A 56,005-nucleotide genomic window follows, 5' to 3' on the forward strand; every position below is an offset into this window, starting at 1 on the left:
GCGACCATCGACGGCGACGGCCGGATGGCGCAGGTGGCTCCCGGCTACCTGCGGATCGTCGCGGGCGGCCAGGAGGTCGCCCGGTACGCCTTCACCGGCGCCGAGTTCAGCACCGAGCGGGCCGTGATGCTCGCCGACATCTACCTCAAGGACGTGTGGCGGTTCGCCGCGGTCGGCCAGGGCTTCGACGGCGGACTCGCCGCGCTGCTGCAGAACTTCGGCGGCGAGGTCGCCGAGGAGGAGCCCGCTCCGCCGCAGGCCGCCCCCGGTTTCGCGCCCCCGCCCGGCGGCCCGACCCCGCAGCCGGCCCCCGGCTTCGGGCCGCCCCCCGGAGCGCCGGCCCCCGCGCCCGCCTTCGGCGCCCCGGCGCCCCCGCCCGCCCCGGCCCCCGGGTTCGGCGCCCCCGCTCAGGGCTTCGCCCCGCCGCCCGGCGCGCCCGCACCCAATGTGCACCAGGCGCCCACCATGGTCGCGCCCGTCGCCCCGCCGGGTGCACCCCCCTTCGGCCAGGTCCCGGCGCCCGGCGCGCCGCCGTTCGGCCAGGTCCCGCCGCCCACCGCCCCGCCCGGCGCACCCGCCGGATACGGTCAGCCGCCCGGCCCCGGCTTCGGCGCCGCACCGGCCGCCCCCATCCCCACCCGGGGCGCGGGCCTGGCCGCCGCCATGCAGAAGTACAAGGAACTGCCCACCGGCCAGCGCTGGGCACTGCAGAACCCGAAGATGGTCCGCGCCGACCTCAGCCAGGGCGGCGGCCAGCCCGTACTGGCCCGCCAGGGCTCCATGATCCTCTACCAGGGCAAGGTCGACTTCAGCTACAAGGGCGCCGGCTTCAAGGGCCGCGTCATCGGCAACATGACCGGCCAGGAGATGCAGCTGATGCGCTGCACCGGCGCCGGCCAGGTCTTCTACGCCGACAACGCCGCCTATCTGCACCCCATCGAGCTGCAGGGCGACGCCATCTGCGTCTCCGCCGAGAACGTCCTCGCCTTCGACGAGAGCCTCCAGCACGAGGTGCGCCGGATCGAGGGCCACGGCATCCCCGGCGGCGCCCTGTTCACCATGCAGTTCCAGGGCACCGGCACGGTGATCGTCAAGACCCACGGCACACCGGTCGTCCTGCCGGTCACCCCCACCACCTACGCCGACAGCAATGCCGTCGTCGCCTGGTCCTCCGCCGCACAGGTGATCGTCTCCAGCCAGGTGCGGCTGCGCCGGACCGCGTACCCCGGACACAGCGGCGAGACCGTGAACCTCCAGTTCCGCGGCGCGCCCGGCAACTTCATCATCGTCCAGCCCTACGAGGTGTGACCCGCAATGGACCAGCAGATGATCGCGGGTCACGCACCCACACCGGTCACCGCCCGCATGGAGAACCACGGCTCCTCCATGCTCAAGGTCGCGATGCAGACCGGCCACGACCTGTACGCCCGCAGCGGCTCGATGGTCGCCTACGAGGGCTTCGTGCAGTACGAGCCCAACCCGCCCGCCGTACGGCAGATGGCGTCGGCGTGGCTCACCGGTGAGAGCACGCCCATCATGAAGTGCAGCGGCGACGGCCTGCTCTACCTGGCCGACTACGGCGCCGACGTGGTGGTGCTCAACCTCAACAACGAGTCGGTGTCCGTCAACGGCACCAACCTGCTCGCCTTCGACGCCCATCTGACCTGGGGCGTCGAGCGGGTCAAGGGCCTGGCCAAGTTCGCCGGACAGGGCCTGTTCAACGTCGGGGTGAGCGGCGCCGGCTGGGTCGCCATCACCTCCCGCGGCACCCCGATCGTGGTCGACTGCGGCTCCGGCGCCGACGAGACCTACGTCGACCCGGACGCGCTCGTCGCCTGGTCGTCGGGCCTGAAGATGAAGGCCAAGCGCAGCATGAAGGCCGGGTCGCTGATCGGGCGCGGCAGCGGCGAGGCGTTCCAGATCGCCTTCTCCGGACAGGGCTTCGTGGTCGTACAGCCGAGCGAGGACAGTACCGACCGGCTCCGGTTCCGGGGCTGAGGGGGAGCGACACATCATGCAGAGCCCGCTTTTCGCCTACACCGAGGTCCAGAACCAGGACCACTACAGCCTGCAGAACTCCTACCTGCTGCGGGTCCGGCTGGACAGCAACGTCGGCCCCGACTGCCTGGCCCGCAAGGGCTCGATGGTCGCCTACCAGGGCCTGGTCGAGTTCGACGGCGAGTGGCAGCCGCGCCACCTGCGCGGCGCCCGCCGGATGACCGGGGAGGGCCTGGACCTGATGCGCTGCTCCGGTCAGGGCACCGTCTACCTCGCCAACCTCGCCCAGCAGATCCACATCCTGGACTGCGACCACGACGGACTGACCGTGGACAGCGCCTACGTCCTCGCGCTCGACTCCGGGCTGCACTACGACGTCATCGCGGTGGACAGCCAGTTCGGCCTGTCCGGCACCGGCCAGTACAACCTCAACATCTCCGGCAGCGGCAAGGTCGCCCTGATGACCTCGGGCAAGCCGCTGATGATGCCGGTCACTCCGGACAAGTACGTGTCCTGCGACGCGGACGCGGTGGTCGCCTGGTCCAGCAGCCTGCGGGTCCAGATGCAGGCGCAGACCAGCAGCTCGTCGGTGTTCCGCCGGCGCGGCAACACCGGGGAGGGCTGGGAGCTGAACTTCGTCGGCCAGGGGTACGTCCTGGTCCAGCCCAGCGAGCTGATGCCACCGCAGAACATGTCACTCGCCGGTGGTCTGCGCGCTCAGTACGGTCTGGGCGGCCAAGGCGCCCACGGCCAGAACCCGGGCAACATCTGGTCCAACCGCTAGGGTCTGTCGGGTGGATCTCCGCGGCGTCGTGGGGTACGGCACGCACACCTTGCTGCGTTCCCGCCGGTCGGCGGCACACTACGCCGCCTCCCTCCCCGGCCTTGCGGCCGCACGCACCGGACCCCGCTCCGCCACCCACGGAGATCCACACGACAGACCCCGTGGCCCGGGACCTGCGTCCCGGGTCCCGCTCCCGCGACGGTGGACGCTCCGACACGGCGCCCCGGTGATCCGGGGCGCCGTGTCGGTGTCCTGGGGTAGTCACCCGCGCCGGCCGCTACGACGGGAGCAGCGTCAAAGTCCGGTCCAGCAGCGCCCGCACCGAGCCGTCGGCGACCTCGTGGACCTTCTCGTACGGGAACCAGCGCAGGTCCAGCGACTCGTCGCTGATCGACGCCACCGCGCCCTCGGGCGCCAGCGCCGCGTACTGCACGTCCAGGTGCCAGGCGCACGGCGTCAGGTGCCGGTCGAGCCGGACCGGGTCCGGCCGCAGCAGCCGCAGCCCCTCGATACCGGACTCCTCGGCACCCTCCCGCAGCGCGGCGCCGGACAGGGCGGCGTCCTCGGGTTCGCAGTGCCCGCCCATCTGGAGCCACATCCGCAGCTTGGCGTGCAGCGTCAGCAGGACCCGCTCCCGCGGCGGGTCGATCACCAGGACGCTGCCGGTGATGTGCCCCGCCTTGCAGGGCTTCCACATGCCGTCGGGATGGGCGGCCAGGTGCGCCAGATACGCCCCGCGCAGGGCCTCCTGGCCTGTGTCGGGCGCGCGCCAGCCGTCAAGGACGCCCACCGCGTCCGCGTGCAGACCGCTCACTTCCCGGTGTCGCCGTCCTCGTCGCCCTTGTCGTCCTTCTCCGGGGAGCCGGGGTCCGCTTCGGGGGCCGGACCGGATGCTCCGGGGGAGTCCGCGGCGCCGGGGGCGCCGGGGGCTCCGCCACTCGGGCCGCCCTCACCCGCAGGACCGCTTGCCGCCTCGCCGAGCAGCTTGTCCAGCTCGGAGAAGTCGACCGATTCCCCGTGCACGAACCCGTCCGGGTCGTCCAGATCGGCCGCCGTCGGCAGCATGTCCGGGTGCGCCCACAGGCCGTCCCGGCCCTCCAGACCGCGGGCGTCGGTCAGCGAGGCCCACAGCCGGGAGGCGTCCCGCAGCCGCCGCGGCCGCAGCTCCAGGCCGATCAGCGTCGCGAAGGTCTGCTCGGCCGGCCCGCCGGTCGCCCGGCGGCGGCGCAGCATCTCGCGCAGCGCGCCCGCCGACGGGAGGTGCGGGGCCGCCGCCGTGTGCACCACCGCGTCCACCCAGCCCTCGACCAGCGCCAGCGCCGTCTCCAGCCGGGCCAGCGCGGCCTTCTGCGCCGGGGTGTCCTCGGGCTGGAACATCCCCTGCTGCAACGCCTCCTGAAGCTGCTCCGGCTGCGACGGGTCGAGCTGCCCGACGGCCTCTTCCAGGCGGGCGGTGTCGACCTTGATACCCCGGGCGTAGCCCTCGACCGCGCCGAACAGATGCGCCCGCAGCCACGGCACATGCGCGAAGAGCCGCTGGTGGGCGGCCTCGCGCAGCGCCAGGTAGAGGCGGACCTCCTCCTGCGGGACGCCCAGGCCGTCACCGAAGGCCGCCACGTTCGCCGGCAGCAGCGCCGCCTTGCCGGCCGGACCCAGCGGCAGACCCACGTCGGTGGAGCCGACCACCTCACCGGCCAGGGTGCCCAGCGCCTGCCCGATCTGCGAGCCGAACATCGCGCCGCCCATGGACCGCATCATGCCGAGCAGCGGCCCGGTCATGGCCTGCATCTCCTGCGGCAGTACGTCGCCCATCGCGCCCGCCACCCGTTCGGCGACCGGGTCGACGAGCTCCTTCCACACCGGCAGCGTCGCCTCGACCCACTCCGCGCGGCTCCAGGCCACGGCGGTGTTCGCCCCGGAGGGCAGCGAGGTCACGCCGTCCAGCCACAGGTCGGCCAGGCGCAGGGCCTCCTGGACCCAGTCCCGGTCCGCGCGGCCCACGCTCACGTCCTTCACCCCGTCGGGGGTGCCCTGCGCAACCGTCTGCCGGGCGATGTCCTTGGCCATCTCCCAGTTCACCGGACCGCCCTCATAGGAGAGCATCTGGCCGAGCTGCTGGAACGCGGCGCCCAGGTCGTTGGGGTTCAGCGAGCCGAACATCGCCGCGAAGGGGTTGTCGCCGCCGCCGGGGCCGCCGAAGCCGAAGGGACCGGGCGGATTGCCGCCCTGCCCGCCGCCGCCCCGGCCGCCGCCCTGACGCTGCTCGTCCCCGTCCCCGGGCTCCTCGGGAGGCACGCCGAATCCGAATGGGATGTCACTCACGGGATTCCTCGGCTCTGTGTCGTGATGGGCAGTGTGGTGTGGACGGTGTGATGGGCCGTACCTCCAGCCTAGACACCTGTCCGGCAGGATGGCGGAGTACGTAACTGAGACAACCGTGGGAGACACCCGGTGAGTTCCCCAGAAGGACACGTTCGCCCAGAGCGGAGCGCAGGCCGGGCCGCCGCGGGACCGGTCGTCGCGATCACCGGTGCGGCCTCCGGCGTCGGCCTCGCGCTGGCCTTGCGGCTTGTGGCGTCAGACCAGGTCAGGAAGGTCGTGGCGATCGACGAGCGGCGCGGCGAGGTGCCCGGCGCGAGCTGGCGGGTGCTCGACGTCCGGGACCCGGCGATCGCGGACAAGCTGCGCGGCGCCGACGTGGTGGTCCACCTCGCGCTCGACCTCGACCTGGAGTCCGACGCGAAGGCCCGCACCGCGTTCAACGTACGCGGCACCCAGACCGTGCTGACCGCGGCCGCCGCGGCCGGTGTGCACCGGGTGGTGCTGTGCACCTCGGCGATGGTCTACGGGGCGCAGGCCGACAACGACGTGCCGCTCGCCGAGGACGCGCCGCTGCGCGCCACCTCGGAGGCGGGCTTCGTGGACGACCTGCTGGAGATCGAGCGGCTCGGCCGCCGCGCCCCGCGCGCCCACCCCGGCCTCAACGTGACGGTGCTGCGGCCCGCGATCCTCGTCGGCGGCACCGACACCGCGTTGACCCGCTACTTCGAGTCCCCCCGGCTGCTGGTGGTGGCCGGCAGCCGGCCCTGCTGGCAGTTCTGCCACGTCCAGGACCTGGTCTCCGCGCTGGAGTACGCGGTGCTGGAGAAGGTCGACGGCGAGATGGCGGTGGGCTGCGACGGCTGGCTGGAGCAGGAGGAGGTCGAGGAGCTGTCCGGTATCCGCCGGATGGAGCTGCCGGCCGCGATCGCCTTCGGCGCCGCCTCCCGGCTGCACCGGCTCGGCCTGACCCCCTCGCCGCCCGGCGACCTCGCCTACACCATGCATCCCTGGGTGGTCAGCGGCAGCCGGCTGCACGAAGCCGGCTGGCGGCCCCGCTGGAACAACGAGGAGGTGCTGGCCGAACTGCTGGAGGAGGTCGCGGGCCGCAACTCCGTGGCCGGCCGCCGCCTCGGCCGCAAGGACGCCACCGCGCTGGGCGCCGCGGGCGCCACCGTCGCGCTGGTCGGCGCGGCTGCCGCGGTCCGCCGGGCCCGCAGGCGGCGCGGGCTGTGACCGGCGCGCCGGACCGCCCCGACCGGTCCGGCGCCGGTCCGCGCTCGTCCCGCCGTCCGGCCGGGCGGCAATAGGAGGCCGTTCCGTGTCGCGGGCGCATGAGGCAGCATGACCGGCATGGCTCAGACGAACGACCCGGGCGACGTCCGCGACCCCAGCGCTTCCCGTGCCCCGGGAGGCTCGGGGCACTCCCGCGTCCCCGCCGCCTCCGGCCCGCAGTGCCCGATCCGGCTGCTGGCGGTCCGCGACACCCCGCTCTCGGTGGACGAGGTGTTCGCCGCGATAGGCGACGACGGGGCCGGCGGCAGCACGTTCTTCGTCGGGACGGTACGCGACCACGACGGTCGCCAGGACGCGGCCGTCACCTCCTTGGCCTACACCGCGCACCCCGCCGCCGAGGCGGAGCTGCGCCGGGTGGCCGAGAAAGTGGCCGCCGACTTCCCGGTACGCGCGCTGGCCGCCGTCCACCGGGTCGGTGAGCTGCGGGTCGGCGACATCGCCGTGGTCGTCGCGGTGTCCTGCGCCCACCGCGACGAGGCGTTCGCGGCCTGCCGCCGCCTGATCGACGACCTCAAGAGCCAGGTCCCGATCTGGAAGCACCAGACCTTCGCCGACGGGGCGGAGGAATGGGTGGGCGTCTGAGGGGGCACCGCGGGGGGCGCGCCCAGAGGTGACCAACGGCGGGGGTGTGGTGCCCCGGGTGGGTGTCCGGTGGGGGGTGGGGCACCCCACCCGCCGCGGCACCCACTCATGGCACCCCCGCTCCTTGCCGGGCACCCCTCAGCGACCCCAGCGGGCGCCCCCAGGGCCCCGGTCCTCCCGCCTGACGGCCCCAACCCCCGGCTGGCACCCCCGCACCCCCGCCCGGCCGTCCGCCCACGGCGTCGGGTGAGCGGTGGGGGTGCCGGCTGCCGCCCGACGCCGGGAACGCTCCGGGCGCCGTCCACCGCCGGGGCGCCCGGGTACCGCTTGCCGGCCCCCCGCGCGCCTCCCGTCTGGGCGGTTCACCGTCCGTTAGTGGGGTTTCGGTTGCGTGACCCTGCGGCACGGCCGAAGGTTGACCTGTCGGGTGGTTAATCTGCTCATAAGTCTGATTTGGTGCATACGGGGTCGGGAGTCTCGCTGTGGCCGCACTCGTCTGGTTGCTCATCCCCGTGGCCGCGGCCGTCCTCGCGGGGCTGTGGGGCCGCTGGGCCGCCCGCCGCCGGGTCACCGGCGACGGCGAGTCGCTGGCCGGCTACGAGCGCTTCAGGACCGCGATGGAGGCCGGTCTGGCGCCCGGCGCACCCGACGTCGGGCAGAGCGCCCTGCGGCGGCCCGTGCGGCCCGTGCCACGCGTGCGGGACGGTTCTCGGCGGCGGCCCGAGCGGGCGGTGCGGGAGAGTGTCCCGCGGGGCGCCGAGCTGCCCGGGGAGGAGGATTCCCCCCGCGGACCGGTTGTCGGACCGGTCCCGTAGGGTCGTCCCATGCCACGCCGCACCGCGACGCTGATCGCCTCGACCCTGACGCTCATAGTGCTGTTGGGCGTGGCACTGCTCGCACCCGCTCCCTACTCCGAGATGTCACCCGGGCCGACCGTCAACACCCTCGGAGACTACGGCGGCGACACGGTGATCTCGATCTCCGGCCGGCAGACGTACCCGGCCACCGGCCACCTCAACATGACGACCGTCCGGGTCACCGGCGCCGACTACTCGATGAACCTGGTCGAGGGCATGCTCGGCTGGCTCCGGCACGACGACAAGGTCGTCGAGCACGACACGCTCTACCCGCAGGGGCAGACCGCCGAGCAGGCCGACCAGGAGAACGCCGAGGAGTTCAGCCAGTCCCAGGACAGCGCCAAGGTCGCCGCCCTGGAGGAGCTCAAGATCCCCGTGCCGTCCCGGGTGATCGTCTCGGCGGTGGTCAAGAGTGGCGCGTCCGAGGGCGCGCTGCACGCCGGGGACGTCATCAAGGCGGTGGACGGCACCGCGATCACCAAGGCGGACCAGGTGGCCACGGCCGTCACCCGGCACAAGCCCGGCCAGCAGGTGACCTTCACCGTCATCCGGGCCGCCGACGCCAAGAGGAAGTCGACGAAAACGCAGGACGTGCGGATCACCACCCGCACGTCGGCCGACGGCGGGCCGACCCGCGCGGTGGTCGGTATCCAGGCCGGGGTCGAGCACATCTTCCCGTTCGCCATCGACATCAAGCTCGCCGACGTCGGCGGCCCCAGCGCCGGCATGATGTTCGCCCTCGGCATCGTGGACAAGCTCACCCCCGGCAGCCTGACCGGCGGCAACTTCGTGGCGGGCACCGGGACCATCGACGACAGTGGGGCCGTCGGCCCGATCGGCGGCATCGGCCTCAAGACGATCGGCGCCCGCGACAAGGGCGCCCAGTTCTTCCTGACCCCGGCTGACAACTGCGAGGAGGCCGCCAAGGACATTCCCGGCGGCCTCACCCTGGTCAAGGTCAAGACGCTGGACGACGCGATGGCGGCCCTCAAGGACATCAAGGCCGGCGACGACAAGGCACTCCCCAGCTGCTCCAGGAGCTGAACCCCGCGCCGCACCCCGCGCCGCACCCCAGACGCGACCCGCGCCCGAGCGAGCGCCCCGCCGAGGACGCCGACCCCCGGCCAGCCGCAGAGGCCGCACAGAGGCCGCGACCCCGTGTCCCGTTCGGCCGCAAAGGCGGCGACCCCCGTGTCCTGCTCGACCGCGAAGGCCGCCGCGAGCCACCTCAGCCCTCGAAGGTCGCCGCCAGCGCCTCCGCCAGCCCCGGCACCAGCTCCGCGCCGGTCAGCACGTCCGACGGTGAGTCCTTCGCCCGCAGCCGCAGCGCCGACTCGCGGGCGCCGCCCCGCAGCACGCCGACCGTCATCCGCACCTCCTGCCGCTGCGGGTGCGCGGCCACCCACGACGCCAGTGAGTCGTCGTCCAGGTCCTCGGGCAGCGAGGTCTCCGCGGACGGCGGCAGCATCAGCCGCTCCACGGTGAGCGCGCAGCCCGCGATCACCTCGGGCCACGCGATGGTGGCCAGGAACTCGTCCAGCGGCTGCCCCGGCGGCAGTTCCTCCTGCTCGATCGGGGTCAGGCCGGCGGCGGCGTTGGCCCCCAGTCCCAGCTGGCGGGCCAGGGCAGGCTCCTGGGCGCGCAGTTGTGCGGTGTCTACGAGGGCGAACAGCCGCGCCGGCTGGTCCCAGCCGAGGCCGGAGGCGTACGCGTCGATCTCCAGTACGGCCCGGGTCAGCGGGTTCGCGGCAAGGGGGGCGCCGTCGGTGGCGTTGATGGACATGGTCACTATCCTGCCTGTTCCCCGGCCGGAATCGGGAACCGGCCAAAGCGTAGGTAAGTTTCAGATGTGGGGTCCGACCCGGGACGCCTGCGAACACCGACATTTCGAGGTGCGCACCTTGGTATTCCAGATGCCCGAGCGCGGCGGCGGGCCGACCGTTCCGCGGGCCGGCGCGGGCCGGACCAGCCGCGGCACCCGGACGGTGCTCATCACCATCTGCGTGCTCGCCGTGCTGATGATCGCGTTCGTGATGCTCGCCGGGTTCTGGACCGACCTGCTCTGGTACCGGTCGGTGCACTTCTCCTCGGTGTTCACCACCATGCTGTGGACCAAGATCGTCCTGTTCCTGGTGTTCGGCCTGCTGATGGCCGCCGCGGTGGGGGTGAACATCTATCTGGCCCACCGGCTGCGCCCGCCGCTGAGCGCGATGTCGGTGGAGCAGCAGAGCCTGGACCGCTACCGGATGGGCATCGCGCCGTACAAGACCCTGGTGCTGCTCGGCGTCTGCGCGGTGGTCGGGCTGGTCGCCGGCGGATCGGCCGCGGGGCAGTGGCGGCTGTGGCTGCTGACCGCCAACGCCACGCCCTTCCACGTGAAGGACCCGCAGTTCCACAAGGACGTGTCCTTCTACGCCTTCCACCTGCCGTGGTACCGCTTCCTGCTGGGCTTCGGCTTCGCCGCCGTGGTGCTGTCGCTGATCGCCGCCGCCCTGGTGCACTACCTGTACGGGGGCCTGCGCATCACCTCGCCGGGTGGCCGGGCCACCGCCGCCGCCACCGGGCATCTGTCGGTGCTGCTCGGCCTGTTCGTCTCCCTGAAGGCGGTCGCGTACTGGCTGGACCGCTACGGGCTCGCGGTGAAGCCCAGCGGCCTGAAGTTCGCCGACAACTGGACCGGTCTGCGGTACGTGGACGCGAACGCGTACCTGCCCGCCAAAACGATCCTGTTCTGCATCGCGGTGATCTGCGCGCTGCTGTTCTTCGCGACGCTGTGGCGGCGCACCTGGTCGCTGCCGGTGATCGGCCTCGGTCTGATGGTGCTGTCCGCGATCCTGATCGGCGGCCTGTACCCGGCGATCGTGCAGAAGTTCCAGGTGCAGCCCAACGAGGCGGCGAAGGAGGCGCCGTACATACAGAAGAACATCGACGCCACCCGGGCCGCGTACGGCATCTCCGACAGCCAGGTGTCCGACTACACCGGCAGCAGCAAGGCGGCGGGCCCGACGCTGCGGAGCGACACCGCCGACGCCGCCTCTATCCGGGTGCTCGACCCCAACGTGGTCTCGCCGACGTTCCAGCAGATGCAGCAGTCCCGCAGCTACTACTCCTTCCCGTCCACGCTGGACGTCGACCGGTACACCACCGGCGGCAAGGAGCAGGACACGGTGGTGGGCCTGCGCGAGCTGAACATCAGCGGCGTCCCGGAGAACAACTGGATCAACGACCACTTCAAGTACACCCACGGCTACGGCATCGTGGCGGCCAAGGGCACCGAGGTCACCGGCAACGACCCGGCCGGCAACGACCCCACCGGGCAGCCCGTCTACACCGAGCAGGACCTGCCGACCACCGGCAGCCTCGGCGGCTACGAGCAGCGGATCTACTTCGGCGAGCAGACCACGCAGTACTCGATCGTCGGCGGCCCCACCAAGGAGCTCGACTTCGCCGACAAGACCGGCGAGCGGTCGACCGCCTACCACGGCAAGGGCGGTGTCAGCCTCAGCAACCCGCTCACCCGGGCCGCCTACGCGGTGTCCTTCGGCGAGCCGCAGATCCTCTACTCCGGCGCCATAGGCCACGGTTCGAAGATCCTCTACAACAGGACCCCCAAGGACCGGGTGGAGGCGGTCGCGCCCTGGCTGACCATCGACGGGGACCCGTATCCCGCGGTGACCGACGGGCGGGTGCAGTGGATCGTGGACGCGTACACCACCACCAACGGGTATCCGTACGCCTCCAGGACCACGCTCGGCGACACCACCGCGGACTCCCTGACCGACGACCAGCGCTCGGTGGTCGCGCAGCAGAACAAGGTCAACTACATCCGCAACTCGGTGAAGGCGACCGTGGACGCCTACGACGGCACGGTCAGGCTGTACCAGTGGGACACCGAGGACCCGGTGCTCAAGACCTGGATGAAGGCGTTCCCGCACACCGTGCTGCCCAAGTCGGCGATCCCGGCCGACCTGCTGGCCCATCTGCGGTACCCGCAGGACCTGTTCAAGGTGCAGCGGCAGCTGCTGACGAAGTACCACGTCACCAAGGCCGCGCAGATCTACAGCGGCAGCGAGGTGTGGCAGGTCCCCGACGACCCGGCGTCGAAGTCCGGCAAGGCGGTGCCGCCGTACTACCTGAGCCTGGAGATGCCCGGCCGGAGCGGCCGGGAGTTCTCGCTCACCTCGACGTTCACCCCCAGCGACCGCGGCAACCTGGCGGCCTTCGTCGCGGTGGACGCCGACGCCACCAGTCCCGACTACGGCACGATGCGGCTGCTGAAACTGCCCACCGACGCGCCCGTGGACGGGCCGCAGCTGGTGCAGAGCAAGTTCAACTCCGACTTCGCGCAGCAGATCACGCTGCTGCGCGGCAAGGACTCCACCATCGAGTACGGCAACCTGCTCACCCTGCCGCTGGACGGGGGACTGCTGTACGTGGAGCCGGTGTACGTGCGCGGCGCGGACACCAACTACCCGCTGATGAAGAAGGTGTTCGTCAACTTCGACGGCAAGATGGCGATGGAGGACACCCTCGGCGAGGCGCTGGACGCCGTCTTCGGCGCCGGCCCGCCCGCCGGCACCGGCGGCGGGACGGCGGCCGACCCACCGACCCCGTCCCCGCCGCCGTCGTCCGCCGGTTCCGGGAGCGCGCTGCGGGATGCGCTGAGCCGGGCCCAGCAGGCGTACGACGACGGGCAGCGGGCGCTGAAGGACGGCGACTGGGCGACGTACGGCGAGGCGCAGAAGCGGTTGGCAGCCGCCCTGGAGGACGCTCAGGAGGCCGAGACGAAGTCGGGCTGAACGGGTGAGATCCCGCGTCGTGGTACGGTTGGGACACAACGGCGCGGGGTGGAGCAGCTCGGTAGCTCGCTGGGCTCATAACCCAGAGGTCGCAGGTTCAAATCCTGTCCCCGCTACTGCAAGAAGAGGCCCGAAGTCAATAGACTTCGGGCCTCTTCACTTGTATGGGGGATATCGCACGTCACGCGTTTGGTGTGACGCCTTATCGGGAAGTCGACAAAACGCTGAAGAGACCGTGCGGGTTGCGGTATACCAGGTGTACGCCGGTACCGGGTGGTGCGACGATGGGGCTTATGGGGGAGAGTGCGAGGCTGCTGAATACTCGTCAGAGCCATGGGGAGCGTTGGTCGGCGGGCGAGCTGCCCGCGGCCTCGGGCATTTCGGGGACGACTGTGAACACACGTGCGGACGGCGGTACGGACGCCACGGTGGCGTCGCTGCTGCCCGCGCAGCGCCGCAAAGGGAGCACCGCCGGCGGGATCGGCGCGGTGGGCGCGGCCGGCGACGGCGTCGGCGCGGCCGGCGAGGGTACGGCGGCCGCGGCCGGGGGGCCGCTGTCCGTGCCGGTGCTGCTGACCGAGCTGCCCGACGAGGACACCCTCGCGATGCGCGAGGAGGCCGAGATCGAGGCGCGCCACCGCAGGGCCGCCGAGCAGGGCGACCCGGGCGCGATGAGCGCGCTGGGCACCCTGCTGCTGCGCCGCGGCGACCTGGCCGGCGCCGAGCCGTTCCTGCGCGCCGCCGTCCAGCACGGCGACCGCGCCGCCGCCAACAACCTCGGCCTGCTGCTCAACCAGCACGGGCACGCCGACGAGGCCGCCGAGTGGTGGCGGATCGCCGCGGTCGCCGGGTCCGCCGCCGCCGCGCACGCGCTCGGCCGCCACTACCGGGAGCGCGGCGACGAGCCCGGCGCTGAGTACTGGCTGCGGCAGGCCGCCGAGTCCGGCCACACCCTGGGCGCCTACGCGCTCGCCGACCTGCTCGACCACCGCCGGGACGTGGGCGCCGAGCGGTGGTTCCGCGCCGCCGCCGAGCACGGGCACCGCGAGGCCGCGTACCGGCTGGCCGGGATCTGCGGGGAGCGCGGCCAGGACCACGAGGCCGAGCAGTGGTACCGGCAGGCCGCCGCCCGCCGCCACCGCCGGGCCGCGCTGCGGCTGGGCACGCTGCTGGAGGAGCGCGGCGAGCTGAAGGAGGCCGGCCACTGGTACCTGACCGCGGCCCGGGACGGCGAGGCGCGGGCCGCCTGCGCGCTGGCGTTCCTGCTGCGCGACGCGGGCGACATCGACCAGGCCGCCACCTGGTGGCGGCGCGCCGCCCAGGCCGGCGACGGCAACGCGGCCAACGCGCTCGGCGCGCTGCACGCCCACCGGGGCGAGACGCAGACCGCCGAGCGCTGGTACCGCACGGCGATGGAGGCGGGCGACGTCAACGGCGCCTACAACCTCGGGCTGCTGTGCGCCGGGCAGAGCCGCGGCACGCAGGCCGAGCAGTGGTACCGCAAGGCGGCGTACGCCGGGCACCGCGAGGCGGCCAACGCGCTGGCGGTCCTGCTGCTCCAGCGCGGTGACGCGGCCGGGGCGGAGCCGTGGCTGTCCAAGGCGGCCGAGGCGGGCAGCATCGACGCCGCGTTCAACCTGGGCATCCTGCACGCGGCCCGCGGTGACGAGGGCACCGCCCTGCGCTGGTACGAGCGCGCCGCCGCGTCCGGGCACGCCGAAGCCGCCCTCCAAGTGGCGATCGCGCTCCAGCAGGAGGGCGACCACCACGGCGCCGAGCGGCATCTGCGGTGCGCGGCCGGGGGCGGCAGCCCCGAGGCGGCGTTCCGGCTCGGGGCGCTGCTGGACCGCAGGGAGCGGGACGACGACGCGGAGGTCGCGGGATCGGGCTCGGTCGAGGCGGAGGAGTGGTACGAGCGGGCGGCCCGGCAGGGGCACCGCCGGGCCCAGGTCCGGCTCGGCATGTGCGCGGCCAAACGCGGCGACGTGGTGGCCGCCGCCCGGTGGTACCGGCGGGCCGCCGAGGCGGGCTCCCGCAACGGCGCCTTCAACCTCGGGCTGCTGCTGGCCCGCGAGGGCAGCGAGCCCGAGGCGGCCATGTGGTGGACCCGCGCGGCCAACGCCGGCCACGGCCGTGCCGCCCTGCGCATGGCGCTGCTCTCGGCCCGCCGCGGCTCGCTCGCCGAGGCCCAGTCCTGGTGCGCCCGCGCCATCACCTGCGGGCCGGCCGAAGTGGCCGAGCGCGCCGCCAGGCTGACCGACGCGGTGGCCCACGAACTGACCGCGTGAGCCCGCTGCCCGCGGCGTGCCCGGCGGTGCCGCGGCCCGCGCCGCCGCGCCCCGCTTCTCTTGGGAGAGCGGGCGCGGCGGCGGGCCCGGCACCGGCGGCCGGGAGGCGATTTGGTGAGGTCAGCCCGTGTGGGCTAAGGTAAAGACACAACGACGCGGGGTGGAGCAGCTCGGTAGCTCGCTGGGCTCATAACCCAGAGGTCGCAGGTTCAAATCCTGTCCCCGCTACCAGTGAGAAGTCAGGGCTCGGAGGTTCCTCCTCCGGGCCCTGACTTTTTCTTCCGCTTACTTCCGCTTGCTTTCGTTTTCGTCTCCCGGTTCCTCTTATTAGGGCAAAGTCCGGCCGAACTGCCTTGGTCCGTGACCGCCGCCGCGCGATCCTGGTGCCGTACGACGGGGCGAGGCGTGGAGGCGGGATTGCTGCGCAGACGGCGGGGGCGGTCCGCGGGTACGGCTGCGGCCGTGGATCCCGGTCGTTGGGACGTGTGGTGCGCCCGTGCGGTCGGTGGCAGGCGGCGCGAGGACGTACTGGAACTGCTCGCCGCGCTGCGCCGGATACCGGGCGGCCCGTCGCCGGACCGGGCCGCCGCACTCGACGCCCTCGGACGGGCGCCCGCCGACCTGCTGCTCCTCCTGGACAGGTACGCCCGCAGCGGCCCGCCGCCGGTCGGGGCACCGCCCGCGGTCGGCCGGTGCTCTCCCGCGCTGCTGCTGGCCTCCCTGGACGCCGACGGCCGGACCCGCGAGGCCGCCGTAGGGCGTCTGGCCGGCTCCGGCGGGCCGCTGGCCGCCGCGGCGCTGGCCCTGCGCACCGTCGACTGGGTGCCTCAGGTCCGAGACCGGGCCGCCGCCGCCGTACTGCTGCGCTCGGCTCCCGACGAGGTCGCCGCCGTGGTGCGGATCCTGCTCCGGCTCGGCGGGCGCAGCCGCGCCGGCGGGCTGCTCGCCGCCTACCGGAAGGTGCTCGGCGAGCCCCCGCACCGCCGCGCGGTCCGGGCGCTGGCCGCGGACGCCGATCCCGCGGCCCGCCGCTTCGGCGTCGAACTCGCCCTGGACCTCGGTGAGTACGTCAAGGGCGATCTGCTGCGGGCGGCGCTGCACGACCACGACGAGGTGTGCCGCCGGCTGTGCGCCGAGCGGCTGCTGGAGATCGACCCGGACCAGGCGGGCGGGCTGCTGCGGGCCCGCGGTGCCCGGGTACGGGAGCTGGCGGTCGCCGCGCTGCCCCCGGACGTGCCCGCGACCCGCCTGGTGGCGCTGCTCGCCGACCGGGCCAGGATGGTGAGGGCGCAGGCGCGCTGGCAGCTCTACCAGCGCGGCGAGCCGCCCGCCGACGTCTACCGCAGGCAGCTGCGCCGGGTGGGCCGCGCGCCCGCGCCGACCCGGTTACTGGCCGGACTCGCCGCGGGGCTGGGGGAGTGCGGGGAGGCCGGGGACGCCCCCCAGCTGGCCCGGCTGCTGACCGACCCGCACGCGGTCGTCCGCCGGGCCGCGGCCCGCGCGGTGGGCCGGCTCGCCAAGCCCGACGACCTGGTCGGCCTGCTGGGCCCGCTGGCGACCGACCCCGACCCGGGCGTGGCCCGCGAGGTGTTCGAGGCGCTGTCCCGGGTGCCGGACGACGTACCGGCGGAGACGCTGTGGATCGGCCGGACCCGTACCGAACCCGCGGTACGCGCGATCGCCGAGCGCATCAGCAGGAACGCCTCGCCCGGGGCGGCCGGCCGGTCGGCGGCGCGCGGCGTCAGGAGCAGTCGGGGCACAGACCGCGGTAGGTGACCTCGGCGTCGGTGACGGTGAAGCCGAAGCGCTCGCCGGACGGCAGCGCCGCCAGCGGGTCCCCGAGCGGGTGGACATCGCGGATGGTGCCGCAGCGCGAGCAGACCAGGTGCTGGTGCGGCCGGTGGGCGTTGGGGTCGTACCGCTTGGCCCGCCCGTCGGTGGCGACCTCGATGACCTCGCCGATGCTGACCATCTCGCCCAGCGTGTTGTAGACCGTGGCCCGGGAGATCTCCGGCAGCCGGGCGATGGCACGCGCGTGCACCTCGTCGGCGGTCAGGTGCACGTGGTCGCCGTCGAGGACCTCGGCCACCACCCGGCGCTGGGCGGTCAGCCGCCAGCCCCGGGTGCGCAGTCGTTCCAGCAGGTCGCTCATGCGCACCAGCCTAACAGCGCGGGTTCAGATCACGAATTGTTCTGCAACTGACTCTCTTCTTGACTTGGATAAAGTCTAATGTAGGATCGTTTCCGGTGACAGTCGAGGTCGGGTCGAACGCAGGGAGACGTGACGGTGCAGGAGACGGGTCCGCTGACCACCGAGTCCGGGGCGCCGGTCGCGGACAACCAGAACAGCGAGACGGCCGGCCTCGGCGGTCCCGTCCTGGTCCAGAGCCAGCACCTGCTGGAGAAGCTCGCGCACTTCAACCGCGAGCGCATCCCGGAGCGGGTCGTGCACGCCCGCGGCGCCGGCGCCTACGGCACTTTCACCCTCACCCACGACGTGTCCCGGTGGACGCGGGCGGCGTTCCTGTCCGAGGTGGGCAAGCAGACCGAGATGTTCCTGCGGCTCTCCACCGTGGCGGGCAACCTCGGCTCGGCCGACGCGGTGCGCGACCCGCGCGGGTTCGCGCTGGAGTTCTCCACGGAGGACGGCAACTACGACCTCGTCGGGAACAACACCCCGGTGTTCTTCATCAAGGGCGCCGTCAAGTTCCCCGACTTCATCCACACCCAGAAGCGCGACCCGTACACCGGTTCGCAGGAGGCGGCCAACGTCTGGGACTTCTGGGGGCTAAGCCCGGAGTCGACGCACCAGGTGGCCTGGCTGTTCTCGGACCGCGGCATCCCGGCGAGCTACCGGCACCTGAGCGGCTACGGCTCGCACACATACCAGTGGGGCAACGAGGCCGGCGAGGTCTTCTGGGTCAAGTACCACTTCAAGACCGACCAGGGCATCAGGAACCTCACCACCGAGGAGGCCGTGCGGCTGTCCGGCGTGGACCCGGACTCCCACCAGCGCGACCTGCGCGAAGCCATCGAGCGCGGTGAGTTCCCGTCCTGGACGGTGCAGATCCAGGTGATGCCGGCGGCCGAGGCGGCGACGTACCGTTTCAACCCGTTCGACCTGACCAAGGTGTGGCCGCACGCGGACTACCCGCCGGTCGAGATCGGCCGGCTGGAGCTCAACCGCAACCCGGAGAACGTCTTCGCCGAGGTCGAGCAGTCCGTCTTCAGCCCCGCGCACTTCGTGCCCGGCATCGGCCCGTCCCCGGACAGGATGCTCCAGGGCCGGCTCTTCGCGTACGGCGACGCGCACCGCTACCGGGTCGGCGCCAACGCCGACCACCTGCCCGTCAACCGGCCGCACGCCGCGCGGGCGCGCACCCACGGCCGGGACGGCCACCTGTACGACGGGCGGCACGGCGGCAGCAAGAACTACGAGCCGAACGGCTTCGGCGGTCCCTTCGAGACCGGCCGCCCGTTGTGGGAGGCCCTTCCGCTGACCGGCACCACGCAGTACAGCGCGGCGCCCTCGCACGCCGAGGACAACGACTTCGTGCAGGCCGGCAACCTCTACCGGCTGCTGGACGAGGACGCGAAGTCCCGCCTGATCGAGAACCTGGCGGGCTTCATCGCCAAGGCGTCCCGCGACGACATCGTCGAGCGCGCGGTGAACAACTTCCGTCAGGCGGACACCGACTACGGCAAGCGGCTGGACGCCGCGGTCCAGGCCCTCCGCGCCTGATCCGACCGTTTGACCGTGAGGCCGACGGGGCCGGACGCCGTATGGGCTCCGGCCCCGTCGTCGCGTCCCGGCCGCGCGGTCCGCGCGCTGCCGGCCCCCGCCGGTCCGGGCCCGCCGGTCCGGGCCCGCCGGTCCGGGCCCCCCGGTCCGCGCCACCCGGTCCGGGTGCGGCGGGCCACCGCCGGGCCGGGCCGTCCTCTCCGCGCCGCCCGCGTCAGACGGGCAGCGGGGCGTCGGCCGCCGCCTTGGCCGGGGCCCAGCAGCGGACGATGTCGCGGACCGAGACGACGCCGGCCGGTTCGCCGCCGTCGAGCACGACGAGGTGCCGGAAACCGCCGCGCAGCATCGCGTCGGCGGCCTCGGTGAGCGTCCACCGGCGGGTGGCGAAGACGACGTCGGTGGTGGTGTGGGCGTGCGCGGGCTCGCGGTCGGGGTCGAGCCCGGCGCCGATCGCGTCGAGGATGTCGCGTTCGGTGAGTATGCCGAGCCCGAAGGTGTCGGGGTCGAGGACGATCGCCGCCCCGACGCGCCGGGCGGACATCAGCTGGGCGGCCTGGCGGAGGGTGTGGGCGGGGCCGATGGTCAGAACCACCGTGCTCATCGCGTCGCTGACCAGCATGTGGGGGCACCTCCTGGGCGGGCGGCCGACGGGCGGCCCTTCCGTGGACGGTCTGCGGGCGAACGGTCGGCGGGCGGGCGATCCCGCCCGTGAACGGGTTCACAAGTTCACAAGTCCGCTCCTCCTCATGTTCACATGAGCACAAGGTCGGGTGCAAGGGGGCGGAGGAAGCATCCCAGGGGCGTGCGGACCGCCGTACGCTCCGGGTGTTCGGCTCGGCGCGGCCTTCCCGTCAGCTCCTGTCAGCTCGCGTCACAGCTCTTGAAGCGGCTCCCGGTACGGGCCTCCCGCCGGCCCGCGCCCGGCTCCGCGCGGGGCGGTGCTCACGGCTGGCCCAGATACCCCAGCAGCTCCTCGTGCAGCAGCCCGTTGGACGCCGCGGCGTTCCCGCCGAAGGGGCCCGGCACGCCGTCCAGCGAGGTGAAGCGCCCGCCCGCCTCCCGTACGATCACGTCGTTCGCCGCCATGTCCCACAGGCTCAGCTCGGGCTCCGCGCAGATGTCCACCGCGCCCTCGGCGACCATCATGTACGGCCAGAAGTCACCGTAGCCGCGGGTCCGCCAGCAGTCCCTGGTCAGGTCGAGGAAGCCGTCGAGCCGCCCCTGGTCCTCCCAGCCGCTCAGCGAGGAGTACGCGAAGGAGGCGTCCTCCACCCGGTTCACACCGGACACGTGCAGCCGTGTCGCCGAGGTCAGGCTGCGGCCGGTGTACGCGCCGGTGCCCTTCGCCGCCCACCAGCGGCGGTTCAGCGCGGGGGCGGAGACCACGCCGACCACCACCTCGTCCCCCTGCTCGCCGCGGTCCGCCAGCGCGATCAGGGTCGCCCACACCGGCACCCCGCGCACGTAGTTCTTGGTGCCGTCGATCGGGTCGACGATCCAGCGGCGCGGCCCGCTGCCCGCGCCGGCGCCGTACTCCTCGCCCAGCACGGCGTCCCGCGGCCTGGCCCGGCCGAGTTGACTGCGGATCAGCTCCTCCGCCGCCCGGTCGGCCTCGCTGACCGGCGTCAGGTCCGGCTTGGTCTCGACCGTGAGGTCGAGGGCCTTGAAGCGGGCCATGGTCGCGGCGTCGGCCGCGTCGGCCAGGACATGGGCGAGTCGCAGGTCGTCGTTGTAGTCGGGCATACGCCGAACCCTAGCGAGCGGGCCCGGCCCGGCGCTCGGCGGCGGGCAGTGTCCGCCGGCCGGTGGTGTCCGTCGGCCGGTGGTGTCCGTCGGCTGGTGGTGTCCGGCGGCGGGCCGGTCCGTGGTCAGTGGCCGGCGGTCAGTGCGAGGAGCCGGAGATCTGCAGGCCGATGACGCCGACGATGACGAAGGAGATCGAGACCAGCTTGAGGGCCGAGACGAGGTCGCCGAGGAAGGCCATGCCGTAGATCGCCGTGCCGGCCGCGCCGATGCCGGTCCAGACCGCGTAGGCGGGGCCGACGTCGAGCTTCTTCAGGGAAAGGGTCAGCAGACCGAAGGAGCCCAGGGCGAAGAGGCAGAAGGCGATGGTGGGCCACAGGCGGGTGAAGCCGTGAGAGAGCTTCAGGCAGACCGCGAAGCCGGTCTCGAAGATGCCCGCGACCACCACCAGGAGCCAGGCCATCGGGTGCCTCCGTTTCCCGCTTGTTCCGTCGTTCCGCGCGACCGCGCGCTGCTGATCATCACACAGCATGCCCGCAATCGGCACGGATACAGTGCAGCCGCCCGGTTCCGCTCCGACCGGACGGCGTCCGGCGGTGTCCGGGGGTGTCCGTCGGCGTCCTGCGGCGGTTCGGTGCCGGACGCCGCCGGGGCCGGTCGGCCGTCCCTCAGTCGCCCTCGCGCCGCTCGCGGGTGGCCAGCAGCCGCCGCAGCGAGTCCAGCCGGGCCGGCTCGGCGTGACCCGCCGCCACCCAGGCGTCCAGCGCGCACTCCGGCTCGTCGTGGGAGCAGCCCCGCGGGCACTCCTCGGTGCCCGGCTCCAGGTCGGGGAAGGCGTGGATCACCCGCGACGGGTCGATGTGGTGCAGTCCGAAGGACCGTACGCCGGGGGTGTCGATCACCCAGCCGGTGTTGCCCGGCAGCGGCAGCGCCAGCGCGGAGGTGGTGGTGTGCCGGCCGCGCCCGGTCACCGCGTTGACGTGGCCGGTGCTGCGCTGCCGCGCCACCAGCGCGTTGACCAGTGTGGTCTTGCCGACGCCGCTGTGGCCGACGAACGCGGTGACCCGGTCGGCGAGCCGGGCCCGGATCTGGTCGACGCCGCCGGTCAGGAAGTCGTCCCGGTTGGTCACCACGTATGCCAGGTCCAGCGCGCCGTACGTCTCCAGCAGCGGCTCGGCGGAGGCCAGGTCGGACTTGGTCAGCACCAGCAGCGGGTCGAGCCCGGCGTCGTAGGCGGCGACCAGGCAGCGGTCGATCATCCGCGGCCGGGGCTCGGGGTCGGCCAGCGCGGTGACGATCGCCAGCTGGTCGGCGTTGGCGACCACCACCCGTTCGAAGGGGTCGGTGTCGTCGGCGGTGCGGCGCAGCACCGACGAGCGCTCCTCCACCCGTACCACCCGGGCCAGCGTGTCCTTCACGCCCGACAGGTCGCCGACGACGGCCACCCGGTCGCCGACCACCGCGGACTTGCGGCCCAGTTCGCGGGCCTTCATCGCGACGATCTCCCGGTCGTCGACCAGGACGTGCAGCCGGCCGCGGTCGACGGTGAGGACCATGCCCTCGGCGGCGTCCTCGTGCTTGGGGCGGATGCTGGTACGGGGCCGGTTGCCCTTGGTGTTGGGGCGGACGCGGACATCGTCCTCGTCGGGGTTCTTGCCGTAGCGGCGCATGGTGTGCGGTCAGCCCCGCGTTCCGTCGGCGGGGACAGCAGGGGTAGCGGGGGTAGCGGGGGCAGCGGGGACAGTGGGAGTGCCGCGGACGCTTGAGGTGCCGGGAACGCCGGGGACGCCGGCCGTGTCGTTCCCGCGGCCGTCCAGCATGCCGGCCCACAGCTCGGGGAAGTCCGGCAGCGTCTTCGCGGTCGTCGCCACGTCCTCCACCTCGACGCCCGGCACCACCAGGCCCAGCACCGCGCCCGCGGTGGCCAGCCGGTGGTCCCGGTAGGTGTGGAAGACCCCGCCGTGCAGCGGCATCGGGCGGATCCGCAACCCGTCGGCGGTCTCGGCGACACTGCCGCCGAGGCCGTTGATCTCGGCGGCGAGCGCCGCGAGCCGGTCGGTCTCGTGCAGCCGCAGGTGCGCGATGCCGGTCAGCAGCGACTCGCCGTCGGCCAGCGCGGCCACCGCGGCGACCACCGGGGCCAGCTCGCCGACCTCGTGCAGATCAACGGTGACCGCGTGCACCTTGCCGGAGCCGGTCAGGGTCAGCCCCCGCTCGCTCAGCTCGCAGGAGCCGCCCATCAGGGTGAACAGCCCGCGCAGCGCGTCACCGGGCTGGGTGGTGCGGCGCGGCCAGTCCGGGACGGTCACCCGGCCGCCGGTGACCAGCGCGGCGGCCAGGAACGGCGCCGCGTTGGACAGGTCGGGCTCGACCGTCAGATCACGTCCGAGCAGCGCGCCGGCCGCGACCCGCCAGACGTCGGGGGTGCCGCTGTCCTGCGGTGAGTCGACCCTGGCGCCGGCCTTCCGCAGCATGTCCACGGTCATCCGGATGTGCGGCACCGACGGCAGTGCACCGCCGGTGTGGCGCACCTCCACGCCCTTGTTGAAGCGCGGGCCGGACAGCAGCAGGGCGCTGACGAACTGGGACGACGAGGAGGCGTCGATCTCCACCGCGCCGCCGGTCAGCGAACCGGCGCCGTGCACGGTGAGCGGCAGGGCGCCGCGGCCCTCGTCGTCGATCCGGGCGCCGAGCCGCCGCAGCGCGTCGATCACCCCGTGCAGCGGCCGCTCGTACGCCCTGGTGTCGCCCTCGAAACGGATCGGGCCGTCGGCGAGCACGGCGACCGGCGGCAGGAAGCGCATCACGGTGCCGGCGTTGCCGACGTCGACGGTGGCCGGTCCGTGCAGGCCGGCCGGGATGATCCGCCACGCCTCGCCGCCGGCCGGGTTCACCACCTCGTCGATCTGCACGCCCATCGCCCGCAGCGCGTCGGCCATCAGGGCGGTGTCACGGCTGCGCAGCGGACGGCGCAGCCAGCCCGGCTCGGCGGAGTGCGCCGCCAGCACCAGGGCTCGGTTGGTCACCGACTTCGAGCCGGGCACCGTGACGGTCGCGTCCACGGCACCGGGCGCGGTCGGGGCCGGCCAGTGGCCGGCTTGCGCGGTGCGGTCGCTCATGACGCCCAAGCCTAGTGGCTGCGGTACAGGGGGATAAGTCGGCGAAACCGGCGAAACCGGCCGGAAACCGATGGGGATCACTCCCGGCCACTCCTGACCCTCGTGCACGGCGTCCGCGAGGGGACGGCCGGCCCGCACCCCGGCGGCCTACCGCACGAGCAGCCAACGGGCGCCGCCGATCAGCGAGAACAGCGCGACGGCGTAGAAGAGGAGCATCCACAGCGCCGCCGGGGTGCCGGTGAGCCGGGCCAGCTGGTCGGCGTCGGAGGAGCCGCCGCGCTCCCGCCGCCTGCCGCGCTGCAGCTCGGTGACCGGCCGGGCGCCGCCGACCAGCAGGAACCACACCACCAGATACGCGAACGCGGCCTGGACCTGCGCGTCGGTCAGCCAGGAGACGAGCAGGAACAGCGCCCCGGTGACCACCACGGTCAGCACGCCGTACGCGTTGCGGATCATCACCAGCATGACCAGGAGCAGCGCGGTGGCCCCCCACAGCAGCGCGGTGATGTGCCCGGCGGCCAGCAGCGCGGCACCGGCCAGGCCCAGCAGCGGCGGGGCGGTGTAGCCGGCCGCCGCGGTCAGCACCATCCCGACGCCGTGCGGCTTGCCCCGGGAGACGGTCAGACCGGAGGTGTCCGAGTGCAGCCGTATGCCGTTCAGCCGCCGGCCGCTCAGCAGCGCCACCAGGCCGTGGCCGCCCTCGTGCGCGATGGTCACCGCGTTGCGGACGATCCGCCACACGCTCCGGGTCAGCACCGCGGCGAGCGCGAGCACGGCCGTGGCGCCGACCAGCCAGCGCGAGGGGTCCGGCTGGCCGCCGGTCAGGCGGTGCCACATCCCGGTGATGCTCGCGACGTTCATACGGCGATCGTTCCTCTGCTTCCTGTGCTGCTTCCTGTGCTGTTTCCCGTGCGTCCTGCGTATGCCGTGCGGTGCCCTGCGTGCCGTGCCTCCCGCGCCGGGGCGGGGCCCCGCCGGGCCCGGTCCGGACACGGGCTCCGCCCCCGCACCCGCCCTCGCCCCCGCACCCGCCCCCGCCCCCGCAACCGTGCCGCTCCGTCGTCCCCCGGCCGGCTTTCCGTTCGGGGCCGCGGTCGTGGCAGTGTGTCAGCCATGTGCGGTCGATACGTGGCGAGCCGGAAACCCGAGGATCTCGTGGACCTCTTCCAGGTCCGGAAGTGGGAACCCGCCGAGACCATCGCCCCCGATTGGAACGTCGCCCCGACGAAAGAGGTCTTCGCGGTACTGGACCGTCCGATACGGGAGTCCGGTTCCCCGGCCCCGGTCCGGCAGCTGCGGGTGCTGCGCTGGGGGCTGGTCCCGTCCTGGGCCGCGTCCCCCGAGGGCGCCGCCCGGCTGATCAACGCCCGCGCCGAGACGGTGGCCGAGAAGCCGTCCTTCCGCCGGGCGCTCACCGCCCGCCGCTGCCTGATACCCGCCGACGGCTACTACGAGTGGCTCACCGGCGCCCAGGAGCGGCAGCTGGAGGAGGAGGGCCGCAAGAAGCGCTCCCGCAAGCAGCCGTACTTCGTCACCCCCGCCGACGGCTCGGTGTTCGCGATGGCCGGCCTGTACGAGTTCTGGCGCGACCGGACGCTGCCCGACGACCACCCGCGCGCCTGGTGGACCACCTGCACGGTGGTGACCACCGCCGCCGAGACCGGCGACCTCGCCGGGTACCAGGGGCAGGGGCCGCGCTCGCTCGCCGACATCCACCCCCGGATGCCGCTGATGCTCACCCCCGACCGGTGGGCGGCCTGGCTGGATCCGGCCACCACCGACCCGGACCGGCTGCAGGGGCTGCTGGCCCCGCCGCCCCCGGGCCTGCTGCGGGCCTTCCCGGTCGGCACCGCGGTCAGCAGCGTGCGGAACAACGGCCCCGAGCTGGTCGAGGAGCTGGCGGCGCCCGAGGAGGAGACACTGTTCTGATGGTTCAGAAGGCTCAGCGGACTCCCACCGCCCGGCGGGCTGCGCAGGAGGGGCCGGCGCCGACCGCCCGGCAGGTCCCGACGCCCCCGACGGCCCCGACCGCCCGGCAGGCCCCGACCGCCCGGCAGACGGTCGCCACCCCGGTCGGCGACGCCCGGATCAGCTGGTACGAGGCCGCCGGCGCCCGCGGTGTGCTGGCGCTCTCGCACGGCGCCGGCGGCGGCGTCGAGGCCCGGGACCTGGCGGCACTGGCCACCGCGCTGCCCCCGTACGGGGTGACCGTCGCGCTGGTCGAGCAGCCCTGGCGGGTCGCCGGGAAGAAGGTGGCGCCCGCGCCCAGGACGCTGGACGCCGCCTGGAGCGCGCTGTGGCCCGCTCTCGCCGGTCCGTCACTGCCCGTGGTGGCCGGCGGACGCAGCGCGGGCGCCCGGGTCGCCTGCCGTACCGCCGGTCCGCTGGGCGCCGCCGCCGTCCTCGCGCTGGCCTTCCCGCTGCACCCGCCCGGCCGTCCGGACACGTCCCGGGCCGACGAGCTGGCGCTGGCCGCCGGCGCCGGTCCGCTGCTCGTCGTCCAGGGCGGCAACGACCCGTTCGGCCGCCCCGGCGATTTCCCGCCGGCCCACCGCCCCGCGGAGATCCCCTTCGCCGACCACGGCTTCGCCGTCCCCAAGCGGGCCCCCCTCACCCAGGAGGCCGCACTGCTCCGGCTGACCGGGACCGTCCGCGCCTGGCTGACCGGGCTCGGCCACATCCGCCGGGAATGACGGCGGCAACCTCTGTGTTACGTAAGCCGACAGGATCGCCACCGGGGTGTGAGGAGAGGCAGCCGCATGGTTTCAGCCGCATGCCGGCCCAGCGCGAAGGGCAACGCGCAGCCGGCCGCAGCCGTGCCGTACCTGGACTGGAGCCAGTGGTCCAGCAAGGATGACGGCAAGGCCACATCGGGCATGCCCATCCCCGGTGCAATATCCTCCCAGACGAGCGTGTCCACTTTGGGGCGCGCTGGCGTTTCTGAGGAGGTGGGTCCGGTCACCGGCACCGACGACAGCACGGCGGAAACCGCGGGTGCGTCCGGCCAGGCGGCACAGGAGAGCGAGGCGGAGCGCAGCGAGCGCTTCGAGCGGGACGCCTTGAGCTTCCTCGACCAGATGTACTCGGCCGCGCTGCGGATGACCCGCAATCCGGCCGACGCGGAGGACCTGGTGCAGGAGACGTACGCGAAGGCGTACGCGTCGTTCCACCAGTTCCGTGAGGGCACCAACCTGAAGGCATGGCTGTACCGCATCCTCACCAACAGCTTCATCAACTCCTACCGCAAGAAGCAGCGGGAGCCGCTGCGCAGCGGCTCGGAGGACATCGAGGACTGGCAGCTGGCCCGCGCCGAGTCGCACATGTCGACCGGTCTGCGCTCCGCCGAGTCGCAGGCGCTCGACCACCTGCCCGACTCGGACGTGAAGTCCGCGCTTCAGGCGATCCCGGAGGAGTTCCGCATCGCGGTCTACCTCGCGGACGTCGAGGGCTTTGCGTACAAGGAGATCGCGGACATCATGGGAACGCCCATCGGTACGGTGATGTCCAGGCTGCACCGCGGGCGTCGCCAGCTGCGCGAGCTGCTGGAGGACTACGCCCGGGACCGCGGGCTCGTCCCGGCGGGCGCGGGAGATCAGAAGGGCGCGGATTCATGAGCTGCGGCAAGGCACATGAGACGGACTGCTCCGAGGTGCTGGGCCACCTCTACGAGTATCTCGACGACGAGATGTCCGCGGAGTCCTGCGCCAAGTTCCAGGAGCACTTCGAGGAGTGCCAGGCCTGCCTGGAGAAGTACGGGCTGGAGCAGGCCGTCAAGAAGCTGGTGAAACGGTGCTGCGGCTCCGACGACGTACCCCGTGACCTGCGGTCGAAGGTGATGATGCGGATCGAGCTGATCCGCGCCGGCCGGGGCGCCCCCGAGGCCGACGCCTTCACCGAGGCACCCACCGCCACCTGACCCGTCCCCCTCTTTCCCCTCCTCCGCATCACCCGTGCGGGTGGTGCGTCGTGCACCCGCCTCCGCCTGGGTGGGTGCACTTATGCCTCCCCACCTGGGCATGGTTGGATGCCCGCGGGGATGGCAAGGAGGTCGGGTGGGGACAACGGCCAAAGTGTGCAAGGTTGGTGTCGTACGGGGTGGTGCGGAGGCCGTACGGGGGCGAGATCGTGGTGCGGGAAGGCGACGTCCTGGCAGTGATCGGCTGAGCGGGCAGGCGGGAAACGACGTTGAAGATCTTCGGAAGAGTGCGGCACCGGCCGTCGCCCACCTGGCGGCAGGCCACCGACCGGGCGTTCTCACTGATCGACGACGGCCGTTACGAGGACGCGGGCGCGCTGCTGACCCGGGCCGCCGACCTGGAGCCGTGGCTGTCGGAGTCGTGGTACAACCTGGCGCTGCTGCACAAGTTCCGGCACGACTGGACGCAGGCCCGGATCGCCGGGCTGCGGGCCGTCGCGCTGCTGGACCGCCCGGCGGGCGCCCCTGACTGGTGGAACCTCGGCATCGCCGCCACCGCGCTGCAGGACTGGCCGCTGGCCCGGCGCTCCTGGCAGGCGTACGGGCTGCGGCTGCCGGCCGGCACCGCGGTGCGCGGCGGCGAGGAGTCGGTCCGGCTGCCGCTGGGCAGCGCCGCCGCCCGGCTGTCCCCGGAGGGGGAGGCCGAGGTGGTGTGGGGCCGGCGCCTCGACCCGGCCCGGATCGAGGTGCTGTCCATCCCGCTGCCGTCGTCCGGCCGCCGCTGGGGCGAGGTCGTCCTGCACGACGGGGTGCCGCACGGCGAACGCGCCACCGAAGGCGCCGCGGGCGGTGCGGTCTACCCGGTCTTCGACGAGATCGAGCTGTGGGCGCCGTCCCCGGTGCCGACCTGGCTGGTGCTGCTGGAGGCGGCCGAGGAGTCCGACCGCAACGCCTTGGAGCGGCTGGCCGCCGAGGCCGGCTACGCGGCCGAGGACTGGTCGTCGTCGGTGCGGCTGCTGTGCCGCACCTGTTCGGAGAGCCGGATGCCGACCGACGACGGGTCGTCGACCACCCGCGACCCGCACGACCACGGCGAACCGGGTCACCCCGGCCATCTGAGCCATCTGAGCCCCGGCAGCGAGGACGTGCCGTGGTCCCCGGAGCGCGAGTGCGGCATCGCCGCCCCGGCCGCCCTGGTGCACGGCCTGCTCGACGGCTGGGTCGCCGACAGCCCGGACACCCGCGACTGGCGGGACCTCGAAGAGGTCTGCTGATGTCGCGGGTCTGCTGATGCCGCGCCGGTCCGCCTGCGGGCGCTTCGGCCCGGCGCCGGCACCCGGCCGTGCCCGGCCGCCCGTTCCCGGCGCTCTCCGGGTGTTTCCCCTTTCGACACCTGGGCGCCCTTGGGGCCCACCGGCACCGGCCGGGGCCCCGTACCCTTGGGAGGATCGTTGACGGTTCCCGGAAGGCGTACGGCGCAGATGTCCCAGCAGCAGACTGAGCACGGCCAGGAGTTCCTCGATGACGTCACGGACGCCGAGGCGCGCGAGCAGGCGTACCGCGAGCGTGGCACCGTCCGCCCGATCACCGTGGTCGGCAACCCGGTGCTGCACCGGGAGTGCAGGGACGTCACCGTCTTCGACGACGAACTGGCCGCGCTGATCGACGACATGTTCGCCTCGCAGCGGGCGGCGGAGGGCGTGGGCCTGGCCGCCAACCAGATCGGGGTGGACCTCAAGGTCTTCGTCTACGACTGCCCCGACGACGACAACGAGCGGCACGTCGGTGTGGTCTGCAACCCGGTGGTCGAGGAACTGCCCGCCGACCAGCGGCACTTGGACGACTCCAACGAGGGCTGCCTGTCGGTGCCCGGCGCCTACATGGAACTGCCGCGGCCCGACTACGCGGTGGTACGCGGCCAGGACGCCAAGGGCAACCCGATCCGGGTGCACGGCCGCGGCTACTTCGCCCGCTGCCTCCAGCACGAGACCGACCACCTGTACGGGCGGCTCTACATCGACCGGCTCTCCAGGCGGGAGCGCAAGGACGTGCTGCGCCAGATGGCCGAGGCCACACCGAAGTTCGCGACCGTCCCGAACGACTGACGCCGCTCGGGACGGCCGGTGCAGGGGGACCGCCGTAGCCCGGCCGCCGGGCCGGGACCATCGGCGGCGGGGGCGCAACCGGCCGTCCCGGCCGCCCCGGCCGTTCCGGGCTAGAAGTCCTCGTCGAGGGCCACCGAGCCCTCGACGGCGACCTGGTAGGCCGACGGCCGCCGCTCGAAGAAGTTCGTCAGCTCCTGGACCCCCTGCAACTCCATGAAGGAGAACGGGTTCTGGGAGCCGTACACCGGCGCGAAGCCCAGCCGGACCAGGCGCTGGTCGGCGACGCACTCCAGGTACGCCCGCATCGACTCGGTGTTCATCCCGGGCAGCCCGTCCCCGCACAGGTCCCGGCCGAACTGCAACTCCGCCTCGACGGCCTCGCGCAGCATGTCGGTGACCTGCCGCCCCAACTCCTCGTCGAACAGCTCCGGTTCCTCTGTGCGGACGGTGTCCACCACGTCGAAGGCGAAGCCCATGTGCATCGTCTCGTCGCGGAACACCCAGTTGGTGCCGGTCGCCAGGCCGTGCAGCAGCCCGCGGGAGCGGAACCAGTAGACGTACGCGAAGGCCCCGTAGAAGAACAGGCCCTCGATGCAGGCGGCGAAGCAGATCAGGTTGAGCAGGAAGTGGCGGCGGTCGGCCCGCGAGCCGAGCCGGTCGACGGACTCCACCGAGTCCATCCAGCGGAAGCAGAACTGCGCCTTCTCCCGGATGGACGGGATGCTCTCCACCGCCGCGAAGGCCGCCGTGCGGTCCGCCGGATCGGGCAGGTAGGTGTCCAGCAGCGTCAGGTAGAACTGGACGTGCACGGCCTCCTCGAACAGCTGGCGGGACAGGTACAGCCGCGCCTCGGGGGAGTTGACGTGCTTGTAGAGGGTGAGCACCAAATTGTTGGCCACGATCGAGTCGCCGGTGGCGAAGAACGCCACCAGCCGGCCGATCAGGTGCTGCTCCGCGGCACTGAGCCGGGCGAGGTCGGCGACGTCGGAGTGCAGGTCGACCTCCTCCACCGTCCAGGTGTTCTTGATGGCGTCGCGGTAGCGCTCGTAAAAGTCGGGGTAGCGCATCGGACGCAGGGTCAGTTCGAAGCCCGGGTCGAGCAGGTTCTTCCGCGCGGCGGCGGGGGCCGGGGCGGTGCTGGTCATTACTGGCATGCCTCGCAGGACTCGGGGTTCTCCAGGGAGCAGGCGGCCGCCTCGGCGGTCGGCTGGGCCGGTACGGGGACGGGCGCGGCGGCCGGCGGCAGGGCCTGGGCCGCGCGGGCGATCCGGGTCGCGGGCCGGGACCGCAGGTAGTAGGTCGTCTTCAGGCCGCGCTGCCACGCGTAGGCGTACATCGAGCTGAGCTTGCCGATGGTCGGCGTCTCCAGGAACAGGTTCAGCGACTGGCTCTGGTCGAGGAACGGGGTACGGGCCGCCGCCATGTCGATCAGGCCGCGCTGCGGGATCTCCCAGGCGGTGCGGTACAGCTCGCGTACCTCCGCCGGGATCCAGCCGAAGCCCTGCACACTGCCGCCCGCGTCCCGCAGCGCCTCCCGGGTCTGCGTGTCCCACACCCCGAGCTCCTTGAGCTCGGCCACCAGGTAGGAGTTGACCTGGAGGAACTCGCCCGAGAGGGTCTCGCGCTTGAAGAGGTTGGAGACCTGCGGCTCGATGCACTCGTACGCGCCCGCGATGGAGGCGATGGTGGCGGTCGGGGCGATGGCCAGGAGCAGCGCGTTGCGCATCCCGGTGGCCGCCACCCGCTGGCGCAGCGCGGCCCACCGCCGCGGCCAGTGGAAGTCCACCCCGAAGTGGTCCGGGTGCAGCACGCCGGCGGCGGTGCGGGTCTGGTCCCAGGCCGGCAGTGGCCCGTCGCGCTCGGCGAGGTCGCAGGACGCCTCGTAGGCGGCGAGCATGACCCGCTCGGCGATCTTCGTGGACAGCGCGCGGGCCGCGGCGGAGTCGAACGGCAGCCGCAGTGCGAAGAACACGTCCTGCAGGCCCATCACGCCCAGGCCCACCGGGCGCCACTCGGCGTTGGAGCGGCCGGCCTGCTCGGTCGGGTAGAAGTTGACGTCCACCACCCGGTCGAGGAAGGCCACGGCGGTGCGGACGGTCTCGTCCAGCCGCGCCCAGTCCAGTTCACCGTCCGGGCCGCCGGGGGTGACGAAGGCGCCGAGGTTGACTGAGCCGAGGTTGCACACGGCCGTCTCGGAGTCGTCGGTGACTTCCAGGATCTCGGTGCACAGGTTGGAGGAGTGCACGGTGCGGCCGGGCAGCGCGGTCTGGTTGGCGGTGCGGTTGGCGGCGTCCTTGAAGGTCATCCAGCCCTGGCCGGTCTGCGCCAGGGTGCGCATCATCCGCCCGTACAGCTCGCGGGCCGGCAGTGTGCGCAGCGCCAGCCCCGCCCGCTCGGCCGCGCGGTAGGCGGTGTCGAAGGCGTCGCCCCACAGGTCCACCAGCTCGGGGACGTCGGCGGGGGAGAACAGCGACCAGTCGGAGTCGGCCTCGACCCGGCGCATGAACTCGTCCGGCACCCAGTGCGCGAGGTTGAGGTTGTGGGTGCGGCGGGCGTCCTCGCCGGTGCTGTCCCGCAGTTGAAGGAACTCCTCGATGTCGGCGTGCCAGGTCTCCAGGTAGACCGCCGCCGCGCCCTTGCGCCGGCCGCCCTGGTTGACCGCGGCCACCGAGGCGTCGAGGGTCTTGAGGAACGGCACGATGCCGTTGGAGTGCCCGTTGGTGCCGCGGATCAGCGAGCCGCGGGCGCGGATCCGGGAGAAGGGCAGGCCGATGCCGCCGGCGTGCTTGGAGAGCCTGGCCACCTGGTGGTAGCGGTCGTAGATGGAGTCCAGCTCGTCCAGCGGGGAGTCCAGCAGGTAGCAGGAGGACATCTGCGGGTGCCGGGTGCCGGAGTTGAACAGGGTGGGGGAGCTGGGCAGGTACTCCAGGGCGCTCATCAGCCGGTACAGGGCCGCCACCTCGTCCAGCGCGCTCCGCGCCGGGCCGCCCGCCGGGGCGCCCGCCGCGGTGGGGCGCTCGTCGGCGAGGCCGGCCGCGACGCGCAGCATGAAGTGCTGCGGGGTCTCGACCACCTTCCGGGTGATCGGGTGCCGCAGCAGGTAGCGGCTGTACAGGGTGCGCAGCCCGAAGTAGCCGAACCGGTCGTCGGCCCCGTCGGCTAGCGCCCGGTCGACCAGCGCGTCCAGCTCGGCCGAGTGCCGGCGGGCGAAGTCGGCCGTGCGGTCGGCGATCAGGCCCTCGCGGTGGCCGACCGCGACGGAGGCGGTGAAGGACACCGCGCCCTGTCCGGCCGCCTCGTCGGCGATGGTGCGGGTGAGCAGCCGGGCCGCCAGCCGCGAGTACGCCGGATCCTCGGAGATCAGCCCGGCGGCGGCCTCGGTGGCCAGTTCGCGCAGTCCGGCCGCGTCGGAGGCGGCGTTGCGGCCGCGCAGCGCGGCGGCGGCCACCCGGCCGGGGTCGGTGTCAGGGAGGTCCGCGGTGAGCGTCGTGAGGTGCCGCAGCAGTCCGTCGCCGGGCCCGTCGTCCGGTTGCGGGTCGCCGGGCCCGGCGCCGCCGGGGTCGGCTGCTGCGGGATGTACGGGCGCGATGGTCACGGTGATGTTCTCTCTCCCTCGAACGCGGCGGCGGCCGTCGCGGGGAGAGCGGGGGCGGTGGGCCGTGCGCGCCGTCTGCGGGCACGCGGGAAGGCCCTGCCGCGTCCGCCGGCCCACTCCGCGAGGCCCGGACGACCGTGCCCGCCCCCGCCGGGACGGCGGGACGCGCACACTGCGGGCAGGCGATCGGGCTGTGCGGGCGCGCTGGCGCGCGCCCGTTCACCGTTGCGGGACAGCGCCGGATTCGCACCGGCTTCCCCTGCGGGCAGCGGAGTTGAGCATACATGTAGTGCCGACCGAAGATGCGCGGCCTACATGTTGTGTCCCGGGTGGACCGCGCGGAACGGCGGCGCGGGCTTCTCGGCTGCTTGGGGGGTCTCGGCGGCCCCGGGGAGGGGCGGCGGGGCGGCCGGTTCGCCGGGGGCGGTGTCGTCGGCCGCCGACAGCCGGGCCCGGCGCAGCTGCCGGGTGATGCGCGCCTCCTGCCGGAGGGCGAGCGCGGGGATGAAGGTGAGGACGAGGAGGAGGGCGGCCAGCGCGGCGATGTCCAGGAGGATGGTCATGAGTCAAGCGTGCTTGCGGTACTTACGCCCGCACAGTGGCAGGACTGTCGTGCTACCGCAACATCCTGCCACGTGACATGCTCGGGGCATGCTGAACAACGTCGCCGCCGTGCTGCTGGACGGCGTCCACCCGTTCGAGCTCGGCGTGGTCTGCGAGGTGTTCGGGCTGGACCGCGGCGACGAGGGCCTGCCGGTCTACGACTTCGCGGTGGTGTCGGCCGAGGGGCCGCGGCTGCGGACGCACGCCGGCTTCGACGTGGTCGCGCCGTACGACCTCGACCGGCTGGACGAGGCGGACCTGATCGCGGTGCCGGCCGGGGACTCCTTCACCGACCGGGAGTTCCCGCCGGAGCTGCTCAAGGCGCTCGTCCGGGCGGTGGACCGCGGCGCGTGGGTGCTCAGCGTGTGTTCCGGGGTCTTCGCGGTGGCGGCGGCCGGGCTGCTGGACGGGCGGCGCTGCGCGGCCCACTGGCGGCACCTGGAGCTGTTGTCCCGGCGGTACCCGCAGGTCCGGGTGGAGCCGGACGTGCTGTACGTGGAGGACGCCGGGGTGATCACCTCGGCCGGTACGGCCGCCGGGATCGACGCGTGCCTGCACCTGGTCCGCCGGGAGCAGGGCACCGCGGTGGCCAACGCCATCGCCCGGCGGATGGTGGTGCCGCCGCACCGGGAGGGCGGGCAGGCGCAGTACGTGGCCCGGCCGCTGCCGCGCGCCACCAGCGACACGGTGACCGGGGTGCTGTCCTGGATGGAGCGGCACCTGGACCGGGAGCTGACCGTCGACGAACTGGCGGCGCGGGCGCACATGTCGCCGCGCACCTTCGCCCGGCGGTTCCAGCAGGAGACCGGGACCACGCCGTACCGCTGGCTGCTCGGCCAGCGGGTGCTGCTGGCCCGGGAGCTGCTGGAGGGCACCGACCACACGGTGGACGCGGTGGCGGTACGCGCCGGGTTCGGCAACGCGGCCACCATGCGGCACCACTTCACCCGCTGGACCGGCACCACCCCGCAGGCGTACCGCCGTACCTTCCGCGACCCGGAGTGCACGCTCAGCGTGTGGACCGGGCCGCGGAAGTCGCGCTACGCGCCCGCCGGCTCCGGCAGGCCGGGGGACACGCCCGGCTCACCGGCGGCGCCGCCGACGGCGGTCTCCTCGGACTCCACCGTGTAGTCCGCGGCCGACGTCTCGTCCACGCCCTCGGGCGCCTTGACCGCCTTCAGCACCAGGGTGAGCACCACCGCGAGCCCGATGTTGAGCACGAAGGCGGTCAGGCCGATGTAGCCCAGCCGGCCCAGCCCGGGGATGTCCGCCGAGCTGCCGCCGAAGTGCCCCTGCGTCGGGCTGGACTGCTGGTACGCCTTCCAGGTCCCGTACGCCATGCCCGCCGCCCAGCCGCCGAGCAGCGCCCAGCGGTGGAACCAGCGGGTGAACAGGCCGCCGACCACGGCCGGTACGGTCTGCAGGATCCAGATCCCGCCCAGCAGCTGGAAGTTGATCGCGACCGTCTTGTCCATCGACAGCACGAACACCAGCGCGCCGACCTTCACCACCAGCGACACCGCCTTGGACACCCGGGTCTCCTGCTCCGGGGTGGCGTCCGGTTTGAAGAGGTCCTTGTAGATGTTGCGGGTGAACAGGTTGGCCGCCGCGATGGACATGATGGCGGCCGGCACCAGTGCCCCGATGGCGATGGCGGCGAACGCCACCCCGGTGAACCAGGACGGGAACAGGTTCTCGAACAGCTGGGGGATGGCCAGTTGGGCGTTGTAGCCCTTGACGCCCTTGCCCACGCCGTCGGCGATGGCCATGAAGCCGAGCATCGCCAGCAGGCCCAGCATCAGCGAGTACAGCGGCAGGATGGTGGTGTTGCGGCGGATGGTGTTGCGGCTGCGGCCGGACAGCACCGCGGTCACCGAGTGCGGGTAGAGGAAGAGCGCCATCGCCGAGCCCAGGGCGAGTGTGGCGTACGCCCACTGTGCCTGCGGGGCGGGCACCAGCGCGCCGCGGTGCTTGCCGGTGGCCGGGTTGGTCACCTGGTAGGCGGCGTCGGCCTTGTCGAAGATGTGGCCGAACCCGCCGAGTTTGTACGGGATGTAGATGATCGCCACCACGATGACGATGTAGATCAGCGCGTCCTTGACGAACGCGATCAGCGCCGGGGCGCGCAGCCCCGAGGAGTAGGTGTACGCGGCCAGCACGCCGAAGGCGATCAGCAGCGGCAGGTCCTTCAGGAACCAGTTGGCGGAGTCGCCGCCGCCCACCCCCATCACGTCCAGCACCGCCTGGATGCCGACCAGTTGCAGGGCGATGTACGGCATGGTGGCGACGATCCCGGTCAGCGCCATCGCCACCGACAGGCTCTTGGACCCGAACCGGCCGCGGATGAAGTCCGAGGAGGTCACATAGCCGTGCCGGTGCGAGACCGACCACAGCCGCGGCAGGAAGAGGAAGACCAGCGGGTAGACGATGATCGTGTACGGCACCGCGAAGAAGCCCGACGCGCCGGCGCCGTAGATCGCGGCCGGTACGGCGACGAAGGTGTACGCGGTGTAGAGGTCGCCACCGAGCAGGAACCAGGTGATCCAGGTGCCGAAGCTCCGGCCGCCCAGCCCCCACTCGTCCAGGTGCAGGGCGTTCTCGGCGCGCCGCCAGCGGGCGGCGAGGAAGCCCAGCACGGTCACCGCGACGAAGAAGAAGATGCAGACGCCGAGCGCGACGCCGTTGACGCCGTCCTTCATCGGGTCGCACCCCCCTTGCGGGCGCGCTCCTCGCGGCGGACCAGTACGTAGGCGGTCCAGGTCAGCGCGGCGGCCACCGGCACCCAGAGCATCTGGTACCAGTAGAAGAACGGGATCCCGATGAACTGCGGGTCGACCCGCGAGTAGGAGCCCACCCAGAGCAGGGCGACGAGTGGAACGGCCAGGCAGAGCCCGGCGATGATCCGCGAGGCGGTGATGATCGGTGGTCGGCTGACCGGTTGCGGTTCGGACATAGGTGCGGCTCCCGTCCCCTAGAGCAACGACTGTGACTGCCGGGAATCTAGGGGAGGGGAGTGCCGTGCGTCATCAGGTGTGCAGGGATCTCACCCGCGGGAGCGGGTCATTGCCGGTGCGGCAACTCGGCCGGTCCGCCCGCGGGTCCGCCCGCCGGTCGGCCCGCGGCTTCGGCGGCCGGCGCGCGCGGCCCGGCGCCCGGTGCGGCCCCCGTCCACCGCGCGGCGTCCGGCCGGGGGCCCGGCGTCCGGCGTCCGGCGGCGCTCAGTCCCGGGGGCGGCTCAGCCGGGCCACGAACTTGTAGCGGTCGCCGCGGTACACCGACCGCACCCACTCCACCGGTTCGCCCGTGGTGTCGATCGAGTGCCGGGAGAGCATCAGCATCGGCAGGCCCACGTCGGTGCCGAGCAGGCCCGCCTCGCGCGGGGTGGCCAGCGAGGTCTCGATGGTCTCCTCGGCCTCGGCCAGCCGCACGTCGTAGACCTCGGCCAGCGCGGTGTACAGCGAGGTGTACTTGGCCAGGCTGCGGCGCAGCGCCGGGAAGCGCTTGGCGGACAGGTGGGTGGTCTCGATCGCCATCGGCTCGCTGTTGGCCAGCCGCAGCCGCTCGATCCGCAGCACCCGGCCGCCGGCCTTCATGTCCAGCAGTGCGGCGAGCCGGTCGTCGGCGGTGATGTAGCCGATCTCCAGCAGTTGGGAGGTGGGCTCCAGGCCCTGAGCCCGCATGTCCTCGGTGTAGGAGGTCAGCTGGAGCGCCTGGGAGACCTTGGGCTTGGCCACGAAGGTGCCCTTGCCTTGGATGCGCTCCAGCCGGCCCTCGACCACCAGCTCCTGCAGGGCCTGCCGGACGGTGGTGCGGGAGGTGTCGAACTCGGTGGCCAGCGTGCGCTCGGGCGGGACCGGGGTGCCGGGGGGCATCGTCTTGGTGATGTCCAGCAGGTGCTTCTTGAGGCGGTAGTACTTGGGCACCCTGGCGGTCCGGCCCGCGGTGGGGCTGCCCGTCGCCTCCGTCGCCGTGCCCGCGTCGCTGTCCATGACGTGTACTCCCGACTGCTGTCGTGCTGCCGTCACCGGCTCCTCCGTTAATAGCGGCTCACATCGTGGCACGGGTTGTCGTGGCGGAGGGAGGCGGTGGGTGGCTGATCCCCCTCAGGTGTCGGTCCGATAACAGACCCGACGGGTGTTCTTATACACCCTTGACACCCCTAAAGGTCTAGGCCAAGCTCCGGGTACTGGTCTAAACCATTAAAGGCCAATCCCAGTCCCACGAGCAGGACTCGGCCGTAGGTGTTGTGCGGCGGCCGGCATTTCGGGCGGTGGGGGGAGTTTTGGGGCATCATCCTTGAGGAGGGTGGCGTGAAGCGCAAGCTCATCGCGGCGATCGGCGTCGCGACCATGTTCGCTGCTGTGGCGGCCTGCGGGTCGAACGACAAGAAGGACGACAAGGCCGCGGCCAATCCGGCCGACCGCTCCGGCGCGGTGACCGTGTGGCTGATGGCGGAGTCCCAGAGCACCTGGCCGGAGCTGGTGAAGAACACCACCGCCCAGTTCAAGGCGAAGTACCCCAAGGTCACCCTGAAGATCCAGTACCAGCAGTGGAGCGACAAGATCCAGAAGCTGGACGCCGCGCTGTCCGGCTCCAGCGCTCCCGACGTGGTCGAACTCGGCAACACCGAGACCCAGACCTACATCCTCAACGGCGCCCTCGCCCAGGTGGACAAGTCGCAGTTCGCCAACTCCGGCACCTGGATCAAGGGCCTGGAGGACACCTGCACCTACCAGGGCAAGCTGTTCTGCGTGCCGTACTACGCCGGCGCCCGGGTGGCCGTCTACAACGCCGCCGACTTCAAGGCCGGCACCGGCTCCGACGCCTTCCCCGCCACCGAGGACGCGCTGACCGCGGCCCTGGACAAGATCGAGGCCAAGAAGGGCGCCGACAAGACCTACTCGTCGCTCTACCTGCCCGGCCAGTACTGGTACGCGGCCATGTCGTACGTGAAGGCGTACGGCGGCGCCATCGCCACCACCGACGGCACCAAGTGGACCGCCAGCCTGGAGACCCCGCAGGCGCAGCAGGGCATCCAGCACTACATCGACCTGGTCAAGAAGTACAACCACGGCGACCAGACCAAGGACGAGGCCGACCAGGACGCCGTCGCGGCCCAGCAGAAGGCCGGCCTGATCTACGGCAACGGCTGGGAGGCGGGCAGCATCATCACCCCGCCGAGCGGCAACGCCAAGCTCAAGGACGACATCAAGACGGCCACCATGCCCGGCCCGAACGGCAAGGCGCTGCCGTCCTTCATCGGCGGCTCGGACCTCGCGGTGGTCAGCAAGTCCAAGGTGCAGGACCTGGCCAAGGAGTTCATCGCCGACTACACCAGCGAGAAGAACGAGGCCATCCTGGTCACCAAGGCGACGCTGCCGAACAACACCACGCAGCTGGAGCCGATGAAGGCCGACCCGGCCACCGCCGCCGCCGCCAACGCGGTGCCGGACGCCTGGTTCACCCCGATCGCGCCCGGCTGGGCCGCGATCGAGAAGCAGGGCGTGCTCAAGACGATGCTGCTCGACATCCTGAAGGGCAAGTCCGTCGCGGCGGCCACCAAGGAAGCCGACGACAAGATCAACTCGCTGATCAACAACGCCGCCTGATCCGGCGCCGGCCATCGGGGAGGGCGGTCCGCGCTGCGGGCCGCCCGCCCCGGTCTCCCGGCACCGAACCGGCCGCCGGCCCGCACACCGGCATGGACTCCGGTATGGACACCGAAGAAAGGTCAGCAGATGAGTGCCGCCGATACGCACGAACCGGTGGTGGGGGGCCGCCCGTCGAGCCCGCCGCCGGCCTCGCACCGGCCCGTCCTGACAGGCCCCGGCCGCCCCGGCCGCCGCAACCACGGGCGCAGAACGCTGCCGTATCTGCTGATCGCCCCCGCGCTGCTGGTCATGATCGCGGTGCTGGGCTACCCGCTGGTCGACACCCTGGTGCTGTCCTTCCAGGACGAGCGGCGCAACAACCTCTGGATGGGCACCTCCCCGCCGTGGGTGGGCCTGGACCAGTACACCTCGGTGCTCGGCGACGGCGAGTTCTGGGGGGTGGTGGTCCGCACCGCGCTCTTCGTGGTCGTCTGCGTCGTGGGCACCATGGGCCTCGGGCTGCTGATCGCCCTGCTGATGACGCAGGTGTCCGACTGGGTGCGCGTCACCATGAGCTCGGTGCTGATCGCGGTGTGGGCGATGCCGCTGCTGGTCGCCACCTCGGTCTTCAAGTTCATGTTCGACTCCGACTACGGCCTGGTGGACCAACTCCTCACCCGGCTGCCCGGCGTCGACTACACCGGCCACAACTGGTTCCTCGACCCGACCACCGGCATGGGGATCATCGCGATCCTGGTCGTCTGGGGCGCCATCCCCTTCATCGCCATCAGCCTGCACGCCGCCCTCACCCAGGTCCCCAAGGAACTGGAGGAGGCGGCGCGGATCGACGGCGCCAAGGGCCTGGGGATCTTCCGGTTCGTCACCTTCCCGGTGATCAAGCCGGTGTTCGTGATGACCAGCACGCTCTCGGTGATCTGGGACTTCGGCGTCCTCGGCCAGATCCTGCTGATGCGCAACGGCACCCCCGAGCAGGACTACCAGGTGCTCGGCCTGTACGCGTACACCCAGGCGTTCACGGTCAACTCCTTCAGCCGGGGAGCGGCCATCTCGATCATCTCGGTGCTGCTGCTGTCCGGCGTCGCCGTCTACTACCTGCGCCAGCTGCTGAAGATCGGAGAGGTCGAGTGAGCATCGCCGCCAGGTCCGGCCCCGCGACCGGACCCGTGACCGCCCCCGCCGCCCGGCCCGCCTACCGCCACGTGAAGAAGCGCAGGACCGGCTGGAACGTGCTCGGCCTGGTCGTCGCGGTGATCATGGCCTTCCCGGTCTACTGGATGGTCATCACCGCGCTGCGGCCCAGCCAGGAGATCCTCAGCTACAAGCAGAAGCTGTACCCGAGCTCGGTGACGCTCGCCCAGTTCCGACGGGCGATCGACATGCCGAACTTCTGGGACAACGTCAAGAGCAGCGTGATCATCTCGGTGTTCTCGGTCGTCATCGCCATCGGCATCGGCCTGCTGGCCGCCTACGCGCTCGGCCGGTTCCGGTTCTGGGGCCGCAAGGGGCTGATGATCACCCTGCTGGTGGTCCAGCTGATCCCGGCCACCTCGATGCTGATCCCGATCTACATCCAGCTCAACAAGGCCGGCGGCCTCAACCAGTACTGGGGCGTCATCGCCGTCTACTCGGCCACCACCCTGCCCTTCGCGGTGTGGATGCTGCGCGGCTTCATCGTCAACATCCCCCGCGAGCTGGAGGAGTCGGCGATGGTGGACGGCTGCAGCCAGATGGCGGCCTTCCGCCGCGTGGTGCTGCCGCTGCTCGCGCCCGGCCTGGTCGCGGCCTCCATCTACGCCCTGATGACGGCGTGGAACGAGTACCTGTTCGCGTACGTGCTCCTGCAGGACAACGACAAATACACGCTCAGCGTCTGGCTGCTCAAGTTCAACACCACGCGCGGCACCGACTACGGCGCCCTGATGGCCGGCTCGATCCTCATCGCGCTGCCCGTGGTGGTCTTCTTCCTGTTCGTCCAGCGCAAGGTGGCCTCCGGTCTGACGGCCGGAGCGGTGAAGGGATGACCGTCATTTCCGTCGACTCCCCCGCGGACACCCCCTCCGAGCCCGGCGGCTCGGGAGGTGCCCCCATCACTCGCGACGCGCTCACCGTCCTCCAGCCGGGCTTCGTCGGCACCAGCGCGCCCGCGTGGCTGCTGCGCCAGCTGGCCGAAGGACTCGGCTCGGTCGCCCTGTTCGCCCGCAACATCGAGTCGCCCGGACAGCTGGCGGCGCTCACCGCCCAGCTGCGGGAGGTACGCCCCGACGTGCTGGTCGCCGCGGACGAGGAGGGCGGTGACGTCACCCGGCTGGAGGCCCGGGGCGGCTCGTCCTTCCCCGGCAACCTCGCGCTCGGCGCGGTCGACGACCTCAAGCTGACCCGGGCGGTGGCCGCCGAACTCGGCCGCCGGCTCGCCGTGTGCGGGGTCAACCTCAACTGGGCGCCGTCGGCGGACGTCAACTCCGACCCGGGCAACCCGGTGATCGGGGTCCGGTCCTTCGGCGCCGACCCGGAACTGGTCGCCCGCAACACCGCGGCCTACGTGGAAGGGCTCCAGTCGGCCGGCGTGGCGGCGTGTGTCAAGCACTTCCCCGGCCACGGCGACACCGCCACCGACTCCCACCACGCGCTGCCGCGCATAGACGTCGACCCCGACACGCTGCGCTCGCGCGAACTGGTGCCGTTCCGGGCGGCGCTCGCGGCCGGCAGCAAGGTGGTGATGAGCGCCCACATCCTGGTGCCCTCGCTCGACCCGGAGCTGCCCGCGACCCTCAGCCCGGCCGTGCTCACCGGCCTGCTGCGGGCGCCGAGCTCCGAGGGCGGCCTCGGCTACGAGGGGCTGATCGTCACCGACGGCATCGAGATGCAGGCGATCGCGGCCACGTACGGCATCGAGCGCGGCACCGTGATGGCGCTGGCGGCCGGCGCGGACGCGATCTGCGTGGGCGGCGGCCTCGCCGACGAGCAGACCGTGCTGACGCTGCGGGACGCGATCGTGGCCGCGGTACGGGACGGATCGCTGCCCGCCGAGCGGCTCGCCGACGCGGCCGGCCGGGTACGGGCCCTGGCCGCGTGGACGGCCGCGCAGGCCGGGGCGGGGGTGGCCGCGGCGCTCGCGCAGGGCGCGGACATCGGGCTGGAGGCGGCCCGCCGGGCGCTGCGGATCACCCGCGCGGACCGGTTCACCCCGCTGGACCAGCCGCCGTTCGTGGCCGCCTTCACCCCGATGGCCAACATCGCCGTCGGGGAGGGCACCCCGTGGGGTGTGGCGGCCGAGCTGACACGGCTGCTGCCCGGCACCCGGACGGCCACCTACCGGGCGGCCGACGCCGAGGGCGACCTGGCCGGCTTCGTGGCGCGGGTGCTGGCGGCGGCCGGGCCGAGCCGCCTGGTCGTGGTGGTCAGGGACGCCCACCGGCACCCCTGGATGGCCGTGGCGCTGGCCGCGGTGGTGGCCGAGCGCCCCGGCACGATCGTGGTCGAGATGGGCGTCCCGCAGTCCCCGCCGACCGGCGCGCTGCACATCGCCACGCACGGCGCCGCCCGCGTCTGCGGCGAGGCGGCGGCGGAGGCCATCGTCAGCGCGCGCTGAGCCCCGGGACCGGGCGCCGGGCCGCTTCCCCGAGCCCCGGCGCCCGGTCACGGTACGAAGACGGGCCGGGGTCCGGAGCCGGCCCCGGACCCCGGCGCGGGAACCGCGGACGGGCTGGACCCCCCATGGGTCCAGCCCGTCCGCCGTATCCGCCCGGCGCGGCGGAAGCCGTTGCGGTCACAGGCCCTGCCAGTCGGGCTTGGCGGCGAAGGTGGCCCGGAAGTACGGCGCCAGCTTGAGCTCGGAGGCCGCCGCCTCGTCCACCACGACGGTCGCGTGCGGGTGCAGCTGGAGCGCCGAGGCCGGCACGACCGCGGCGACCGGGCCCTCCACGGTCTGCGCGATCGCCTCCGCCTTGCCCTCGCCGGTGGCCAGCAGCACCAGGTGCCGGGCCTCCAGGATGGTGCCTATGCCCTGCGTGATGACGTGGTGCGGCACCTGGGAGATGTCGCCGCCGAAGAAGCGGGCGTTGTCCACCCGGGTCTGCTCGGTGAGGGTCTTGATCCGGGTCCTGGAGGCCAGCGACGAGCAGGGCTCATTGAACCCGATGTGGCCGTCGGTGCCGATGCCCAGCAGCTGGAGGTCCACCCCGCCGGCCGACGCCAGTGCCGCGTCGTACGCCTCGCAGGCCGCTAGCACGTCCGGCGCCGAGCCGTCGGGGCCGAGGAAGGCGTCCGGCGACAGCCCCAGCGGCTCCACCACCTCGCGCAGCACCACCGACCGGTACGACTCCGGGTGCCCGGCGGGCAGCCCCACGTACTCGTCCAGCTGGCACACCCGGGCCCGCGAGGCGTCCACCGCGCCGCCCCTGACCAGCCCGGCCAGCGCCTGGTACACGGGCAGCGGGGTCGATCCGGTCGCCACCCCCAGCAAAGCGTCCGGCTTCCGGCGCAACAGGCCGGCCACGGCCTCCGCGATGAGTTCGCCGCCTGCCGCGGCGTCCGGGACGATGACAACTTCCACGGGAGCCTGCCGATCTGGAAGAGGGTGAGCGTGGTATAGACCAATCTAGCAGAGGGCTCCCCCGCACCGTGCGCCGGCACCGTCGCCGGGGGCGGGCGGGTGGGTTGTAACACGGGGGATACGGCGTGGACGCCGGCAGGGGCGGAAAGCACTTCGGGCCGCGGTGCCGGGAGAGGACCCTCAACCTCTCCAGCACCGCAGCCCGGAGCTGCCGTCGGCGCCACGACCGGTGGGGTGTGCGGTCCCCAAGGGTCGCTGACGGCGCCGACCAGGGAGGCTTCGGGCGTAGTCAGGGCAGAGAACGCCGTGGCCTCGATCCGCGCTCCTGTGCGGGGAGCGCGGAGGTTCTTCGTATCCAATTGTGGACTAGACCACTCGCGGTTGTCCATGGGCCGTCCACGGATTCGTAGCGAACCGCACGGTGGATTCCCGCCGGAACCCGCCGCGAAACCGGCCACCGGCCGTCGGCCGCGCCGGACGGTACGCTCGCAGGCGTGCCCTCCATGAACGACCTCGTACGCGAGCACACGGCCCTCGACGACTCCGACCTCGAATGGCTGCATCTGCTCGTCTCGGAGTGGCAGCTGCTCTCCGACCTCTCCTTCGCCGACCTGGTGCTGTGGGTGCCGACCCGCGACGGCAGCCGCTATGTCTCGGTGGCCCAGATGCGGCCGAACACCGGGCCCACCTCCTACCAGGACGACATGGTCGGCCACCTCGTCCCCCGCGGCCGGCGACCGCTGCTGGACGTGGCGCTCGACGAGGGCCGGATCGTCCGCGAGGGCGACCCGGAGTGGCGCGAGGAGGTGCCGGTCCGGGTCGAGTCCATCCCGGTACGGCGCAACGGGCGGGTGCTCGGGGTGATCGCCCGCAACACCAACCTGCTCACCGTCCGCACCCCCAGCCGGCTCGAACTCACGTACCTGCAGAGCGCCTCCGACCTGGCGCAGATGATCGCGGCCGGCGCCTTCCCCTTCCCCTCCGAGCACGTCGACATGGACGCCTCGCCGCGGGCCGGTGACGGGCTGATCCGGCTGGACGCCGAGGGCCTGGTCCAGTACGCCAGCCCCAACGCGCTGTCCGCGTACCACCGGCTGGGCCTGGCCGCCGACCTGGTGGGCCACCACCTCGGCCGGGCCACCGCCGAGCTGGCCCCCGAGCGCGGCCCGGTGGACGAGGCCATGGTCAAGCTGGCCAGCGGCTGGGCGCCACGCGAGTTCGAGGTCGAGGGCGGCGACGGGGTGATCCAGCTCCGGTCCATCCCGCTCAAACCCAAGGGCACGCACATCGGTTCGCTGGTGCTGCTCCGCGACGTCACCGAACTGCGGCGCCGCGAGCGGGAGCTGATCACCAAGGACGCCACCATCCGGGAGATCCACCACCGGGTGAAGAACAACCTTCAGACGGTCGCCGCGCTGCTGCGCCTGCAGGCCCGGCGGATGGACTCCGAGGCGGCCCGGGAGGCGCTGGACGAGGCGGTACGGCGGGTCGGCTCGATCGCCATCGTGCACGAGACGCTGTCCCAGACGTTGGACGAGCGGGTCGAGTTCGACGAGATCGCGGACCGGGTGCTGGCGATGGTGGCGGAGATCTCACCCGGTCGGGTCAACGTCCGGCGGACCGGGAAGTTCGGCATCCTCACCGCGGAGATCGCCACGCCGCTGTCCATGGTGCTCACCGAACTGCTGCAGAACGCGCTGGAGCACGGGTTCGGGGCGGGGGGGTCGGGGTCGGTGGAGGTCGCGGTGCGGCGGGGGCGCGACCAGGTCACGGTCGCCGTCGAGGACGACGGCCGCGGTCTGCCGCCCGGCTTCGACGCCCAACGGGCGGGCAATCTCGGCCTCCAGATCGTCCGGACGCTGGTGGTGGGCGAGTTGTCCGGCACCTTCGACATGCTCCCCGCGGCGGCGGGGGGGACCCGGGTGGTGCTGGAGCTCCCGCTGGTGGGGTGAGAGGAAGGTAGGGGAGCGGGGGGCCGCGGGGGAGCCGCGCGGGGCCGTGCGGGCCGTGAACTGCTGAACTGCGAGCGGGCGTTGCGGGGCAAAAAGAAGAGCCCCGTACCTGTGGGTACGGGGGCTCTTCGCGATGCTGCGCGTATTGGCAGGTGCTGCGCGCTGCGGCTCGGGAAGAAGACTGTTGATCAGGCTGTGGCGTTACGGGCCCGGTTGCGGGCGGCGCGGCGCTTCATCGCACGACGCTCGTCCTCGCTGAGGCCACCCCACACACCGGCGTCCTGGCCGCTTTCCAGCGCCCACTGAAGGCACTGGTCCATGACGGGACACCGGCGGCAGACGGCCTTGGCTTCCTCGATCTGCAGCAGCGCAGGACCGGTGTTGCCGATGGGGAAGAAGAGCTCGGGGTCTTCCTCGCGGCAAACGGCGCGGTGACGCCAGTCCATGGCTGCTCCAACTCCTTGTGTGACAAGCACGTTGCTTGTGAATGTGAACGCTTTCACGAATCCCCCGACGGCGAACGGGACGCCACTCAGCCGATGCTGGTGCTGTCCCGCTGGTGTGAGGTAGGAGATTCGGGCTCTCAAGGGGGCTTGTATGTCGGCCGTCCCGATCGCCACCTAGAGACTCGCAAACCTCGGCGGGAGATACAACCCCTTCAGGAAAGTTTTTTACGATTCCTCGGTGTCGCATCGGTCACAGCCGTACTTCCATGGGGTGCAGGGCAGCCTAAACGTTCGAGTAAAAGGACTTTAGGCTCTTCCGCTTACACAATCACACGCAGTGCATGGCGTACACCTGTGAAGGTCGCGCTCGTACGCAGTCCCAGGTGGTCACCGTCCACCTGGAAGGGCAGTGGCGCCTGCGATTGCAAGGTGAACTCGGTCAGATCGTGCAGTGCGACCGCGTACTTCCCGTGCGGTCCCCGCTCCGGGGTGGAACGGAGCAGCTGCGCGGCGTAACGAGCCCCTGACACCGTGGACATCCTGGTGATGCCCAGCAGGTCGAGAGCGGTGTCGAACGACGCCTCGGGAGAAGCGTAGACCGCCCGGTTGCCGAGATACGTCCACGGCGAGGTGTTGCACACTATCGCGGTGGTCAGGTCGGTCACCGGCTCCTCATCCGGGCGCAGTACGGCGATGGTGCCGTGCCGGCGGTGCGGATCGGCGAGGAACTGACGGGCCACCTGGCGGAAATAGAGCGCCGGGGTCGAACGTTTGCCCAATTCCCGTTGCTGCTCGACCCGTCCGATGACCCCGGCGTCGAAGCCGAGGCCCGCGCAGAAGGTGAACCAGCGGGCGGGCACACCCTCGTCCTCGGTCCCCGGGGTGCCGCTGACCAGGCCGAGGCCCACCGTCTTGGAGGAACCCGCCCGCAGCGCGTCCAGCAGGGCGCCGGTGGCCTCCACGGCGTCGTTGGGCAGTCCGAGGGCGCGGGCGAAGACATTGGTGGAGCCGCCGGGCACCACGGCGAGGCTGGGCAGCGCGGCGGGGGCCGGGCCGTGGTGCAGCAGGCCGTTGACGATCTCGTTGACGGTGCCGTCGCCGCCGAGCGACACCACCAGCTCGATCTCGCCGCCCTCGGCGGCCCGCCGGGCCAGGTCCCGGGCGTGGCCGCGGTACCCGGTGGTGGCCACCTCCAGCTTGAGGTCGCTGGCCAGCGCGGTAGCGATCACATCGCGGACCCGCGCGCTGGTGGTGGTGGCGGCGGGGTTGACCACGAGGAGAGCGCGCATGGTCGACAGCGTACCCAGCCTTTTTCACGCCGGGCTACGCTGAGCGGTGTGAGCCAGACCCCCGAGCCCCGCCGCTCAGCCACCCCGCGCAGGGCCGCCCGGCCCGCGGCCCCCGAGGACCGCAGCGCACCGCCCCGCCCCGGGACCTCCGGCGGGGCCGCCGCCGCGCGCGAGGGGGGGCCGGACGGCGCGGACACCCCGGACGGCGCCGCGATCCCGGCCGGGCGTGCGGCCCGGGGCGGGGCGGGTGACGGCCGTGTCCGCGCGGCGGGTGACATCCCGGCCGCACGCCCGGCCGCGGGGCCGCCGCCGCTGCGGCTGACCCTGGTCGCGGGGGTGGCCGCGCTGGAAGGGATCGCCGTGGCCGTCTGGGGGATCACCATGTTCTTCACCGGCGGCGGCAACGCGGTGCCGGCCGGGCTGCTGCTCCTGGTGCTGGCCGCGCTGCCGCTCCTGGCCGCGTACGGCCTGCGCCGGGCGCGCCGCTGGAGCCGCGGGCCCGCGCTCATCATGCAGCTGCTCTCGCTGCCGATCGCCTGGACCATGCTGCACAGCGACGGCCCGGTGATCGCCGGCGGCGCCGTCCTCGGCGCCCTGGCGCTCACCGGCCTGGTCCTGCTGGTCCACCCCGCCACCACCGACGCCCTCGGCATCAGCCGGACGGCGTCCTCCTGACCGCCCGGGGTCCGCGGACCCCGGGCGGTCAGCAAGGTGAGCAGGGGCGGGGCCGGACTACTCCTCGATCAGGAGCTTGTCGCGCAGCTGGGCGAGGGTGCGGGCGAGCAGCCGGGAGACGTGCATCTGCGAGATGCCGACCTCCTGGGCGATCTGCGACTGGGTCATGTTGCCGAAGAAGCGCAGCAGCAGGATCGTCTTCTCCCGCGGCGGGAGCTGCTCCAGCAGCGGCTTGAGCGACTCCCGGTACTCGACCCCCTCCAGCGCCTCGTCCTCGGAGCCGAGGGTGTCGGCGACCGCCGGGGACTCGTCGTCGGTGTCGGGGACGTCCAGCGAGAGGGTGCTGTAGGCGTTGGCGGACTCCAGCCCCTCCAGGACCTCCTCCTCGGAGATCTTCAGGTGCTCGGCCAGCTCGTGGACCGTGGGCGCCCGCCCGTGCCGCTGGGACAGCTCCCCGGTGGCCGTGGTGAGGGCCAGACGCAGCTCCTGGAGCCGGCGCGGCACCCGTACCGCCCAGCCCTTGTCCCTGAAGTGACGTTTGATCTCACCGACCACCGTCGGCGTCGCGTACGTGGAGAACTCCACCCCGCGGTCGACGTCGAACCGGTCGACGGACTTGATCAGGCCGATCGTGGCGACCTGGGTGAGGTCGTCCAGCGGCTCGCCGCGGTTGCGGAACCGCCGGGCCAGGTGCTCCACCAGCGGCAGGTGCATCCGGACCAGCTGGTTGCGCAGCTCCGCCCGCTCCGGTGAGCCGTCCGGCAGCTCCCGCAGCCGGACGAAGAGCGCACGGGCGCCCGAGCGGTCGTGCGGGTCGTGGCGCTCGGCGGCGTCCGCGGGCTCCGGGGTGTGCTCCGGGTCCTCGGCCGCCGGCTCCCGCGCCGTCGCGCGGGTGGCCGCCCGCGGGTCCTGCGGCGGTACCGGGTGCTCGTGCTCGTCCATCGGGTCCGCCTGCTCCGCCGCGTCCATCGCTTCCATCCGGGCCCCTTCGCGGGCCTGTGCGCCGGGCCGGGCCGCGCCGCCGGGCTCTCCGGGATGCGGCCGGGCCGCGTTCCGCCGTCCGGCGGGTCCTGGGCGGGTCGGATCCGGCTGCTGGGCCGGTACGCCGACACGTGCGCGTGCCGCGGGCACGTCCTGCTCCGCGGGTGGGCCGGGGGTCTCTGCTGGCGTCACGACGGCGGCCTCACGACAGTCCGGGCACGGCGCCGCGCTTCTTGTGCAGGCTGATGCTGACCGTCCGGTCCTCGGCGACGGTCGAGTCCACCTCGCCGGCCAGCGCGGACAGCACCGTCCAGGCGAAGGTGTCCCGCTCCGGCGCGCGGCCGTCGGTGGTGGGCGCCGAGACGGTCACCCACAGCGAGTCCCCGACCAGCCGGAACACACAGCTCAGCACGGAACCGGGAACGGCCTGCTGCAACAGGATCGCGCATGCCTCGTCCACGGCGATCCGCAGATCCTCGATCTCGTCGAGGGTGAAGTCCAGCCGGGCCGCGAGTCCGGCCGTGGCCGTCCGCAGTACCGACAGATACGCCCCCGCAGCGGGCAGCCGGACCTCGACGAAGTCCTTCGACCCGGGCTCGCCTGCGATCTGGGACACCCTCACCTCCAAGGTGGCACACGGTGAATGCTCTGGTTCGCAGTGACGCTACCGCGATCCGTCGCACGATGTCGCCCGGACGGAGCACGGGCACCGCCGGGCATGTCACCCATGGTAACTGCACGAGTGCGGACCGTGTGTCACGGTCCGGTGGCTCAATTCGCATGCGAAATCGTCCGGTTACGGATCACGCCACCAGGTTACGGGTGATTGCCGCGCCCCGGGGCAGGGACCGTCCCGTCCGTTGCCCGCGCCGGGCCGCGCCGGGCCGCCGCCCCGGCCCGTCCGGCCGTCCGGCCGCCCGGCTCAGCCGCCCGGCCGCGCGGGAGCCGCTCAGCCGGTCACGACCGCCGTCACCCGGGTGCCCGGCGGGAAGGCGCCGTCCGCCGCGAGCGTGAAGACGCCGTGCAGCGCCTTGGCCACGTAGACCGGGTCGGGGGCCAGGCCGTGCCGGTCGGCGAAGTCGGCGGCGAAGGCGTCCAGCGCCGGGGTGGTCCGGGCGAAGCCGCCGTGGTGGAAGCCGTCCGCCACCTGCCACCGGCCCCGCCGCCCGCCGAAGGCGGCCCGCTGGAGCCGGTCCACCTCGCCGCCGAGGAAGCCGCCGCGCAGTACCGCGAAGCCGATCGCCCGGACGCCGGGCGGCAGGCCCGCGGCGAGCCCGGCGAGGGTGCCGCCGGTCCCGCAGGCCACCGCCACCACGTCGGCTTCGCCGCCGATCTCCCGGCCCAGGTCCGTACAGCCGTGCACCGCGAGGGCGTTGGAGCCGCCCTCGGGCAGCACGTAGGCGGGCCCGTGCCGGGCCAGCAGCGCCGCCACCACCTCCGGCTCGGCCTTGCGCCGGTACGTCGCCCGGTCCACGAAGTCCAGCCGCATGCCGTCGGCGGCGGCGCGGGCGAGTGAGGGGTTGAGCGGCCGCGCGGCCAGCTCCTCGCCGCGCACCACGCCGACGGTACGGAACCCGAACAGCCGGCCGGCGGCGGCCGTCGCCCGCAGATGGTTCGACCAGGCGCCGCCGAAGGTCAGCAGCGTGCCGTGGCCGCCGTCCCGCGCCGCCGCCAGGTTCAGCCGCAGCTTGCGGTACTTGTTCCCGGTCAGCTCCGGGTGGATCAGGTCGTCGCGCTTGAGCGACAGCCGCACCCCCTGCCGCGCCAGCCGCTCGTCCACCAGTTCGACCAGCGGCGACGGCAGGCGCACGGCCGGGGCGGGGTGTTCGGTCACCCGGCCATTCTCGCCCGCGGCCCGGGGCCAGGCGTCATCCGGACGTGTGACGGTCACCCGTTCGGGGGCGGGCCGGACGGTGCGGCGGATCCCGCGGCTCCGGGCCCGAGCCCGGACGCGCGGCGCGTCCTTCTCCCGGGTACGAACGCGTCCTTCTCCCGGGCACCAGGACGTCCCGGGGACCCGCCCGGGGGGCGGGCGAAAACACGTCCGCCCGGCGCGTCGCGGAGGACGGGCCGGGCGGACGTGTGCCGGAAGAAGGCGGTCAGGCCTGCTTGGTCTCCCAGAAGATCTTGTCGATCTGGGCGATGAGGTCCAGCGCCTTCTGGCCGGTCGCCGGGTCGTTGGAGGCCTTGGCCGCGCTCAGGGCCTTCAGCGTGTCGTTGACCAGCTGGTGGAGCTGCGGGTACTTCTCGAAGTGCGGGGGCTTGAAGTAGTCGCTCCACAGCACCGAGACATGGTGCTTGGCCAGTTCCGCGCGCTGTTCCTTGATCAGAACGGCGCGGGTCCGGAAGTCCGCGTCCTCGTTGCCCTGGTACTTCTCCTGAACCGCCTTGACCGACTCGGCCTCGATACGGGCCTGGGCCGGGTCATAGACGCCGCAGGGCAGGTCGCAGTGGGCGCTGACCTTGACCTTGGGCGCGAACAGGCGAGTGAACATGGCTGTCCTTCCTCGTGATCGTCTTTCAGGTGGGACATTACTCCCTGGGGGACTCGTTTTCTCGGGTGCCCCAGGTGGCTTAGGACAAAAGTCCGGTGTCACTCTTGGGGCGGTGGAGAAACGAACCAGGAGGCGGAGGATGCGGGAGCAGAAGGCCAGGCTGTCGTGGCAGCTGGTCGAGGTCACTGGTCCGTCGATGGCGCCCACGCTGTTGAACGGGGACTGGCTGCTGATCCAGAAGGTCAGCAGCGGTGCCGATCAGGTGCGCGAGGGGGACGTGGTGGTGCTGCGGCATCCACTGCAACAGGATCTGCTGATCGTCAAGCGGGCAGTGGAGCGCCGCGAGGGCGGCTGGTGGGTGATGGGGGACAACGCGTTCGTGGAGAACGACAGCCGGGAGTTCGGCACGGTGCCGGACGAGCTGGTGCTGGCCCGGGCCAGGGCCCGGTTCCGGCCACCCCGGGAGGTTCAGCGCTCGGTGGCCGGGGCCGCTTCCTGGGCCGGCTGGGCGGCGTCCTGTGTCAGGCCGCTGCGGGCCGACCGCTCGTTCTCCAGGCGCTTGCGGGCCCGGTAGGCGGCCACGTTGGCGCGGGTCGCGCAGCGGTCGGAACAGTACCGGCGGGAACGGTTCGTCGATGTGTCGACGTACGCGTTGCGGCAGGGCAGCGCCTCGCAGATGCCGAGCCGGTCCACCCCCAGCGAGGTGAGCTGCACCGCCAGTCCCATGCACGCGCTCGCCGAGTAGCCGGCGCCGGCCGTCGTCGCCTGCTCGGCGAGGTGCAGATGCCAGTCGGGGCGGCCGGTGTCCTCGTTCAGATGGTCGTGCCCCGAGATCCGCGGGCTGACCGGGAACTCCAGCATCAGCTGGTTCAGCAAGTCGACCGCCCGGACCTCGTCGCCCTCGTCGGCCGCCTCGAAGACGCCGCGCAGCCGGGTCCGCACCCCGCGCAGCCGCGGCACGTCCGCGTCCGCCGCCCTGGCGGCCTGCCCGCCGGCGCCGAACAGCTCCCGCACCGCGTCCACCGAGGTCAGCGTGTCGGTGCCGCGCAGCGGCTGCTCGGAGTTGACCAGGCGCACGGCGTAGTCCGCGTATCGAGCCAGTTCCACGTGTGGTCCTTACGGGGTACGGTCCGGACTCGGTAACCAGGCGGTAATAGCCGAACGTCCGGCCAGGGTATTACGGGGCGGGCGGGTGCGAGGGGTACGGGCGGCGGGCCCGTACCCCTCGGCGGCCGGTCGGCGGGCCACCGTGCCGACGGCGGTCACAGCACCTTCGACAGGAACGACTTCGTCCGCTCGTGCCGCGGGCTGGTCAGCACGTCGCGCGGGTGGCCGGTCTCCACCACCACGCCGTCGTCCATGAAGACCAGCGCGTCGCCCACCTCGCGGGCGAAGCCCATCTCGTGCGTCACCACGATCATGGTCATGCCGTCCTCGGCGAGCCCGCGCATCACGTCCAGCACGTCGCCGACCAACTCCGGGTCGAGCGCCGAGGTCGGCTCGTCGAAGAGCATCAGCTTGGGCTCCATCGCCAGCGCGCGGGCGATCGCCACCCGCTGCTGCTGGCCGCCGGAGAGCTGGGAGGGGTAGCTGGCGGCCTTGTCGCCCAGGCCCACCCGGTCCAGCAGCCGTACCGCCCGCTCCCGCGCCACCGCCTTGCTCTCCCGCTTGACCTGGACCGGGGCCTCCATCACGTTCTCGATCGCGGTCATGTGCGGGAAGAGGTTGAAGCGCTGGAAGACCATGCCGATGTCGCGCCGCTTGGCGGCCACCTCACGGTCCTTCAGCTCGAACAGCCTGTCGCCCTGCTGCCGGTAGCCGACCAGCTCGCCGTCGACCCACAGCCGGCCGGCGTTGATCTGCTCCAGGTGGTTCACGCAGCGCAGGAACGTCGACTTGCCCGAGCCGGACGGGCCGATCAGGCAGAACACCTCCCGCGGCGCCACCTCCAGGTCGATGCCCTTGAGGATGTGCGCGGACCCGAAGGACTTGTGGATGCCCTCCGCCTTCACCATCGGTTGGAGGTTGCTCATCACACGGCCGCCTTCGGTCGGCGCAGGGTGGACAGGTTCGCCCGGACCTTCTGCCACGGGGTCAGCGGCAGCGAACGCAGCGTCCCGCGGGCGTAGCGCCGCTCCAGGTAGAACTGGCCGACGCTGAACACGCTGGTCAGTACGACGTACCAGACGGACGCGACGAAGTACATCTCCATGATCGCGGTGGTGTCGTTGCCGATGTCGGACGCGGCCCGCAGCAGCTCGGTGTACTGCACCACCGAGACCAGCGACGAGGTCTTGAGCATGTTGATGAACTCGTTGCCGGTCGGCGGGATGATCACCCGCATCGCCTGCGGCAGCACGATCCGCCGCATGGTCTTCGCACCGGTCATGCCCAGCGCGTGCGACGCCTCGGTCTGGCCCTCGTCCACCGACTGGATGCCGGCCCGGACGATCTCCGCCATGTACGCGCCCTCGTTGAGGCCCAGCCCCAGCAGGGCGACCACGAACGGGGTCATCACCGCGACGGTGTCGTTCTTGTAGATCGGCCCGAGGTTGATCACGGGGAAGATCAGCGAGAGGTTGAACCACATCAGCAGCTGGACGTACACCGGGGTGCCGCGGAAGAACCAGATGTACAGCCACGCCACCCCGCCGGTGACCGGGTTCTTCGACAGCCGCATCACCGCGAAGAGCACCCCGAGCACCAGGCCGAGCGCCATCGCGCAGACCGAGATGACGATGGTGTGCCCGGCGCCCTTGACGATGGTCGGGTCGAACAGCTTGTCGCCGACCGTCGCCCAGATGATGTCGCCCTGCGAGAAGGCGTACCCCAGCCAGGCCAGCAGGGCGACGATGACCACGGCCGCCACCCAGCGGCCGTAGTGGCGGACCGGGACGGCCAGGATCGCCTCGTACGGGACCGCGCCGGCCAAAGGCCCCCCGGTCGGCGGCCGGGCGTCGGCCGGGGGCCCGGCGGCCGGCGCGTCCGCCGGTGTGCCGTCGGGCCCCTTCCCGAAGTTGACGTCGGTCACGTCACTTGCCGCCGTTGATCGCGGCCTGCTGGACGGCGCCGCTGGTCGCGTTCCACTTCTGCAGCACCTTGGTGTAGCTGCCGTCGGCGATGATCGCGTTCACCGCCTCCTGGAGCACGTCCCGCAGCTGGGAGTTGCTCTTGTCCAGGGCGATGCCGAACGGGCCGGCGTCGGCCGGGGAGCCCGCCACCTCGAAGTCGTCGCCGCCGCCGGACTTCTGCGCGATGTACGCGGCCACCGGGGTGTCGTTGAGATCGGCGACCGCGCCGCCGGCCCGGACCCGGGTCTGCGCCTCGGCGTCCGTGTCGAACTTCTGGATCGTCAGGCCCTTGCCGCCGCACAGCTTCTTCTGCGCCTCGAACGCGTCGTCGTAGATGGTGCCGCGCTGGACCGCCACCGTCTGCCCGCACACGTCGGACAGCTGCGTGATGTTCTTCGGGTTGCCCTTCTTCACCAGCAGCGAGGAGCCGGAGGTGTAGTAGTCGACGAAGTCGACGCCCTTGCCGGTCTTCTTGCCGCTGTCGTCCAGACCGTCCTGGCGGGCCTTGGTGTCGCTCATCGCGGACATCACGATGTCGGAGCGGCCGGTGTACAGCGAGGTGATCAGCCCGTCGAAGGTGCCGTTGGTGAAGGTGAACTTCACCCCGAGCTGCTTCGACAGCGCGTCCCCGAGGTCCGGGTCGATACCGACGATCTTGCCGCTCTCGGTCTGCTCCATGGGGGCGTAGGAGGCGTCGGTGCCCACCTTGATCACGCCGGCGTCCTGGAACTTCTTCGGCAGCTTGGCGAACAGCGGGGCGGCGGCCGTGCTGCCCGTGGCGGAGGCGCTCGGCGTACCCGAGCCGGTGGCACCCGACGCGTCGTCCTTCTTGGTCTGGTCCCCGCACCCGGTGAGCACCAGGGTGCCGGCGACCGCGAGGGCGGCGACCGCGGTGAGACGTGACAGGGCGGCCGAGCGCCTGGTGGTACATGCGGTCATCGCTGTGTCCTCCTGCGAGACGGGGCTTAACGTCCAGGGGGCTTGTGGGCACGCACCATCGAGTACCGCAACCCTGTGTGATCTGTGCATCTTGCCATCCGGACAGCCCCAGACAGGGTGCCCGTTGTGTCAAAATCGGATAACGGGCGATCCCCGGGCGCCCATCGGGCCGGCACACCAAGGCCGGACCGCGGTGGGGCCATGCCGATCAGACGGGCACTCGTCTGCGGAAACAGACTTCCGGTAG

General features: G+C 72.5%; 52 protein-coding genes and 2 tRNA genes (1 of these 54 cut by a window edge). 27 read left to right on the forward strand and 27 right to left on the reverse strand.

Annotation, left to right across the window (positions count from 1 at the left end):
- The 3 genes in view from RLT57_RS21675 to RLT57_RS21685 are tightly spaced (at most 16 nt apart) and all read left to right on the forward strand, a layout consistent with a single transcriptional unit that may run on beyond the window.
- Positions 1–1,308: the 3' portion of a TerD family protein gene (locus tag RLT57_RS21675; RefSeq protein ID WP_311298948.1), read on the forward strand. 291 nt of this gene lie to the left of the window's left edge; the window shows 1,308 of its 1,599 coding nt (coding positions 292–1,599); its start codon lies beyond the left edge, outside the window; it ends in the stop codon at positions 1,306–1,308.
- 6 nt (positions 1,309–1,314) lie between these two features.
- Positions 1,315–1,998, forward strand: coding sequence for an AIM24 family protein (locus RLT57_RS21680; protein ID WP_311298949.1), 684 nt, complete (start codon positions 1,315–1,317; stop codon positions 1,996–1,998).
- 16 nt (positions 1,999–2,014) lie between these two features.
- On the forward strand, positions 2,015–2,782 hold the full coding sequence (locus tag RLT57_RS21685) for an AIM24 family protein (protein ID WP_311298950.1): 768 nt from the start codon (positions 2,015–2,017) through the stop codon (positions 2,780–2,782).
- Positions 2,783–3,059: 277 nt separating this feature from the next.
- Here RLT57_RS21685 and RLT57_RS21690 read toward each other — a convergent pair whose 3' ends face one another.
- Both RLT57_RS21690 and RLT57_RS21695 read right to left on the reverse strand, forming a co-directional pair.
- Positions 3,060–3,596 (reverse strand): NUDIX hydrolase, encoded by a 537-nt coding sequence (locus RLT57_RS21690; RefSeq protein WP_311298951.1) that lies wholly within the window; start codon positions 3,594–3,596, stop codon positions 3,060–3,062.
- On the reverse strand, positions 3,593–5,104 hold the full coding sequence (locus RLT57_RS21695; protein WP_311298952.1) for a zinc-dependent metalloprotease: 1,512 nt from the start codon (positions 5,102–5,104) through the stop codon (positions 3,593–3,595). The genes RLT57_RS21690 and RLT57_RS21695 overlap by 4 nt, the downstream gene beginning before the upstream one ends.
- A 129-nt stretch (positions 5,105–5,233) precedes the next feature.
- Between RLT57_RS21695 and RLT57_RS21700 the strand changes: the two genes are divergently transcribed.
- From RLT57_RS21700 to RLT57_RS21715, 4 genes are all read left to right on the forward strand, one after another.
- Positions 5,234–6,337, forward strand: coding sequence for an SDR family oxidoreductase (locus RLT57_RS21700; RefSeq protein ID WP_311298953.1), 1,104 nt, complete (start codon positions 5,234–5,236; stop codon positions 6,335–6,337).
- Positions 6,338–6,445: 108 nt separating this feature from the next.
- Positions 6,446–6,979, forward strand: a complete 534-nt coding sequence (locus RLT57_RS21705; RefSeq protein WP_311298954.1) for a molybdenum cofactor biosynthesis protein MoaE — start codon at positions 6,446–6,448, stop codon at positions 6,977–6,979.
- A 482-nt stretch (positions 6,980–7,461) separates the two neighbouring features.
- On the forward strand, positions 7,462–7,794 hold the full coding sequence (locus RLT57_RS21710) for a hypothetical protein (protein ID WP_311298955.1): 333 nt from the start codon (positions 7,462–7,464) through the stop codon (positions 7,792–7,794).
- A 9-nt stretch (positions 7,795–7,803) separates the two neighbouring features.
- Positions 7,804–8,880 carry a YlbL family protein gene (locus RLT57_RS21715; protein WP_311298956.1) on the forward strand — a complete coding sequence of 359 codons (1,077 nt, stop codon included), beginning with the start codon at positions 7,804–7,806 and terminating at the stop codon, positions 8,878–8,880.
- Between the two features lie 184 nt (positions 8,881–9,064).
- On the opposite strand, the gene RLT57_RS21720 is transcribed toward RLT57_RS21715, so the two are convergent.
- Entirely contained in the window at positions 9,065–9,619 is a 555-nt protein-coding gene (locus RLT57_RS21720; protein WP_311298957.1) for a PPA1309 family protein, read from the reverse strand.
- A 109-nt stretch (positions 9,620–9,728) separates the two neighbouring features.
- Between RLT57_RS21720 and RLT57_RS21725 the strand changes: the two genes are divergently transcribed.
- The 5 genes from RLT57_RS21725 (at position 9,729) to RLT57_RS21745 (ending at position 16,699) form a co-directional block, all read left to right on the forward strand.
- On the forward strand, positions 9,729–12,635 hold the full coding sequence (locus tag RLT57_RS21725; RefSeq protein ID WP_311298958.1) for a UPF0182 family membrane protein: 2,907 nt from the start codon (positions 9,729–9,731) through the stop codon (positions 12,633–12,635).
- 42 nt (positions 12,636–12,677) lie between these two features.
- A tRNA-Met gene (locus RLT57_RS21730) sits at positions 12,678–12,751 on the forward strand.
- A gap of 489 nt (positions 12,752–13,240) precedes the next feature.
- Positions 13,241–14,923 (forward strand): tetratricopeptide repeat protein, encoded by a 1,683-nt coding sequence (locus RLT57_RS21735; protein ID WP_311300798.1) that lies wholly within the window; start codon positions 13,241–13,243, stop codon positions 14,921–14,923.
- A gap of 154 nt (positions 14,924–15,077) precedes the next feature.
- Positions 15,078–15,154, forward strand: a tRNA-Met gene (locus RLT57_RS21740).
- A 231-nt stretch (positions 15,155–15,385) separates the two neighbouring features.
- Positions 15,386–16,699 (forward strand): HEAT repeat domain-containing protein, encoded by a 1,314-nt coding sequence (locus RLT57_RS21745; protein WP_311298959.1) that lies wholly within the window; start codon positions 15,386–15,388, stop codon positions 16,697–16,699.
- Here the strand turns inward: RLT57_RS21745 and RLT57_RS21750 are convergent.
- Positions 16,665–17,075: a Fur family transcriptional regulator gene (locus RLT57_RS21750; RefSeq protein WP_311298960.1), complete on the reverse strand. Its 411-nt coding sequence runs from the start codon at positions 17,073–17,075 to the stop codon at positions 16,665–16,667. The genes RLT57_RS21745 and RLT57_RS21750 overlap by 35 nt on opposite strands.
- A 129-nt stretch (positions 17,076–17,204) precedes the next feature.
- On the opposite strand from RLT57_RS21750, the gene RLT57_RS21755 reads away from it, so the two are divergent.
- Positions 17,205–18,665, forward strand: a complete 1,461-nt coding sequence (locus RLT57_RS21755) for a catalase (RefSeq protein ID WP_311298961.1) — start codon at positions 17,205–17,207, stop codon at positions 18,663–18,665.
- A gap of 214 nt (positions 18,666–18,879) precedes the next feature.
- Here the strand turns inward: RLT57_RS21755 and RLT57_RS21760 are convergent, their stop codons facing one another.
- The 6 genes from RLT57_RS21760 to RLT57_RS21785 all read right to left on the reverse strand — a co-directional run bounded on the left by RLT57_RS21760 (position 18,880) and on the right by RLT57_RS21785 (position 24,388).
- Positions 18,880–19,284 carry a CBS domain-containing protein gene (locus RLT57_RS21760; RefSeq protein WP_311298962.1) on the reverse strand — a complete coding sequence of 135 codons (405 nt, stop codon included), beginning with the start codon at positions 19,282–19,284 and terminating at the stop codon, positions 18,880–18,882.
- Positions 19,285–19,607: 323 nt separating this feature from the next.
- Entirely contained in the window at positions 19,608–20,408 is an 801-nt protein-coding gene (hisN, locus tag RLT57_RS21765; protein WP_311298963.1) for a histidinol-phosphatase, read from the reverse strand.
- 139 nt (positions 20,409–20,547) lie between these two features.
- Positions 20,548–20,871, reverse strand: coding sequence for a DMT family transporter (locus RLT57_RS21770; protein ID WP_311298964.1), 324 nt, complete (start codon positions 20,869–20,871; stop codon positions 20,548–20,550).
- A 205-nt stretch (positions 20,872–21,076) separates the two neighbouring features.
- Positions 21,077–22,078 carry a ribosome small subunit-dependent GTPase A gene (rsgA, locus tag RLT57_RS21775; RefSeq protein WP_311298965.1) on the reverse strand — a complete coding sequence of 334 codons (1,002 nt, stop codon included), beginning with the start codon at positions 22,076–22,078 and terminating at the stop codon, positions 21,077–21,079.
- A 9-nt stretch (positions 22,079–22,087) separates the two neighbouring features.
- Complete coding sequence (gene aroA, locus RLT57_RS21780; protein WP_311298966.1) at positions 22,088–23,527, reverse strand: 3-phosphoshikimate 1-carboxyvinyltransferase; 1,440 nt, start codon at positions 23,525–23,527, stop codon at positions 22,088–22,090.
- Positions 23,528–23,674: 147 nt separating this feature from the next.
- Positions 23,675–24,388 carry a M50 family metallopeptidase gene (locus RLT57_RS21785; protein ID WP_311298967.1) on the reverse strand — a complete coding sequence of 238 codons (714 nt, stop codon included), beginning with the start codon at positions 24,386–24,388 and terminating at the stop codon, positions 23,675–23,677.
- Positions 24,389–24,640: 252 nt separating this feature from the next.
- On the opposite strand from RLT57_RS21785, the gene RLT57_RS21790 reads away from it, so the two are divergent.
- The 6 genes from RLT57_RS21790 (at position 24,641) to def (ending at position 29,548) form a co-directional block, all read left to right on the forward strand.
- Positions 24,641–25,456: an SOS response-associated peptidase gene (locus RLT57_RS21790; protein ID WP_311298968.1), complete on the forward strand. Its 816-nt coding sequence runs from the start codon at positions 24,641–24,643 to the stop codon at positions 25,454–25,456.
- Positions 25,456–26,220 carry an alpha/beta hydrolase family protein gene (locus tag RLT57_RS21795; RefSeq protein ID WP_311298969.1) on the forward strand — a complete coding sequence of 255 codons (765 nt, stop codon included), beginning with the start codon at positions 25,456–25,458 and terminating at the stop codon, positions 26,218–26,220. The genes RLT57_RS21790 and RLT57_RS21795 overlap by 1 nt, the downstream gene beginning before the upstream one ends.
- A 255-nt stretch (positions 26,221–26,475) precedes the next feature.
- The gene (locus RLT57_RS21800) at positions 26,476–27,141 is read left to right on the forward strand and encodes a sigma-70 family RNA polymerase sigma factor (RefSeq protein ID WP_399129900.1); all 666 of its coding nucleotides are present in this window, start codon (positions 26,476–26,478) and stop codon (positions 27,139–27,141) included.
- Positions 27,138–27,443 (forward strand): mycothiol system anti-sigma-R factor, encoded by a 306-nt coding sequence (gene rsrA / locus RLT57_RS21805; RefSeq protein ID WP_311298970.1) that lies wholly within the window; start codon positions 27,138–27,140, stop codon positions 27,441–27,443. The genes RLT57_RS21800 and rsrA overlap by 4 nt, the downstream gene beginning before the upstream one ends.
- A gap of 269 nt (positions 27,444–27,712) precedes the next feature.
- On the forward strand, positions 27,713–28,717 hold the full coding sequence (locus tag RLT57_RS21810) for a tetratricopeptide repeat protein (protein ID WP_311298971.1): 1,005 nt from the start codon (positions 27,713–27,715) through the stop codon (positions 28,715–28,717).
- A gap of 207 nt (positions 28,718–28,924) precedes the next feature.
- Entirely contained in the window at positions 28,925–29,548 is a 624-nt protein-coding gene (gene def, locus RLT57_RS21815; RefSeq protein WP_311298972.1) for a peptide deformylase, read from the forward strand.
- A 110-nt stretch (positions 29,549–29,658) separates the two neighbouring features.
- Here def and RLT57_RS21820 read toward each other — a convergent pair whose 3' ends face one another.
- From RLT57_RS21820 to RLT57_RS21830, 3 genes are all read right to left on the reverse strand, one after another.
- The gene (locus RLT57_RS21820) at positions 29,659–30,702 is read right to left on the reverse strand and encodes a ribonucleotide-diphosphate reductase subunit beta (RefSeq protein WP_311298973.1); all 1,044 of its coding nucleotides are present in this window, start codon (positions 30,700–30,702) and stop codon (positions 29,659–29,661) included.
- A complete protein-coding gene (locus RLT57_RS21825; RefSeq protein WP_399129121.1) occupies positions 30,693–33,143 on the reverse strand; it encodes a ribonucleoside-diphosphate reductase subunit alpha in 2,451 nt (816 codons plus the stop codon). The genes RLT57_RS21820 and RLT57_RS21825 overlap by 10 nt, the downstream gene beginning before the upstream one ends.
- 311 nt (positions 33,144–33,454) lie before the next feature.
- Positions 33,455–33,706 (reverse strand): hypothetical protein, encoded by a 252-nt coding sequence (locus tag RLT57_RS21830; RefSeq protein WP_311298974.1) that lies wholly within the window; start codon positions 33,704–33,706, stop codon positions 33,455–33,457.
- An 88-nt stretch (positions 33,707–33,794) separates the two neighbouring features.
- Here RLT57_RS21830 and RLT57_RS21835 point away from each other — a divergent pair, with 88 nt between their 5' ends.
- Positions 33,795–34,877 carry a GlxA family transcriptional regulator gene (locus RLT57_RS21835; RefSeq protein WP_311298975.1) on the forward strand — a complete coding sequence of 361 codons (1,083 nt, stop codon included), beginning with the start codon at positions 33,795–33,797 and terminating at the stop codon, positions 34,875–34,877.
- On the opposite strand, the gene mctP is transcribed toward RLT57_RS21835, so the two are convergent.
- The 3 genes from mctP to RLT57_RS21850 all read right to left on the reverse strand — a co-directional run bounded on the left by mctP (position 34,787) and on the right by RLT57_RS21850 (position 37,735).
- Positions 34,787–36,445 (reverse strand): monocarboxylate uptake permease MctP, encoded by a 1,659-nt coding sequence (gene mctP, locus RLT57_RS21840; RefSeq protein ID WP_311298976.1) that lies wholly within the window; start codon positions 36,443–36,445, stop codon positions 34,787–34,789. The two genes, RLT57_RS21835 and mctP, sit on opposite strands and share 91 nt — an antisense overlap.
- Positions 36,442–36,699 carry a DUF3311 domain-containing protein gene (locus RLT57_RS21845; protein WP_311298977.1) on the reverse strand — a complete coding sequence of 86 codons (258 nt, stop codon included), beginning with the start codon at positions 36,697–36,699 and terminating at the stop codon, positions 36,442–36,444. The genes mctP and RLT57_RS21845 overlap by 4 nt, the downstream gene beginning before the upstream one ends.
- A 265-nt stretch (positions 36,700–36,964) precedes the next feature.
- The gene (locus tag RLT57_RS21850) at positions 36,965–37,735 is read right to left on the reverse strand and encodes a GntR family transcriptional regulator (protein WP_311300801.1); all 771 of its coding nucleotides are present in this window, start codon (positions 37,733–37,735) and stop codon (positions 36,965–36,967) included.
- Between the two features lie 321 nt (positions 37,736–38,056).
- Here RLT57_RS21850 and RLT57_RS21855 point away from each other — a divergent pair, with 321 nt between their 5' ends.
- From RLT57_RS21855 to RLT57_RS21870, 4 genes are all read left to right on the forward strand, one after another.
- Positions 38,057–39,355, forward strand: coding sequence for an extracellular solute-binding protein (locus RLT57_RS21855; protein WP_311298978.1), 1,299 nt, complete (start codon positions 38,057–38,059; stop codon positions 39,353–39,355).
- A 129-nt stretch (positions 39,356–39,484) separates the two neighbouring features.
- On the forward strand, positions 39,485–40,486 hold the full coding sequence (locus tag RLT57_RS21860; protein ID WP_311298979.1) for a carbohydrate ABC transporter permease: 1,002 nt from the start codon (positions 39,485–39,487) through the stop codon (positions 40,484–40,486).
- Positions 40,483–41,379 carry a carbohydrate ABC transporter permease gene (locus RLT57_RS21865; protein WP_399129125.1) on the forward strand — a complete coding sequence of 299 codons (897 nt, stop codon included), beginning with the start codon at positions 40,483–40,485 and terminating at the stop codon, positions 41,377–41,379. Before RLT57_RS21860 ends, RLT57_RS21865 begins: the two co-directional genes overlap by 4 nt.
- Positions 41,376–42,947: a glycoside hydrolase family 3 protein gene (locus tag RLT57_RS21870; protein ID WP_311298980.1), complete on the forward strand. Its 1,572-nt coding sequence runs from the start codon at positions 41,376–41,378 to the stop codon at positions 42,945–42,947. Before RLT57_RS21865 ends, RLT57_RS21870 begins: the two co-directional genes overlap by 4 nt.
- A 177-nt stretch (positions 42,948–43,124) precedes the next feature.
- On the opposite strand, the gene nagB is transcribed toward RLT57_RS21870, so the two are convergent.
- Complete coding sequence (gene nagB, locus RLT57_RS21875) at positions 43,125–43,910, reverse strand: glucosamine-6-phosphate deaminase (protein ID WP_311298981.1); 786 nt, start codon at positions 43,908–43,910, stop codon at positions 43,125–43,127.
- A gap of 503 nt (positions 43,911–44,413) precedes the next feature.
- Between nagB and RLT57_RS21880 the strand changes: the two genes are divergently transcribed.
- Positions 44,414–45,862 (forward strand): sensor histidine kinase, encoded by a 1,449-nt coding sequence (locus RLT57_RS21880; protein WP_311300803.1) that lies wholly within the window; start codon positions 44,414–44,416, stop codon positions 45,860–45,862.
- A 188-nt stretch (positions 45,863–46,050) separates the two neighbouring features.
- On the opposite strand, the gene RLT57_RS21885 is transcribed toward RLT57_RS21880, so the two are convergent.
- Together RLT57_RS21885 and RLT57_RS21890 are read right to left on the reverse strand one after the other, a co-directional pair.
- Positions 46,051–46,308 carry a WhiB family transcriptional regulator gene (locus tag RLT57_RS21885; RefSeq protein WP_093742218.1) on the reverse strand — a complete coding sequence of 86 codons (258 nt, stop codon included), beginning with the start codon at positions 46,306–46,308 and terminating at the stop codon, positions 46,051–46,053.
- A 320-nt stretch (positions 46,309–46,628) separates the two neighbouring features.
- A complete protein-coding gene (locus RLT57_RS21890; RefSeq protein ID WP_311298982.1) occupies positions 46,629–47,597 on the reverse strand; it encodes a diacylglycerol/lipid kinase family protein in 969 nt (322 codons plus the stop codon).
- Between the two features lie 48 nt (positions 47,598–47,645).
- On the opposite strand from RLT57_RS21890, the gene RLT57_RS21895 reads away from it, so the two are divergent.
- The gene (locus tag RLT57_RS21895) at positions 47,646–48,272 is read left to right on the forward strand and encodes a hypothetical protein (protein WP_311298983.1); all 627 of its coding nucleotides are present in this window, start codon (positions 47,646–47,648) and stop codon (positions 48,270–48,272) included.
- Positions 48,273–48,329: 57 nt separating this feature from the next.
- Here the strand turns inward: RLT57_RS21895 and RLT57_RS21900 are convergent, their stop codons facing one another.
- The 4 genes from RLT57_RS21900 to sodN form a co-directional block, all read right to left on the reverse strand.
- Positions 48,330–49,250, reverse strand: coding sequence for an RNA polymerase sigma factor SigF (locus tag RLT57_RS21900; protein ID WP_311298984.1), 921 nt, complete (start codon positions 49,248–49,250; stop codon positions 48,330–48,332).
- Positions 49,251–49,455: 205 nt separating this feature from the next.
- Entirely contained in the window at positions 49,456–49,869 is a 414-nt protein-coding gene (locus RLT57_RS21905; RefSeq protein WP_093740726.1) for an anti-sigma regulatory factor, read from the reverse strand.
- 333 nt (positions 49,870–50,202) lie between these two features.
- Positions 50,203–51,087, reverse strand: a complete 885-nt coding sequence (locus RLT57_RS21910; protein ID WP_311298985.1) for a 1-aminocyclopropane-1-carboxylate deaminase/D-cysteine desulfhydrase — start codon at positions 51,085–51,087, stop codon at positions 50,203–50,205.
- A gap of 265 nt (positions 51,088–51,352) precedes the next feature.
- Positions 51,353–51,748 carry a superoxide dismutase, Ni gene (gene sodN, locus RLT57_RS21915; RefSeq protein WP_311298986.1) on the reverse strand — a complete coding sequence of 132 codons (396 nt, stop codon included), beginning with the start codon at positions 51,746–51,748 and terminating at the stop codon, positions 51,353–51,355.
- A 139-nt stretch (positions 51,749–51,887) separates the two neighbouring features.
- On the opposite strand from sodN, the gene sodX reads away from it, so the two are divergent.
- On the forward strand, positions 51,888–52,322 hold the full coding sequence (sodX, locus tag RLT57_RS21920; protein WP_311298987.1) for a nickel-type superoxide dismutase maturation protease: 435 nt from the start codon (positions 51,888–51,890) through the stop codon (positions 52,320–52,322).
- Here sodX and RLT57_RS21925 read toward each other — a convergent pair.
- From RLT57_RS21925 to RLT57_RS21940, 4 genes are all read right to left on the reverse strand, one after another.
- Complete coding sequence (locus RLT57_RS21925; RefSeq protein WP_311298988.1) at positions 52,217–52,855, reverse strand: CGNR zinc finger domain-containing protein; 639 nt, start codon at positions 52,853–52,855, stop codon at positions 52,217–52,219. The two genes, sodX and RLT57_RS21925, sit on opposite strands and share 106 nt — an antisense overlap.
- 155 nt (positions 52,856–53,010) lie before the next feature.
- A complete protein-coding gene (locus tag RLT57_RS21930) occupies positions 53,011–53,781 on the reverse strand; it encodes an amino acid ABC transporter ATP-binding protein (RefSeq protein ID WP_311298989.1) in 771 nt (256 codons plus the stop codon).
- Complete coding sequence (locus RLT57_RS21935; RefSeq protein ID WP_311298990.1) at positions 53,781–54,779, reverse strand: amino acid ABC transporter permease; 999 nt, start codon at positions 54,777–54,779, stop codon at positions 53,781–53,783. Before RLT57_RS21935 ends, RLT57_RS21930 begins: the two co-directional genes overlap by 1 nt.
- 1 nt (position 54,780) lies before the next feature.
- Positions 54,781–55,758 carry an ABC transporter substrate-binding protein gene (locus RLT57_RS21940; RefSeq protein ID WP_311298991.1) on the reverse strand — a complete coding sequence of 326 codons (978 nt, stop codon included), beginning with the start codon at positions 55,756–55,758 and terminating at the stop codon, positions 54,781–54,783.
- Between the last annotated feature and the right edge of the window lie 247 nt (positions 55,759–56,005).

This window comes from Streptomyces sp. ITFR-21, assembly GCF_031844685.1.
Lineage (GTDB): Bacteria > Actinomycetota > Actinomycetes > Streptomycetales > Streptomycetaceae > Actinacidiphila.

Coding starts and splice junctions, on each gene's coding strand:
- RLT57_RS21705 (WP_311298954.1), top strand. CDS start 6,446: ATGACCGGCATGGCTCAGACGAACGACCCGGGCGACGTCCGCGACCCC.
- rsrA (WP_311298970.1), top strand. CDS start 27,138: ATGAGCTGCGGCAAGGCACATGAGACGGACTGCTCCGAGGTGCTGGGC.
- RLT57_RS21795 (WP_311298969.1), top strand. CDS start 25,456: ATGGTTCAGAAGGCTCAGCGGACTCCCACCGCCCGGCGGGCTGCGCAG.
- RLT57_RS21940 (WP_311298991.1), bottom strand. CDS start 55,758: ATGACCGCATGTACCACCAGGCGCTCGGCCGCCCTGTCACGTCTCACC.
- RLT57_RS21785 (WP_311298967.1), bottom strand. CDS start 24,388: ATGAACGTCGCGAGCATCACCGGGATGTGGCACCGCCTGACCGGCGGC.
- RLT57_RS21930 (WP_311298989.1), bottom strand. CDS start 53,781: ATGAGCAACCTCCAACCGATGGTGAAGGCGGAGGGCATCCACAAGTCC.
- RLT57_RS21715 (WP_311298956.1), top strand. CDS start 7,804: ATGCCACGCCGCACCGCGACGCTGATCGCCTCGACCCTGACGCTCATA.
- RLT57_RS21735 (WP_311300798.1), top strand. CDS start 13,241: ATGCGCGAGGAGGCCGAGATCGAGGCGCGCCACCGCAGGGCCGCCGAG.
- RLT57_RS21790 (WP_311298968.1), top strand. CDS start 24,641: ATGTGCGGTCGATACGTGGCGAGCCGGAAACCCGAGGATCTCGTGGAC.
- RLT57_RS21890 (WP_311298982.1), bottom strand. CDS start 47,597: ATGCGCGCTCTCCTCGTGGTCAACCCCGCCGCCACCACCACCAGCGCG.
- RLT57_RS21830 (WP_311298974.1), bottom strand. CDS start 33,706: ATGACCATCCTCCTGGACATCGCCGCGCTGGCCGCCCTCCTCCTCGTC.
- mctP (WP_311298976.1), bottom strand. CDS start 36,445: ATGAAGGACGGCGTCAACGGCGTCGCGCTCGGCGTCTGCATCTTCTTC.
- RLT57_RS21760 (WP_311298962.1), bottom strand. CDS start 19,284: ATGCTGGTCAGCGACGCGATGAGCACGGTGGTTCTGACCATCGGCCCC.
- RLT57_RS21720 (WP_311298957.1), bottom strand. CDS start 9,619: ATGTCCATCAACGCCACCGACGGCGCCCCCCTTGCCGCGAACCCGCTG.
- RLT57_RS21835 (WP_311298975.1), top strand. CDS start 33,795: ATGCTGAACAACGTCGCCGCCGTGCTGCTGGACGGCGTCCACCCGTTC.
- RLT57_RS21860 (WP_311298979.1), top strand. CDS start 39,485: ATGAGTGCCGCCGATACGCACGAACCGGTGGTGGGGGGCCGCCCGTCG.
- aroA (WP_311298966.1), bottom strand. CDS start 23,527: ATGAGCGACCGCACCGCGCAAGCCGGCCACTGGCCGGCCCCGACCGCG.
- RLT57_RS21850 (WP_311300801.1), bottom strand. CDS start 37,735: ATGGACAGCGACGCGGGCACGGCGACGGAGGCGACGGGCAGCCCCACC.
- hisN (WP_311298963.1), bottom strand. CDS start 20,408: ATGCCCGACTACAACGACGACCTGCGACTCGCCCATGTCCTGGCCGAC.
- RLT57_RS21900 (WP_311298984.1), bottom strand. CDS start 49,250: ATGGAAGCGATGGACGCGGCGGAGCAGGCGGACCCGATGGACGAGCAC.
- RLT57_RS21820 (WP_311298973.1), bottom strand. CDS start 30,702: ATGCCAGTAATGACCAGCACCGCCCCGGCCCCCGCCGCCGCGCGGAAG.
- RLT57_RS21880 (WP_311300803.1), top strand. CDS start 44,414: ATGAACGACCTCGTACGCGAGCACACGGCCCTCGACGACTCCGACCTC.
- def (WP_311298972.1), top strand. CDS start 28,925: ATGTCCCAGCAGCAGACTGAGCACGGCCAGGAGTTCCTCGATGACGTC.
- rsgA (WP_311298965.1), bottom strand. CDS start 22,078: ATGCGCCGCTACGGCAAGAACCCCGACGAGGACGATGTCCGCGTCCGC.
- RLT57_RS21750 (WP_311298960.1), bottom strand. CDS start 17,075: ATGAGCGACCTGCTGGAACGACTGCGCACCCGGGGCTGGCGGCTGACC.
- RLT57_RS21770 (WP_311298964.1), bottom strand. CDS start 20,871: ATGGCCTGGCTCCTGGTGGTGGTCGCGGGCATCTTCGAGACCGGCTTC.
- RLT57_RS21685 (WP_311298950.1), top strand. CDS start 2,015: ATGCAGAGCCCGCTTTTCGCCTACACCGAGGTCCAGAACCAGGACCAC.
- RLT57_RS21845 (WP_311298977.1), bottom strand. CDS start 36,699: ATGTCCGAACCGCAACCGGTCAGCCGACCACCGATCATCACCGCCTCG.
- sodN (WP_311298986.1), bottom strand. CDS start 51,748: ATGTTCACTCGCCTGTTCGCGCCCAAGGTCAAGGTCAGCGCCCACTGC.
- sodX (WP_311298987.1), top strand. CDS start 51,888: ATGCGGGAGCAGAAGGCCAGGCTGTCGTGGCAGCTGGTCGAGGTCACT.
- RLT57_RS21680 (WP_311298949.1), top strand. CDS start 1,315: ATGGACCAGCAGATGATCGCGGGTCACGCACCCACACCGGTCACCGCC.
- RLT57_RS21870 (WP_311298980.1), top strand. CDS start 41,376: ATGACCGTCATTTCCGTCGACTCCCCCGCGGACACCCCCTCCGAGCCC.
- RLT57_RS21885 (WP_093742218.1), bottom strand. CDS start 46,308: ATGGACTGGCGTCACCGCGCCGTTTGCCGCGAGGAAGACCCCGAGCTC.